A 56425-nucleotide genomic window follows, 5' to 3' on the forward strand; every position below is an offset into this window, starting at 1 on the left:
GACGTAAGCACCGCAGCGAAGGAGCGGTAGCGACTGAGCGAGGAGCGCAGCGAGCGTACGGCGTCCTCGCGACTGGGGCTTTGGCGGTGTTCGCCGTCGATCAGCGGCCACCCACGTACAGCCGAGCGACTGGGGCTTTGGCGGTGGTCGCCGTCGATCAAGTCTCAGCTATTTATAAACGAGCGACTGAGCCTTCGGAGACGTTCGCCGCGCAACCCTCCGTTTCGTCTCGAACCGACCAGTTTAATCGGCGTCCTCGACTCTCGTTCCGTATGAGCGACTTCCCCGAGTTCGAGGTGATCCCCGCCGTCGACGTTCAGGACGGCGAGGTCGTCCAGCTGGTCGGCGGCGAGCGCGGGACGGGCAAGCGCTACGGCGACCCGGTCGCGGCCGCCGAGCGCTGGATCGAGGCGGGCGCCGAGACGCTCCACCTCGTCGACCTCGACGGCGCGTTCGAGGGCGAGCGCGTCAACGCGGCGGCGATCGAGGCGGTCGTCGAGAGCGTCCCGGACGAGACCGGCCTCCAACTGGGCGGCGGCATCCGGACCGCGGAGGGCGCGCGCGACCTCCTCGAGTTGGGCCTCGACCGCGTCATCCTCGGCACCGCGGCGGTCGAGACGCCCGAGATCGTGGGCGAGGTCGACGACACCCACCCCGGAACCGTCGTCGTCAGCCTCGACGCGAAGGACGGCGAGGTCGTGGTGTCGGGGTGGACCGAGGGGACCGGGCTCGACCCCGCCGAGGCCGCGGCGCGCTACGAGGAGCTGGGCGCCGGCGCGATCCTCTTTACGAACGTCGACGTGGAAGGGCAGTTAGAGGGGATCGACCGCGAGGCGGTCGCGAGCGTCGTCGAGGCCGTGGACATACCCGTCATCGCCTCCGGCGGCGTGGCGAGCGTCGAGGACGTTGTCGATTTAAAAGAGGCCGGCGCGGCCGCGGTCGTTGTCGGCACCGCGCTGTACGAGGGCGAGTTCACGCTCCGAGAGGCGCAGAAGGCCGCGGACGAGGGTTAAAAACGGAGCGCGGGGTCGTCGTCGATCGCTTATAAATAACTGACTTCGGATCATCGGCGAACACCTCCAAAGCCCCAGCCGGGAGGGCGGCGCACGCTCGCTGCGGTCCTCACTCGGTCACTCACTGCGTTCGCTCCCTCATTGCGGTCCTTACGTCGCCTGCGCCGCCCTCCCGGCTGCCCCTTTGAGTCCCGCCTCGCACGGCACCGCAGCCTCACGCCTCCCCAGCCTCGCGGCTCCCTCCGCTTCGCTCCGGTCGCCGCGTCCCTCGCGCGGTGCTCCTCGCGGCCGCCGAGGGCGGCCGCTCGCAGGCACGCGCCACCGCACCGCCTATTTATAAGTACACTCTGAACTCCTCAATCACATCAGCTTCTCTCTCGCGGACTCGAACGCCCTCACACCCGCAACCGACTTACGAATCCCCCGCGACGGGCCCGTATGAGCGAGCACGACCGGACCGCGGCCGTCACCCGCGAGACGAGCGAGACGACGATCGAACTCACCCTCGCGGTCGACGGCGACGGGGAGAGCGAGGTCGACACGGGGATCGGCTTCTACGACCACATGCTGGCGTCGTTCGCCAAACACGGCCTCTTCGACCTGACGGTCCGCTGCGACGGCGACCTCGCGATCGACGACCACCACACCGTCGAGGACGTTGCGATCTGCCTCGGCGAGGCGTTCGACGAGGCGCTCGGCGAGAAGCGCGGCATACGGCGATACGCCGACCGCCGCGTTCCCCTCGACGAGGCGGTCGCGAGCGTCGTCGTCGACGTCGCGGGGCGGCCGTACTACGAGTTCTCCGGCGAGTTCTCTCAGGAGTCCGTCGGGGAGTTCACCAGCGTCATGGCCGACCACTTCGCGCTCTCTCTGGCCCACAACGCCGGGCTGACCCTCCACGCGACGGTCGAGACGGGCGACAACGCCCACCACGAGGTCGAGGCGCTGTTCAAGGCGCTGGCGCGTGCGCTCGACGACGCCACCCGCCTCGACGAGCGCCGCAGCGACACGCCGAGCACGAAGGGCGAACTCTGACGCGACGCCCGCGCTCGCGGCGCGCGCCCTCCCGGCGTCCCCTCACTCGGGCGCGGCGAACTCGTTGTACTCCCCGTGGTGGTAGACGAGCTCGCCCTCGTCTTCCAGCTCGTGAAGCAGGTCGAACACCTCGCTGTACCCGCGGTCGCGGTCGTACTCGACCGCGAGCCGCTGGACGACGATCCCCGGCGTCACCGCCGCGGCCTCGTGTTCCTCGACGATCCGGACCGCGAGCTGTCGGAGCTCCGCCGTTTTCGGATCCATTTCGTGACGCCGTTCGGCCCGCCCCGACAAAACGCTCCGGGCCCGCTCGCATCCCCCGTGCTCCGCCGACCACTTATCACTGCGCGAACCGTTGACACGCTCGCATGGAACTCGACTGCGAGGGCTGCGCCGGCTGCTGCGTCGACTGGCGCCCGCTCGACCCGGCCGCGGCGGGCTCGGACCGCACCGGCCCGCGCCCCCCGCTCGACGACGCCTACGACCTCGTGCCGCTCACCCGCGACGAGGTGGCCCGATTCGTCGACGGCGGCCTCGCTGACGCCCTGGTACCCCGACTCTTCGAACCCGCCGAGCGCGACGACAGCGTCCGGATCGACGGGACCGACCTCGCCGCCGTCGACGGTCGACCCGTCTTCGTCGTCGGCCTCCGGAACCCACCCAAGCCGGTCGCGCCGATCGGCACCGACGAGCCGCGCTGGCTCGACGCGTGCGTCTTCCTCGACCCGACGACGCTCCAGTGCCGGATCCACGACACCGACCGCTATCCGCGAACCTGTGCGAGCTACCCCGAGCACACCCTCGAGCTCGGCGCCGAGACGGAGTGCGAGCGCGTCGAGGCCGCCGGCGGCGGCGACCGGCTCCTCGACGACGCGCCGCCCGCTGACCTCCCAGCGCCGGCGTTCGGCCCGCAGGCGCTCGGCGCGACCGTCTTCGCCTATCCCGACCCCGACGACCTCGACGGCGTCGTCGCCCGTCTCCGCGACGGGGCGGGGACCGCCGCCGACCGCGCCCGCTTCGCCGGCGCCGCCGTCGGCTCCCGCCCCGGGTCGCTGTCGGTGACCCGCGAACGCATGGCCGAGGCCCGGGAACGCGCCCGCGAGGCCGACTCGTGGGTCGGCCGAGCGATCGAGGCGTGGACCGAGCGCGCCGGCGCCGACGGCGATCGCGTCGCCCTCGACCGCGACGCGCGCGACCGGCTCGTCCGTGAGACGGAGGACGACGCCGGCGCGCCGGGCACGCCGGGGTGGAGTTCTGAGGGATGAACGCCGACCGCGGGAGGGGGGACCGCGACCGTTCGCCTCCTCCCTTCACCCGCCCCGCTTCCGGTACCAGACGCGCTCGCCGACCGGCGACTCGCCCTCTCCGATCGGGAGCCGGCTCACGAACAGGTCCCTGACGGCGAACGTGATCACCAGTTCGACGGGCGCGGCGTCGGACTCGGCAGCGTCTCGCTCGCCGCCGGCGTCGCCCGACGCGACCGGCCGCACCGTCACGACGCAGTGGCCGTCGCGCTTCCCTATCGACTCGACGACGCCGACGGACCACCGGTCGACCCGATGCGCCGGCTCCCGGGCGTGAACGCGGTCGTGGTTCACGCCGGCCTCCGTGCGTCGGTCACGACGTCCCCGCTTCCGCGTCGTCCTCGTCGCCCGCGACCCGTCGCACCGCGAGCGCCCCCTCGCAGACGCACTCGCCCTCGCACTTCGGACACTCCTCGGCGGATCGCTCGATCGGGTCGCGGTGGACCGTCTCGTACCCGTGCGCGTCGAACAGTTTCTCCGGCGAGTCGTCGCCGCCGTGGTACCACGAGTCCGCGAGGAACAGGTCGACGCCGCGCGCCGCGCCGACCGCGTGTAGCCGTTCGAGCAGTCGGCTCCCGATCCCCCGACCGGTCGCCGTCTCGCCGACGTATCCCATCTCGAGGTGGCCGTACCGGTCGGCCGCGGGGAGCAGATCGCGGTCGTCGAAGAAGTACATCTCGTCGGCGAGTTCGGCCGGGTCCGCGAACTCGCGGAGCGCCATCACGCCGCAGACCGCGTCGCCGCGGTCGCCCTCGCTACGGTCGTCGCCCGACTCGGCCACGTTCGCGTCGCCGCCCGACTCGGCCACGTTCGCGTCGTCGCCCGACTCGACCGCGACCAGCACGTGGTACGTCGGGTCGTCGAGTCCGAGGTCGACGCCGTAGGTGCTTCCCTCGCTGAAGTGAGCGGTGATCAGCTCCTCTAGCGGCTCGGCGTCGCCCGGCCGCGGGTCTCGGATCGCGAACTCCGTCATCTACCGGACGGACGCCGCGGCGGAGCAAGAGCGGTTCGGTGTCGGAAGCGGGGGTCCCCGTCAGCTCCCGGCGCCCGGCCGCCAGACCTCCTGCCGTCGGTCGAGCCACGCCACGACGACGACGTGCGGCAGCGTCATCGCGGCGATAGCGACGAGCGACACGGCCAGCAGGTCGCCGGGCGCCGCCACGCCGGCCGGGACGCTCGCGCCGACCGCGCCGACCACGAGGAACCCCCCGAGCGTGAGCGGCGCGGCGTCGCGACCGAAGCGTGCGAGCGCTCCGACGGCATCGCCGGCCGACGCCGCGCTCGCGGCCCCGGGATCGACGAGGACGAGGCGCCCGACGTGCCGGAGCGCGTGCCACAGCGCGAAGTACACCCCGATCGCGAACACCGGCGCCGCGAGCAGGAACCACGCCCACAGCACCGCGAGCTCGCCGACGTCGCGCCGCCAGCCGCCGGGGTCACGCCGCGAGCCGTCGGGACCCCGGCCGCTTCGGACCCGCCGGTAGCCGAGGGCGACCGACGCCAGCGTCGCGGCCGCCATCCCGAGGCCGACCGCGAACCGGACCTCGGGGACGAACAGCGGGGCGACCGCGCTCGTGGCCGCGCCCGAGTCGACGAGGAACAGCCCGACGATCCACTCGGCCACCAGCCGGTACTCCTCGGGGTGCGCGAGGAGGGGAACCCCCATCGGGAGCCCGCCCCGGACGACGAGGGCCAGCCACCGCTCCGCCGACGAGGGCAGGTGTTCGACGCCGGCGATCGCGAGCGTCGCCACGTCGCCCTGTCCCCAGTGGAGCCACGTGAGCGCGATGAAGCCGACGAACGCCGCGACGGGCGCGACGAAGAACGCCGCGACGACCGCCCCGCCGAGGACCGCGTAGACGACCGAGACGACCGCGATCGACCGCCGGAGCGACACGCCCGGCGCGGCTCGGAGCGGGACGAGGTGGTCGACCGCGCCGTGCGCCATCCCGACGGCGAGGGTACCGAGCGCGAACGTCGCGACGCCGACTTCGACCGGAAACAGGGGGGTCACGGCACCGATCGGCAGCAGCGCGGCCAACGCCAGCGCCGGGCGACGCGCGAACCAGCGGTCGACCCGCTCGGCCGCGGACTCGGGTTCGGTCTGCGCGTCCGCGGGGGTCGCTCCGGCGTCGCGCTCGCGGGCCGCCGCGGAACGGGACTCGCTCGCGTCCGTCGACGCCGCCGGCGCCTCAGTCATCGACCACGTCGGGGTCCGGGTCGGCCGGCGCGTCCGGACCGGGGACGTCGCGCTCGGTTCTCCCGGACGGCGCCGGTTCCGCGGTCTCCCGCCGCCGGTCGTTCCAGTCGAGGACCCACTCGAACAAGACGAGGCCGTTGATCGTCATCACTCCCGCGGCGACGAAGAACAGCATCTCCTCTATCGGAAGTCCGAGGACCGTGATCCCGCTCGTCAGCTCCGGCGACAAGTACCAGGTCCCCATCCCGATCGCGATCCGGTCGGCGACCCAGAAGTACGCTGCCGGGACCAGCGTCGCCGTGACCCACAGCCGAGGCGTGCGCGCGAGGTACCCCCCGCCCACGCTCCACTGGAGCGCGAGAACCGGCCCGACCCACGCGATCAGCCCGCCGAGATACAGGAACGAGGGGTCGAGCCGGACGAGCGTCAGCCCGATCGGCACCATCGCGAGGCCGACGGCGACCCCGGCGGCCCGCGGCGCGCGGTCGAAGTCTCCCTCCCGGAACGTCGGGTCGAAGCCGATCCGGTGGAGCGCGAGCGCGACGACGACCGTCTGTACCGTGAAGAAGAGGTACTCCCCCAGCGGGATCGACAGCGCCCGCGCGACGACGGCGCCGTCGGCGTATCCCCACGCCCCCCGTCGGATCATGTAGCTGATCCACGGCGTGGTGTAGGCGTACGCGATGGCGACCAGGATCGCGATCCCGACCGCCGCGCGCCGACGCCGCGTCGGTTCGTACCGGGGCGCGAGGTACCACAGGAGCGCGAGGACCGGGAGACTGAAGACGAGATGGAACTGGAGATACGTCAGCGTCGGCAGCATCGACTCACCCCAACGAAGACGCTCATACCTCCGCTTACGCTCCGTTTCTCTTTAACCCTTCAGCCGAACGTCGTCAGGTACCGCCGGACCGAACGCGTTCGGGCGTCACTCGTCCGCCGCGAGGACGCCGTGCGCCGCCAGCACCTTCCCGAGCCGATACATGGACGCGACGACCGAGTCGCAGACGGGTCGCACCGCGGACTTCGGGACGAAGCCGACAGCGAGCCCCGCGACCTCCAGCATCGGAAGGTCGTTCGCGCCGTCACCGACCGCGACCGTCTCCGTCATCGGCACCCCGACCTCGGCCGCGAGGTCGGCCAGCGCGTCGTCTTTCGTTCCCTCGATGAGCGGTCCCTCGGCCTCGCCGGTGAGCGCCCCGTCCGGTCCGGTCGGTAATCGATTCGCGACGATCGTGTCGACCGCGACGCCCTCCCGGGCGAGCGCCGCCTCGACGCCGTGCTCGAACCCGCCGGTGAGCACGGCGACGTGGTGGCCCTCCTCCCGCAGGCGCTCGATGAGGCGCGCGGCGCCGGGCCGGATCCGGACCGCGTCGAACGCGTCGGCGACGTCCGCCGCCGAAAGCCCTTCGAGCAGCGCCGCGCGCTGATAGAGGCTCTCGGCGTAGCTGAGCTCGTTGTTCATCGCCCGCTCGGTGATCTCGGCGACCTCGTCGGCGACGCCGGCCCGCTCGGCGAGCAGGACCGTCATCTCGGAGTCGGAGAGTGTCCCGTCGAAGTCGAACGCGATGAGACTCATGACGTCCGTTCGTCGCGGCGGGGCCTTGAAGCGCGCGGTCGGCCGCGACGTCGTCGGGACGGCGCCCTCCGAAGCGCCCCCTTACGGCCGCTCGCCGCGGTACTCGACGTAGGTGACCTCCTCCGCACACCAGGAACACCCGCACTCGCTGTAGTAGCCGCTCCGCCCGGTGAGCCGATCGGGGTGAGTGATCTCGATGCCGCGCTGGAACCGCTCCGCGAGTAGCGGTCACACTCTTCCCAGAACGACGCCGCAGCGTCCATCACGTGCGACCACGAGAAGCTCGTATTTGAACGTTTCTCCGAAATCAACCCGCTCAGCCCCGTTGTAACCCCTTCCCACGCCGATCCCGTCACTCGCCCTCCGCGTCGGCGAGGAACTCCACGTCGCCGGCGATGACCGCGCTCGCGATGACGCCGACGCCGACGGCGGTCGCGACTCCGAGGGTCGTCAGCGTCACCGAGATCGCGGACCCGCCGACCGCGACGCCGACGAACGCCCCGACGGACCCGCCGACGCCGCCGGCGATCACCGCGAGCGTCTGGGCCTCTCGCATAGGTGTCGATTCAGTAACACGGGTTATAAGCGTTCCTCCCGGGTTCTCTCGGGTGATAACGCCGTCGCGGCGGGCGAGGAGAACGCGAAACGCGGCTCCGCCCGCCCGTCTCAGCGCGGGTACTGCCGGCCGATGTCGAGGCCGTCTCCCGCCGACTCCGCCTCCGCGGACGCGTCCCCTTCCTCCTCGCCGCCCGGACTCACGCTCCCGGTCCGGTAGCCCGCCATGTCGAGGGTGACGTACTCGAAGCCGAGGTCTGTGAGGTGTTCGTGGACGGCGTCGGCGAAGGCGGGGTCGAGCGCGCGCTCCAGTTCCTCCGGCGCGATCTCGACGCGCGCGAGGCCGTCGTGGTCGCGGACGCGGAACCCCGAAAAGCCCCACTCGCGGAGCACGCGCTCGGCCTTCTCGACGCGGGTCAGGCGCTCCTCGGTCACCTCCAGCCCGGTCGGGATCCGCGAGGAGAGACACGCCATCGAGGGTTTGTCGGCCACGGAGAGGCCGTAGGACTCCGCGATCGCGCGGACCTCGTCCTTCGTGATCCCCGCGTCGAGCAGCGGCGAGAACACGTCGAGCTCCTCGACCGCGCGGAGCCCGGGCCGGTGTCCCTCGCCCGGATCGTCCGCGTTCGTCCCGTCGCAGACGGTGTCGATGCCGAGCTCCCTGGCCGTCTCGTACATCCGGCCGAGCCGCATCGTCCGGCAGTGGTAACAGCGGTCGCCGTCGTTGGCGACGAAGTTCGGGTCGTCCAACTCGGAGAACGTCACCGTCTCGTGAGCGATTCCGATCTCCTCGGCCACTCGCCTCGCGTCGTCGAGTTCGGCGGCCGGGAGTGTCTCGCTTCGGGCGGTACACGCCACGGCGTCGTCGCCGAGCGCGTCCGCCGCCAAGGCGGCCACCACCGCGGAGTCGACCCCGCCCGAGAACGCGACGAGGACCCCGTCGCGCTCGCCGAGCGCGTCGCGGGCCGCCGCCGCTTTCGCCGCCGTCTCGGAGGCGAGCGACTCGTCGCCGACGCCTCGCGCCGTCTGGCTCATGGCCGGCGTTGGCGGCGGGCGCGAAAAAGGGCGTCGCACGCGGAATCGACCCGGCCGGTCGCGCCCCGCCGCGCCGGACCGCGGGAACGACCCGCACGCTTTACACCGTTGCCGCGATACCGGCGAGTAGATGCAGCTGGAGGCGATCCCTGGCGTCGGCGCCAAGACGGCCGCGGCCTTACGCGAACTGGACGACCCGGCCGCGACCGTCGAGTCCGGCGACGTGGCCGCCATCGCCCGCGCGCCGGGCGTCAACGAGGCCCGCGCGGCCCGCATCGCCCGCGGGGCGATCCGCCGCCGCCACGGCGACGACGGGCGCGTGCTGGCCACCGACCGCGCCCGCGAACTGTACCGGGAGGCGATAGACCTGCTGCGCGAGCGCACCGTCACCGACTACGCGGCGAAGCGACTGGAGACCTTCTACCCGAGCGCGTCCGCCTCGCGGATCGCGGAGGCGCAGGCGTTCGCGGCCGACGCGACGGACCGCGATCCCGACCCGGCGGTCCGCGAGGCGCTCGCGGACTGCGCGCCCCTGTCGGACCCCCCGACCGTCCGCGTCCGCGACCGGTGCCTCGCGACCGCCGACGCCGAGACGCTCGCGCGCGCCGAGTCGGCCGTCCCCGAGCTCTCCGTCGAGACCGTCGAGGACGCCCGCGACGTCTCCGAGCTCGGCCGGTCGTACGCCTCCGTGATCGTCTTAGACGAGTCGTTCGCCGGGCTCGACGTGGAGGGCGACGTGAGCGTGCGGCCGGACGCCCTCGAAACTCCCGCCGAAACCGTCCCCGAGCGCCTGCTCGCGTTCTTCGCCGAGAACCGCGAGCGGCTGGAGGCGGCCGCGGCGGTCCACGAGGCGGCCGCGGCGGCCGGCGACCCGGTCTCTGGCGGCGACTCGGCCGAAGAGGGCGACTCCGACGCCGGCCCTCCGGTCGACCTCGACCGCCTGCGTGACGCGCTCTCGCGGCTCGACGACGACGGCACCATCGCCGGCGACGCGGAGTTAGACCGGCTGACCGGCGCCGTCGACGACCTCGACGCCGCGGTGTCGACGGCGGCCTCGGTCGCCGACGACCGGCTGCGCGAGGCGATCCGCGAGCGCGACGTCACCATCGAGGGGACCGACTTCCTCTCCTTAGTCGAACAGGGCGCCCGCGTCGACTCGCTGCTCGACCGCGAGCTGGCCGACGAGTACGACGCGGCGGTCGACGCCGCCCGCGAGCACCTCGCCGACGCGCTCCGCTTGGAGCCCGAGGAGGCGGAGCTGGCCGACCGCGTCTTCGGCGGCGACCCCTCTTTCCCGGTCGAGCACGACGAGAGCGCGGTCTCGCGGCTCCGGACCGAGCTCTCCGCGGCCCGCGACCGCCGCGCGGCGAAGCTGAAGGCCGACCTCGCGAGCGACCTCGGCGACCTCCGCGAGCCGGTCGAGGCGCTCGTGCGCGACGCCTTGGAGCTCGACGTCGAGCTGGCGATCGCGCGGTTCGCCCGCGACTTCGACTGTACGATTCCCGAGGTGGTCGGGCCGGAGAGAGGCGACGCCGAGGCCGGCGGCGACGCGGTCGCGGGCTTCCGCATCGAGGGCGGCCGCTCCCCGCTGCTCGACGTCGACTTCGCGGACGTCGAGCCGGTCGACTACGCCGTCTCGGGCGCGACGCTCCTGTCGGGGGTCAACTCCGGCGGGAAGACCTCCACGCTCGACCTGGTCGCCCTGGTCGTCGTCCTCGCGCAGATGGGCATGCCCGTGCCCGCCGAGTCGGCGACCGTCGAGCGCTTCGAGGAGGTCCACTACTACGCGAAGTCGCAGGGGACCCTCGACGCGGGCGCGTTCGAGGCGACGCTCCGCGACTTCGGCGACCTCGTCGACGGCGCGGACGGCCGGCTCGTCCTCGTCGACGAGCTGGAGTCGATCACCGAGCCGGGCGCCTCCGCGAAGATCATCGCCGGCATCCTGGAGGCGCTCGACGACCAGGACGCGACCGCCGTCTTCGTCTCCCATTTGGCCCGCGAGATCCGCGACGCCGCGGACTTCGAGGTCGCGGTCGACGGCATCGAGGCCGCGGGGCTCGTCGACGGCGAGCTGCGGGTGAACCGCTCGCCGAAGAAGGGTCACCTCGCGCGGTCGACGCCGGAGCTCATCGTCGAGAAGCTCGCGGACGACCGCGGCGGCGAGTTCTACGGCGACCTGTTGGAGAAGTTCTGAGGGGCGGCTCGTCGGCGCCGACCCTACTCGCCGTCGTCGTCGGTTCGGTCGGCTCAGTCGCCCTCGGATCGGTCGGCTCAGTCGCCGTCGAGCTCCGCGGTGACCGTGATCTCGACGTCGAGCGGCGCGGGGAGCCGAGACACCTCGACGCAGGTTCTCGCCGGGTACGGCTCCGAGAGGAACGCCCGGTACGCCTCGTTGACCGCGTCGTAGTCGCCCATGTCGGTGAGGTAGACGGTCGCCGACACGATCGCGTCCGGGGTCGTCCCGGCCGCCTCCAGGATCGCGGCGACGTTTTCGAGCGTCTGCGTCGTCTGTTCGGCGACCGACTCGGGGGCCTCGCCGGTGTCGGGGTCCACGCCCGTCTTCCCCGAGACGTGGACCGTGTCGCCGGAGACGATCCCCTGTGAGTACGGACCGAGGGCCTCCGGCACGTCGTCCGTCGTGATTTCTCGCATTGCTCGGAGGACGACGCGCCGCGGTATCAAGATGCGGGTCGCAGGGGTCACCCCGACCGCTCCGGACGCTCTTCGCCCCGCCGACATATTCATACAGGCTCGGTCGGAATCGAGCCGTATGCCAGCCGTGTCCCCGTTCGGCGTCCTCCTCTTCGCGGCGCAGGTCGGCGTCGGCGCTCAGGTGTCTCGCTCGCTTTCGACCACCGGCCGCGCTCGTCGCGCCGCGGTCGGGCTCGCGGTCGCGGTGCTCGGACTGTTGGTCCTGTTCCGCTTCGGCGCCGTCGCGGCGCTCACGGCCGACCTGATCGCGCTCCTCGTCGTTGCGAGCGCGACGGGATCGTCCGGTCGCCGCCCGACCGCAGGGTGTCCTTTATAAGTTAGACCGTGGTGTCGCTGTCGGCTGTTTATAAACGACCGACGCTGCTGGGGTGCCGGTATCCAAAGCCTCAGCCGCTCGTTTATAAATAGCTGCTAGCAAGCCCACGGACGACGCCTCCAAAGCCCCAGTCGCGAGGGCTCGGTGCGGTCGCTGCGGTCCTCGTCGGTCGCTCGCTTCGCTCGCACCCTCCTGCGGTCCTTGCGTCCCGCGCCTTCGCCCTCGCGACTGCCCCTTTGAGTCCCGCCCAGCACCGCCCCGCACGGCACCTCACGCCTCCCCAGCCTCGTCGCTGGCGGCAGACGCCGCCAGCGACTCCCTCGCGGGCTAGCTCGCGGCCGCCGATGGCGGCCGCTCGCAGGCGCGCCACCGCATTGTCATTTATAAGTGATCACCGCCGTCGCTCACGGCCGTTTAAATACAGAGTCGTCAACGCCGATCCGCGATACTTCCTCTCGCTATCGCTCGACGACCGGAAATATCAGTTGTGTCTCCGTTCGATCCGAGGCGCGGAACCCCGCCGAAGCGCTCCTGCCTCAGTCGTCGTCCGCCACCGCGGGCTTCCGGCGGTCGTCGCGGGGGCCGTCGAGGTCGACCTTCGGGAGCATGTCCCGGAGGTAGCGCCCGGTGTGAGACGCCTCCTCGCGGGCGATCTCCTCGGGGGTGCCGCTGGCGACCAGCTCGCCGCCGCCGTCGCCGCCCTCGGGACCGAGGTCGATCACGCGGTCGGCGTTCTTCACGAGGTCGAGTTCGTGCTCGATGACGACCACGGTGTTGCCGGCGTCGACGAGCCGGTGGAGCACGTCGATCAGCTTGCGCTCGTCCTCCTTGTGGAGCCCCGTCGTCGGCTCGTCGAGGAGGTACAGCGTGTCGCCGGTCGCGCGCTTGCCCAGCTCCTCGGCGAGCTTCACGCGCTGGGCCTCGCCGCCCGAGAGGGTCGTCGAGGGCTGGCCCAGCTCCATGTAGCCGAGCCCGACGTCTTTCAGCAGCTTCAGCCGCCGTTCGAGCCCGCGGTGGCTCTCGAAGAACTCGTGGGCCTCCGTGACGCTCATGTCGAGCACGTCGGCGATGGTCTTCCCCTTGTACTCCACGTCGAGCGTCTCGTCGTTGTAACGCGAGCCGCCGCACTCCTCGCAGGGGACGTACACGTCGGAGAGGAAGTTCATCTCGATCTTGACGGTGCCCTGTCCGCCGCACTCCTCGCAGCGCCCGCCCTTCACGTTGAACGAGAAGCGGCCCTTCTCGTAGCCGCGGCGCTTCGAGAGCTTCGTCTCCGCGAACAGCTCGCGGACGTGGTCGAACACGTCGGTGTACGTCGCGGGGTTCGAGCGCGGCGTCCGCCCGATCGGCGACTGGTCGATCAGCCGCACGGTCTCCACCTCGTCGAGCCCCTCGATCGCGTCGTGCTCGCCGGGGTCGACCGAGGTGTTGTCGTTCATCTCGCGGGCGAGCCCCTTGTAGAGGATGTCGTTGACGAGCGTCGACTTCCCGGAGCCGGAGACGCCGGTGACGGTCGTCAGCGTGCCGAGCGGGATCGGCACGTCGAGGTCCTTCAGGTTGTGCTGGCGGGCCCCTCGAACCGTCAGCTCCCCGTCCGGCTCGCGGCGCTCGTCGGGCACCGGAATCTCCTTCCGGCCCGCGAGGTAGTCGGCGGTCACCGACTCGTCGGCCGCGACCACCTCGTCGAAGTCGCCCTGCGCGACCACCTCGCCGCCGCGCTTGCCGGGGCCGGGGCCCATGTCGATGATCTCGTCGGCGCGCCGCATCGTCTCCTCGTCGTGTTCGACGACGATGAGGGTGTTGCCCAGGTCCCGGAGCCCTTCGAGCGTGTCGAGCAGGCGGTCGTTGTCGCGCTGGTGGAGGCCGATGGAGGGCTCGTCGAGGACGTAGAGGACGCCCACCAGCCCGGAGCCGACCTGCGTGGCGAGCCGGATGCGCTGGCTCTCGCCGCCCGACAGCGTCGACGCCTCGCGGTCGAGCGTGAGGTACTCCAAGCCGACCTCCTCCATGAAGCCGAGCCGCGCGCGGATCTCTTTGAGGATCTCCTCGGCGATCGTCGTCTCGCGCTCGTTCAGTTCCGCTTCCATCCCCTCGAAGTGCTCGCGAGCCTCCGCGATCGACAGCTCGTTGACCTCGGTGATCGCGGTGTCCGCGACGAGGACGTGCCGCGACTGCTCCTTCAGGCGCGTCCCCTCGCACTCGGGACACGTCGTCACGGCCATGTACTCCTCGATGTGGTCGCGGGCGCGCTCGGAGTCGGTCTCCACGTGGCGGCGCTCTAAGTTGGGGATGACCCCCTCGAACCGCTCCGTCTTCTCGCGGGTGCCGTTCTTCGTCGTCCACTCGAAGTGGACCATGTCGTCGGTGCCGTAGAGGAACTGCCGCCGGATCGACTCGTCGAGCTCCTCGAACGGCGCGTCGAGGTCGACGCCGAAGTGCTCCGCGACGTTGTCGAGCTGGCGCGAGTAGTAGGTGCGGTCGTAGCTCCACGGCTCGAACACGTGCTTGAGGGGTTTCGAGGGGTCCTCGACCACGAGCTCCTCGTCGACCTCCTTCGTCGAGCCGATTCCCTCGCACTCGGGACAGGCGCCGTACGGGCTGTTGAAGGAGAACGAGCGCGTCTCGATCGCGGAGAACTGGACGTCGGAGTTGGGGTTGCCGAGCTCCTCGGAGAACTCCACGACGAGCCGGTCGTCGCCGTCGGCGTCGGCCGCGAGCGACCCCGTCGAGCGCGCGTTCGACGCGAACGGCACGTCCTCCGGCGGGTCGGGGACGATCAGCTTGAGGGCGCCGTCGGCCTCCTCGAGGGCGGTCTCGACGGAGTCGGTGATCCGCGAGCGCGCGTCCGGGGCGACCCGCACGCGGTCGACGATCACGTCGATCGTGTGGTCGTAGTTCTCGTCCAGGTCCGGGTCGTCCAAGGTCAGGTCGACCGGTTCGCCGTCGACCTCGACGCGGCTGTACCCCTCGCTCACGAGCTCCTCGAAGAGGTCCTCGAACGCGCCCTTCTGGTCGCGGACGACCGGCGCGGCGACCTTCGCGCGGGTGCCCTCGTGGAGCTCGAGGATCTGGTTCACCATGTCCTGGGCGGACTGCTCGCCCACCTCCTCGCCGGTGACGGGGTCGTACTGGGTGCCGATCCGGGCGTACAAAAGGCGGAGGTAGTCGTGGAGCTCGGTGACGGTCCCCACCGTCGACCGGGGGTTGTTCGCGGCGTTCTTCTGGTCGATCGAGATCGCGGGCGAGAGCCCCTCGACGGACTCCACCTGCGGCTTGTCCATCTGTCCGAGGAAGTTGCGGGCGTACGCGGACAGCGACTCGATGTAGCGGCGCTGCCCCTCGGCGTAGACGGTGTCGAACGCGAGCGACGACTTCCCCGACCCCGAGAGCCCGGTGACGACGGTGAACTCCTCCCGCGGAATCCGGACGTCGAGGTCCTTGAGGTTGTGTTCCTCGGCGCCGCGGACCTCGATGTACTCCTTGCTCATTTCACTCCTCCGTTGCGGGCGCGCGCGGGAATACCCGTCGGTCTCGGGGGTGACATTCGGGAAACCGCGCTGTTGCCGCGGAGCGGGAACCGCGCGCCGGACGGCTCAGCGCCCGACGAACTCCGCGGGCGGCGAGAGGTCGCGCCGGCCCCCGAATGTGACGAGGAAGAGGACGCCGACGCCGACGCCGTACGCGGTCATCAGCGGGACCGTCGCGAGGAGCATCGTGATCACGTCGGCGGGGGTGAACACGGCCGCGACGAGCATGATCCCGATCGTCACCTCGCGCCAGCGCTCCCGGAACACGCGGTACGGGACGCCGGCGTTGTTCAACAGGACCATCGCGATCGGGACGTCCGCGAGGAAGCCGATCCCGATCGTCGTGTAGATGACGAGCCAGAGGAAGTCGCTCACCCGATAGGTGATGATCATGTCCGCGAGGCGCGCGTCGGTGACGAGCCACCCGATGAGCCCCGGCGCGATGTACGCGTAGCCGAGCGCGAAGCCGCCGATCATGCCGGCGCCGAGCGCGCCCGCCCACAGGTACACCTGGTAGATCCGCCCGGCGACGAAGCCGCGCTCGCGGAGCGCGGGCCACGCGTAGTAGAGGACCACGGGGAACGCCGCGAGGATCCCGAGCATCACCGAGAACTTCACCATGAAGATCAGCGCCTCGACCGGGTGGAGCGTGATGATGTTGATCCCGCCCTCTATCTCCGCCGGCACGCGCCGTTCGAGGTCGCCGCGAACCGTTCCGAGTCCGCCGAGGTACAGCCACGTGAACGCGGCCGCCATCACGACCCCGAAGACGGCGACGATCCGGAACGACCGCGTGCGCAGCGAGTCGAAGATGAACTTGAGGTCCTTGTAGTAGCCGCCGATGTCGTCTTCGGCCGCCTCCTCGTTACCGTCCGTGAGCTCCGCGAGGAACGTCGAACTCGCGCGCGAGGTCCGGTTCTGGACGGTGCCGACCAGCCCGTCCTCGCCGGCGTCGCCCGCCCCGCCCGCGCTCGCGGCGGAGTCGTCCGCGTCGCCCTCCGCCCCGTCCCCGTCGCCGCCCTCGTTCACCTCGTCGAAGCGGTCGAGGATCGCCTGCGCCTTCTCCGCGTCGTCGTCGTCTATCGCGGCCTGCGCGAGCGCGAGCGACTCCTCCTCGTCCATCTCCGCGAACGCATCCGCGGGGGCCGCCCGCACGCCCGCGGCGTCGAGTTCGCTCACGTCGACGGCTGTCGGGTCGCCGTACCGGTGACCCGCGCTCGCGGTGTCGAGGTCGGTGTACACCGCCCACAGCGTCGCGACGGCGGTGAACGCGAGCGCCCACGCGACGACGTAGATCCCCAGCGTCGTCGCGGGGTCGAGGCCGAACCCCTCGCCCGGCGCGAGGAACCGCCGGTCGCTCCCAGCGAGCCGCAGGAGGTCGTTGAGCGCGGTTCGGCCGCCGTACTCGTAGAATCCGTACACGAGCGCGCCGCCGAGGACCGTCGCGCCGACGACGACGTTCCAGTGGTTCCGGACGGCCCCGAGCACGTCGATCCGGTCGGCGCTCCGGTTGGCCGTGACGACGAGCTTCGCGAGGTAGAGGCTGAAGCCGTACAGCGCGACCAGCGGGAACGCCCACAGCAGCTGGGTGAACGGGTCCGGCGGAGAGAAGACGGCGCCGAACACGAAGATGAGGACGACCGCGTGGCGCCACTTGTCACGGAACGTCTCGTACGGGACGATCTCGGCGTACGAGAGGCCGGTGATCACCATCGGCATCTGCCCGGCGAGCCCGAAGGAAAGCGAGAGGAACACGATGAACTCCGTCCACATCACGATCCCGTAGGTGGGCTGGATGTCGGCCTCCAGGCCGAACTCCGCGAGGAAGCCGAACATCAGCGGGAAGAAGGCCAACACGCCGTAGGCGACCCCGGCGGAGAAGAGGCCGGCGGCGAGCAGCCCGAGCAGCGCGAGCTTCCACCGAGCGATCGGGGATCGCGGCCACATACCGCGACGCCGCAGCTCGTCGCGAGTGACGTAGATCAGCGGCGGAATCGCGGCGACCGCACCCACGATCAGTCCGATCTTCGCCTGGAGGAGGATCACCTCGAACGGCGTCGTCGCGATGATGTCCGCCTCCGCGGCGACCGCCGCGCTCATGCTCGATTCGGTGACTTCCCGGAGCCGGTCCCAGATGTACACGCGGAGCGCCCAGAACGTCGCGAGGAAACCGATCAGGAAGACGACGAACACCTTCTGGAGATCCTTCTGGATCGATCGAAGGAACGCCTTCGCCGTCTCGCGGCCCTCCGCGATCGACTGCTGGGTGTCCTCGTCGAGGGCGCTCGCCATACGGAGGGCGAAGGCCGTCGCCGTTATCAACCTTTTCGACCGCGGACGACTCCGCCGTCGACGCGCTCGGACGGTCGGGGAGGGGGCCGATCGACCCCGCGCGGCGCCGCTATCCGAAAAGGTTGATAACCGCCCGGTCGCGTAGGGAAACTGAATGGACGACTCGGACCGGTCGCGCGACGACGACTCGGCCGCCGCTGACGGGTCGACCGACGAGGCCGAACCCGAAAGCGACGGCGCCGTCGACGAGGGGTCCGAGGCCGACGAATCCGCCGACTCGGAGGCGTCCGAGGCGGTCGAGTCCGAGGTGACCGCCGAGGTCGAACCCGAGGTGGGGTCGGCCGGAAGCGACGCGGACGGGCCCGGCGACGAGCGGCCGGACGCGCTCTCGGGCCCGGACGAGGTGGTCGAGGCCGAGGACGCCGGTCGGTCGGACGCCCTCGACGACGGGAGCGAACGCAACGAGGAGTCTCCCGACGGCGCCGCGACGGAAGGCGACTCCGTGACGGCGGACGACGGCGCGACCGCGGATACCGAGGCCGCCGGCGACGGCGGCACTCCGGCCACGACCCCGGACGCCGCGACCGCCGACGCCCCGACGGCGGTCGACGACGATCCGTTCGAGGGTATCGAGGGGCCGGAGACGGACGAGGAGATGCCGCTGGCGGCCCACATCGAGGAGATGATGCGCCGGCTCGCGGTCGTCTTCCTCATCGGCGGCCTGGCCACGCTCGTCGTCATCACCGAGTCGACGGAGCTCATCAACTACTTCTGGAGCTACCACATCCCGGCGCCGATGGAGAACCGTCCGCGGCTGTACGGCCCGCTCGAACTCCCGCTCACCCAACTGAAGGTGGCCGGACTCGCTGGCGTCGTGGTGGGGCTCCCGGCGTTCGTCTACCAGACGTACCGGTTCATGCGACCGGGGCTCTACGAGACGGAGCGGCGCTACTACCTCGCGGCGGTCCCGACCAGCCTGATCCTCGGCGGGGTCGGGATCGCGTTCGCGCACTTCCTCGTGTTGCCCGCGATCTTCTCGTATTTCACCACCTACACCTCCGACGCGGCGACGATCGCCTTCGGCCTCGCGGAGACGTTCAACCTGATCGTCATCATGCTCGCGTTCATGGCGATCGTCTTCCAGATCCCGCTGTTCATCATGCTCGCGATCATGATGAACCTCGTCACGCGGCAGTGGCTGGAGGCGAAACGGCTGATCTTCTGGGGGACGTTCCTCGGGATCGCCTTCCTGTTCAGTCCCGACCCGACCGGGATGGCGCCGATCATCGTGACGCTGACGATGATCGCGCTCTTCGAGGGAACGCTCGCGATACTGCGCTGGACCGGGAACTAGACCCGGTCCCCGTCGGTCGTTTGTAACTAGTCACCCGCGAATCTCCGACGATCTCCGCCAACGCCCCAGCCGCTCGCTCATAAACCGCTGACAACAGATCGACGGTGATCGCCCCCAAAGCCCCAGCCGCGAGGCGCTACGCGCCACGGGCAACCGGCGGCGGAGCCGCCGGTGACTGCCCCTTTGCGTCCCGCCCTGCCCCGCCCCGCACCGCGACCGCAGCCTCACGCCTCCCCAGCCTCGTCGCTGGCACCCTCCGCTTCGCTCCGGGAGCCAGCGACTCCCTCGCGCGGTGCGGTTCGCGCCGCGGTGCGGCGCTCACCGGCACGCGCCACCACTTCGGCGGTTTATAAGGGAGTGTGGCAAGTGATACTCCTCACGAACAGCACACACGTATTTATATTCAAACGGCAAGTCCCACCGATATGGTCCTCGGTCTCGTCGTTCCGGCCGCAATCTCGTTCGTGTTCGCTGCGGTCGCGGCGTACGTGGATGCCCTCCGCGCGCTGGAGGTCTACTTCGACCCGAACCAGGACAGCGTTTTCCTCATGGACGACCGCGACCCGCCGCGGCGCCCGTGACGCCGCGGTAGCCGTGGCCGAGATTCGTCCGGCCGCGGTCTTCTAGAACCGACCCGATCGGACCGCGTACGCCACCAGTAGGCCGGCCAACGCGAGGATCGGGAGGACCGCGCGCCCCACGTCGAACCGGTACCCGAGGTTCCAGACGAGCACCGTCGCCTGGACCCAGGCGAACGTGACGCCGAGGAAGAGCACGGAGAGGGTCGTCCCGCCCGGCGTGCTGGTGGCCGAATCCGGTGCGATCCGGACGAAGGCGACGCTCGCGGCGCCGAACGCGAACAGTCCGACCGTCGCCAGCGGCTTCGCCACGACCGTGTCCGGCGTCTCGCCGTTCCAGTGAATCGCCATCTCCGCCGGCAGCGACCCCCAGAGCAGGGCCGCCGCGACGAGCGGGAGGGCCATCGTTCCCACTGCGACTGCGTCTATCGACCGCGTGGAGGGCACGTTCATCGGTTCGCGGTCCGAGGGTTCGCTTCCCGACCAATTAAATCGTAGGTCCCTTGCGGTGTGTCACGCCCCGCCGAGCAGCTCGACGAGCAGCGCGTTCTGCGCGTGCATCCGGTTCTCCGCCTGGTCCCAGACGAGGGCGCGGTCGGATTCGAGCATGTCGTCCGTGATCTCCTCGCCGCGGTGCGCGGGCAGGCAGTGCATCACCTCGGCGTCGGTGCCGGCGAGCAGCTCCTGATTCACCTGGAACCCGTCGAAGGCGGCGAGTTTCTCCTCGCGCTGGTCCTCCTGCCCCATCGAGATCCATACGTCGGTGTAGACGACGTCGGCGCCCTCGACCGCGGCCTCCGGGTCCGTGGTGGGGGCCACGTCCAGCCCGAATTCGGCGGCGCGGTCGAAGACGGATTGGTTCATTCCGTAGTCGGCCGGCGTGGCGACCTCGACGTCGATACCGGCCATCGCGGCGCCGACGACGAACGACTGGCCGACGTTGTTGCCGTCGCCCACCCACGCCACCGTCGCGTCCTCCCCGACCGTCTCGCGGATCGTGAGCAGGTCGGCGAGCGTCTGACAGGGATGCGCCTCGTCGGTGAGCCCGTTGATAACGGGGCAGTCGGCGTACTCGGCGAGGACCTCGACGTCCGCGTGGTCGAACAGGCGCGCCATCACGCCGTCGACGTACCGCCCGAGCACGCGCGCCGTGTCGCGCAGCGGCTCGCCGTGACCCAGCTGGATGTCGTCGGGCCCGAGGAACATCGCGTGGCCGCCCAGCCGCGTCATCCCCGTCTCGAAGGAGACGCGGGTGCGCGTCGAGGGCTTCTCGAAGATCATCCCGAGCGTCGCGTCTGCCAGTCGGGGGTCCGTCTCGCCCGCCTTCATCGCGGCGGCGCGGTCGAGCAGGGCGTCTAGTTCGGCTGGCGTCACGTCGTCGATGTCGAGGAAGTCGTCGGTGGCGAGTGGCATCGTGTGTAGTGTGAGTGTGTGTCGTGGTGTCGTTCGAAAACGAGCGTTGACGAGGGGTGACGAGGCGCGTTAGGGTCGCTCGCGGCAGACGTCGGTCAGCACGCGCACGGCGCGGTCGAGGTCCGGCAGCGGCAGCCGCTCGTCGGGCGCGTGGTCGAGATCGGAGTTTCCGGGGCCGTAGGTGACCATCGGGCAGTCCCACGCGGCCGCGAAGAGGTTCATGTCGCTCGTGCCGGTCTTCCGGAGCAGGCGCACGTCGCCGCCGGCGGACCGGATCGCGACGCGGAACGCCCGCGCGAGGTCGGTCCGCGGGCTCTCCATCACCGGCGGCATCGGCTCGCCCCACTGGACCGAGCCGGTCGACAGCTCCGCCTCCGCGAGCTCGTGGACCTCGTCGACCGGGCGCGAGGGCGGGATCCGCAGCTGGACGTCCATCGTCGCCTCCACGGCGAGGCCGTCGTCGCTCAGCCCGCCGTCGACCGAGATGGGCTTCGTCGTCACCTGGTCGAAGACGGCGGTCTCCGGGTCCTCCGGCGTGAACGCCGCCTCGACGCCGTGCCACCAGTCGATCGCGTGCTGGATCGCGTTCGGCTCCGGCCGCGAGGAGTGGCCCGACTCGCTGGTGTTGACGTAGGTCCCCTCCAGCAGGCCGCGGTAGCCGAGGGTGATCCCCCGCCAGCCCGACGGCTCGCCGTTGATAACGGCCTCGGGCGCGTCGCGGTCCTCGATGAGGGCGCGCGCGCCGCCGGAGTCGACCTCCTCGCGGACGACGCCGGCGAACGAGACGCCCGTCTTCACCGCCGCGACCGCCATCGCGACCAGCGGGCCCGTCGCGTCGACCGCCCCGCGACCCCACAGCACCGGGTCGCCGGGCTCGCCGACGCGGACGTCCGAGGGATCGGGCAGTTCGCCCTCGGGCGGCGCCGGCCGCACCTCGACGGGGATATCGCCGGGAACGGTGTCGACGTGGGAGGTGAGGAGGACGGCGTCGTCCGCCGGCGCGCGGACGTTCCCGACCGCGTCGATCCACGCCTCGCGGCCGTTGGCCTCGAAGAAGTCGACGAGCCGCTCCGCGGCCCGCTCCTCCTCGCCGGACGGCGAGGGGATCGAGACCATGTCGTACAGCAGCTTCCGGGCCGGCGTGTCGCAGGCCCCGGGGTAGCCGCCGCCGGCGACGACGTCGGTGGCGTCGCCGGACGAGGACCCTTCGTCCCCGGCGAGGTCCCGCTCCTGTCCGGTCGCCATCACCCGATCACCTCCGCGATCGCGTCCACGACGGCGTCGGCGTGCTCCCGCTCGATCGTCAGGGGGGGAAGCAGCCGCAGCACGGTTCGGCCCGCCGGCAGCGCGAGGATCCGGTGATCGATGGCGAGGTCGCGAAGCAGGCGGTTCGACCCGCGGCGCACCTCGACGCCGATCATTAGGCCGTCGCCGCGCACGTCGCGCACGTCGTCGCCGAGGCGGTCGCGGAGTTCGCCGCGGAGGTACTCCCCCATCTCCTCGGCGTGCGCGGGCAGGCCCTCGCGCTCGATCACGTCGAGGGTGGCGCCCGCGGCCGCCGAGACGACCGGCCCGCCGGAGAACGTCGAGCCGTGGTCGCCGGCGTCCGCGGCGATCCAGTCGCGGCACAGCGTCGCGCCGATCGGGAGCCCGCTGCCGAGCCCCTTCGCGGTCGTGAGGACGTCCGGGACCACGTCGTGCTTCTCCGCCGCCCACATCGACCCGGTGCGACCGAGCCCGGTCTGGATCTCGTCGAGGATCATCGCCGCGCCCGACGTGGCGGTCGCGACCCGGACGGCCCGGAGGTACTCGGTCGAGGCGGGGTTGATCCCGCCCTCACCCTGGAGCGGCTCCAGGATGACCGCGGCGGTCTCCTCGTCGACGGCCTCGCGCATCGCCGCCGCGTCGCCGTACTCGACGAACTCGACGCCGCCCGCCAGCGGCCCGAACCCCTCCTTGTACTTCTCCTTCCACGTCGTCGCGAGCGTCCCCATCGTCCGGCCGTGGAACCCCTGCGTGGTCGCGACGATCTTCTCGCGGCCCGTCGCGTGGCGGGCGAACTTCAGCGCGGCCTCGTTCGCCTCGGTGCCGGAGTTACAGAGCCAGACGTTGTCGACGTCGACGGGCGCGACCTCGGCCAGCCGCTCGTACAGCGCCGTCCGCGCCGCGTGCGGGTACGACGCCTGGACGTACACCAGCTCCTCCAGCTGGCTCGTCGCGGCGTCGACGACCTCGGGGTGACAGTGACCGACCGGCGTACAGGCGTAGCTGGCGCCGAAATCGAGGTACTCGGTGCCGTTCGTGTCGGTCACGTGGACCCCGTCGCCCGAGGCGATCTCGATCGGCTTCTCCGAGAAGACGAAGCCGCTCACGCGGTCTCACCTCCGTCGGTCTCGACGGCGTCGCCGTCGTCGGCCTCCTCGGCCTCGCCGCCGTCTGCGCCCTCCCCGAGCGCGGACCGCTCGACCGTCGTCCCCTCGCCGCCGAGCGCGGCGACGACTGGGTCACGGACGTTGGCGTCCGCGATCACGACGCGGCCGGCGCCGCCTTCGAGCGCCTCCTTGGCGGCCATCACCTTCTTGCCCATGAACCCCTCGGCGGCGTCCTCGACGGCCGCCAGCTCGTCGGGCGTCGCGGCCGCGTCGATGCGCGTCTCGGGGTCGTCCGGGTCGGCGTACACGCCCGACACGTCGGTCAGGAGGAGGAGGTCGGCGCCGAGCGCGCCCGCTATCGCGGCCGCGGCGCGGTCGGCGTCCGCGTTGACGGGGGTGACCTCGCCGTCGCCCTCGTCGCCGGCCATCGGCGGCGAGACGACGGGGGTGTAGCCGTCGTCGAGGAGGCCGGTCAGGAGGTCGGCGTTCACCGACTCGATCCTGCCGGAGTGGTCCCCGCGCCGGATCTTCCGCTTCCCGTCCTCGACGACGCGGACCGCCGACTTGCGCGGGCCCGCGAGGAGCCCGCCGTCGACGCCCGAGAGGCCGACCGCGTCGACCCCGGCCGAGCGGAACTCCGCCGTCAGCTCCGTGTTGAGCTTGCCCGCCATCGCCATCGCGAACGCCTCCATCGTCTCCGCGTCGGTGAAGCGGCCGGTGACGCCGGAGGCTGACTCGACGTACTCGGGCTCGATGCCGAGCCGTTCGAGCGTCTCGTCGACGACCGTCGAGCCGCCGTGGACGACGACGACGGAGCGGCCGTTGGCGGCGAGGTGGGCGACGTCGCCGACCGCGCCGGCCGGGTCGACCGCCCTCGCGCCGCCGACCTTGACGACGACGGGCGGCTCGGTCGTCGATTCGGAATCGCTCCCCGTCATGGCGACCCCACCGGGTGGAGCCCGTCGAACTCGAGGCCGGCGGTCTCGGGCAGCCCGAGCGCGACGTTCGCCGCGTGGACCGCCTGCCCGGCGGAGCCTTTGGTCATGTTGTCGATGGCGGAGAACACGACGACCCGGCGGTTGCCGGGGTCGAGCTCGAAGCCGACCTCGCCGTGGTTCGTCCCGGCGACCGACTTCGGCTCGGGGTAGCGGTAGACGCCGCCCCCGCCCGAGACGATCCGCACGAACGGCTCGTCGGCGTAGGCGTCGCGGTACGCGCCCCACAGCTCCCCCTTCGAGACCGGCTCGTCGGGGAAGACGTGGCAGGTCGCGCTCGCGCCGCGGACCATGTCGACCGCGTGGACCGTGAAGGAGACGGAGAGGCCGAGGTACGCCTCGATCTCCGCCTCGTGGCGGTGGCCGGTGGGCGCGTACGGGCGCACGACGCCCGAGCGCTCCGGGTGCGAGGAGGCCGCGCCGCCGCCGGCGCCGCCCTCCGAGGAGCCGACCTTCACGTCGACGACGACCTCGCCCGCGTCCGGGCCGAGCGCGCCCGCGTCCACGAGCGGCTTGAGGCCGAGGATCGTCGCGGTCGCGTTGCAGCCGCCGCCGGCGATCAGGTCGGCGCCGGGGAGGTTCTCGCGGTTCAGCTCCGGGAGCGCGTACTCGGCGCGTTCGAGGTACTCCGGCGACTCGTGGCCGTCGTACCACTCGTCGTAGGCGTCGGCCTCGGGGAGCCGGAAGTCCGCCGAGAGGTCGACGACGGTGTCCGCGGCCTCGAAGAACTCGTCGATCCGCCCCATCGAGACGCCGTGCGGCGTCGCCGCGAAGAGGACGTCGACCGAATCGAGGTCGTCGGGGTCCGAGAAGCGCAGGTCGAGCCCGCGCAGGTTCGGGTGCGAGCGCCCGACGGTCATGTTGTCGGCCGACCGCGAGGTGGCCTGAACGACCTCGAAGCTCGGGTGGCCGGCGAGGATCCGCAGCAGTTCGCCGCCGGTGAAGCCGGTGCCGCCGACGACGCTCGCGGTGTAGGTGTCGGCGGTCGCGTCGCTCGACTCGGCGTCGGCGGTCACGCGTCCACCCCCGCGACCGCGCCGTCGGCCAGCTCGGCCGCCTTCGCCTCCAGCCAGTCGACGACCCGCGCGGGGACGTCGACGTCGGTGGCCGAATCGAGCGCCTTGAACTCGACGGTGTGGTTCACCTCGTGGACGGTGTAGTCGTCCGCGGTGCCCTCGGCGGGGTCGTCGTCCGCCTCGACTCCCACCTCCATCAGGTCGACGCCGAGCATGCCGCCGCCGACCGCGTCGGAGGCGCGCTCGACCAGCTCGGTCGCGCGCTCGTCGAGGTCGAACGACTTCGTCTCGCCGCCCTTCGCGGCGTTCGTGAGCCAGTGGTCCGACGAGCGCGTCATCGCCGCGACGGGCTCGCCGTCGACCGCCAGGACGCGGACGTCGCGGCCGGGCTTGTCGACGAACTCCTGGACGTAGAACACCTTGTGTTCGTAGTGGCCGAGCGTCTCCTTGTGCTCTACAATCGCCTCGGCGGCGTTGCGCGAGTCGATCTTCGCCATCAGCCGCCCCCACGAGCCGGTGACCGGCTTGAGGACGCACGGGTAGCCGAACGACTCGATCGCCTCCAGGGCGGCCTCCTTCGTGAACGCGACCTCCGTCGCCGGCGTCGGCACGTCGGCCTCCGCGAGCGCGAGCGAGTTCTTCGCCTTGTCGGCGCAGATGTCGCCCGTCTCGGGTGAGTTCACCACGGGAACGCCGTAGCTGTCGAGGAACCGGGTCGCGTACAGCGACCGGCTCGTCGACAGGCAGCGGTCGACGACCAGATCGAGGTCGTCGACGGCGGCGGTCGTCGACTCCAGTCCGAACCGCTCCTTCCGGACGTCGATCTTCTCGATCTCGTGGCCGCGGTCGCGGAGCTCGTTGAGCAGGAGCTTCTCGTCCTTCCGGATCCGGGAGTAGAGGATCCCTACGCGCACGTCGACTCCCCTCCGTTCGCGTCGGCGCTCACGCGCATGTCGACCACTCGCGTGTCGCGGCCGTGGCGGTCGTCGCCATTACTCGCCCCAGTCCTCCTCGAGCTCGGGCGCCTCCTCTAAGACGACCGGGTCGAGCGAGATGACCTCCAGCTCGGTCCCGGTGACCGGACTGTCGATGATCTCGCCGACCTCGACGTCGGCCGGGATCTCGATCTCCTCGCCCGCGATCGGGTCCTCCGCGGTCAGCGTGTCGGTGTCGCTCGTCATCGTGCCAGCAACTCGACCGTGAACGAGCATAAAGGCTTCGAACTTATTGGAAATTTTACATAAAGCGGATCGGCCGCTAACGGAAGAGAATAGGCAAAATCGAGCCGTTTCGAGATCGGATATCAGATCCCGGTAATAATTGTGTCCCCCTTACGGGGACGGTCGTCGGCGTCGATCGGGGCAACGCCGATCGGGCCGGAGTCGGTCCGCCCGGCGTCGACCGAGCGGACGACCGCCGCGCGGTCGCGGCTCAGACATAGCGATCGACCTCCGCCTCCAGCGTCTCGCTCGCGGCGGCGAGCGCGTCGCGCTCGGCCGCCAGCGCGTCCTCGTCCGTCTCGATCCCGGCCTCGGCGGCGGCGAGCGCGTCGGCGACCGCCTCGGGAGCCGGTCCCCCGGCGGAGTCGCGGCTCGCGACGCTGGCTGCCGGGTCGAGCGCCGACTCCACGTCCTCGCGGCTCACGTACGCGGAGAGGGGCTCACCCGTGACCTTTCGAGCGGCCTCGTCAACTTTTGCGGCCGCCGCGTCCGGTGAATCGCCGTCCTCGACCGCCTCCGCGGCCGCCGCGACGATCTCGTGGGCCGTCCGGAACGGCAATCCGCCCATCGCGAGCAGGTCCGCGACGCCCGTGGCCGTGGAGAACCCCTCGCCCGCGGCGGCCGTGAGCGCGGCCTCGTCCCAGTCGGCGGTCGCGACCGCGCCCGCGGCGACCTCGGTCGCCTCGCGTACGTCGCCGGCGACCTCGAAGACGCTCGCGTGAGCGCGCTGGAGGTCGCGGTTGTAGGCGCGCGGGAGCCCCTTCAGCAGGCTCAGCGTGCCGGTCGCCTCGCCGATCGCGTCGCCCGCGACGCCGCGAGTCAGCTCCAGCGTGTCGGGGTTCTTCTTCTGGGGCATGATCGAGGAGGTCGACGAGTACGCGTCGGAGAGCTCGACGAGCCCCTCCTTCGAGAATATGATCAGGTCCTCCGCGAGCCCCGACAGCGTCGTCGCGAGCGTCGCGAGCGCGCCCGCCGACTCCGCGAGGAAGTCGCGCGCGGCGGCGGCGTCCATCGAGTTGCGGACCGTCCCGTCGAACCCGAGCAGCTCGGCGGTGCGGTCGCGGTCGACGTCGAACGGCGTCCCCGCGAACGCGGCCGCGCCGAGCGGCGACCGGTTCACCCGGTCGTACGCGTCGAGCAGGCGCTCCGCGTCGCGCGCGAGCCCGCCCTCGTACGACAGCAGGTAGTGCGCGACCGTCGTCGGCTGGGCCGGCTGGAGGTGGGTGTACCCCGGCATCACCGTCTCCGCGTGCTCGCCCGCGACGTCGACGAGCGCCTCGCGGGCGGTGAGGGTCGCCTCGACCGCCGCCAGCAGGTCCTCGCGCAGGCGGTAGCGGATACACGTCGCCACCTCGTCGTTGCGCGAGCGGGCGGTGTGCATCCGGCCGCCGTCGGGGCCGACCCGGTCGATGACGGCGGTCTCGATCGCCTCGTGGATGTCCTCGCCGTCCGGAAGCGCCCCGTGGCCGGCGGCCTCGACGTCATCGAGCGCGCCGAGGATCTCGCCAGCGACCGCGCCGTCGACGATCCCCTGCTCCGCGAGCATCACGACGTGTGCGCGGTCGACCGCGAGGTCGGCCTCGAAGATGGCCTCGTCGGCCGCGAGGCTCGACAGGAACTCGCGGGCGGGGCCGCCGCTGAAGCGGTCGCGGCGGACGGCGGTGTCGCCTCCCGCGGCTCCGCCGATTCCGTCGCTAGCCTCGTCGGCGTCGTCCGCCGCCGCGTCGGGGTCGTCGTCCGTCATCTATTCGCTCTTATCGTCGACTCCGCTTCCATCCGTCGCGAGTTCCGGCTTCGAGACGCTCGCCTTCACGTCGTTGGCGAGGCGCTCCTGGAGCCCGTGGTACTTCGCGACCCCCGTCGCGTCGGACTGGGCGATGCCCGCGACGTCCTCGGTGTTGAACGAGGCCATCTCCTCGGAGTAGACGGCGTACTCGGAGTCGCGCGCGACGACGCGGCAGTCGCCGCCAGACACCTTCACCGTCGCCGTGCCGGTCACCACGTCCTGCGTCTCGTCGACGAAGGCGTTCAGGGCGTCGACGACGGGCGCGAACACGAGCCCCTGATACGCCTTCTCGGACCACTCCTGCTCGATCCCCTGCTTGAACGAGCGCTCGTTCTTCGTGAGGACGAGGTCTTCGAGCGCCCGGTGGGCCGTGAGTAGTACCGTGGCGGCCGGATGTTCGTAGTTCTCGCGCACCTTCAGCCCGAGCATGCGGTCCTCCATCACGTCGGTGCGGCCGACGCCGTAGCCGCCGGCGTACTCGTTGAGGTGCTGGATGAGGGGGACCGGATCCATCGCCTCGCCGTCGACGGCGACCGGGACGCCCGCCTCGAACGCCACCTCGATGGTGGTCTCGCCCTCGGGCTCGGCGGTCCACTCGTAGATGTCCGCCGGCGGCTCGTAGTCGGGATCCTCCAGCTTTCCGCCCTCGACCGCGCGCGACCAGATGTTCTCGTCGATGGACCAGACGCCGCCGTCGCCGGCCTCGACGGGCAGGTCCTTCTCGGCGGCGTAGTCGATCTCCCACTCGCGGGTGAGGCCGAGCTCGCGCACGGGGGCGATCACTTCGAGGTCGGAGCCGCGCCAGACGGCCTCGAACCGGAGCTGGTCGTTCCCCTTGCCCGTACAGCCGTGCGCGATGGCGTCGCAGCCCTGCTCCTCGGCGACGCCCAGAATGGCCTCGGCGATGACCGGGCGCGCGAGGGCGGTGCCGAGCGGGTAGCCCTGATAGCTGGCGTTGGCCTTCACGGCGTCGAAACAGAGGTCAGCGAACTCCGCCTTCGCGTCGACGACGTGGATGTCGAGCCCCAGCGCCTCCGCGGTCTCTTCCGCCTCGTCGAACTCCTCCGTGGGCTGGCCGACGTCGACGTTGACGCCGATGACCTCGTCGTAGCCGTACTCCTCTTTCAGCAGCGGTACGCAGACCGTGGTGTCGAGTCCCCCGCTGAACGCGAGTGCAACGCTCGTCATTACCAGAGTACACCCGGTCTACACTCTTAAATTCAGCGGTTTAAATTTTGTAAGAAAGTAGCAGGGCGGTCGCTCGCGGAACGCGGAGTCGAGACTCTTCGGAACGGAACGGCGCGAACGCGACGAGAGGTGAAAGTTATCGGCCCGAGGGGCCTCGTCGTCGCGCCGCGCCGGAAGCCGGTCGCGGCGGTCGGACGTCTCGTCGCGGTCGCAGGGCTCGTCGACCTCGGAAGAGGGCGGCGTCGAGACGAGCCGCTGCGGTCATCGCGTGTACGTACCGATCTCCGATATAAAACTGTTCCGCTATACGTGGTCGATAACGGATCGACGGCGAACTCCTCCAAAGCCCCAGCCGCTTGCTTATAAATGGCTCATGGCGGATCGATGGAGAACGCCACCAAAGCCCCAGCTGCGAGGCCGGCGCACACTCGCTGCGCTCCTCACTCGTTCGCTCCGCTCACTCGTTCCGGTGCTTACGTCGTCTGCGCCGGCCTCGCGGCTGCCCCTTTGAGTCCCACCCCGCACAGCACCGCACGGCCTCACACCTCCCCAGCCTCGCGGTTCGCGCTCTTCGAGCGCTCACCGCGTCCCTCGCGCGGTGCTCCTCGCGGCCGCCGAGGGCGGCCGCTCGCAGGCACGCGCCACCGCACCGCTTTTATGAGTAATCGTCGCTACGACTTCATTTATTCAAAGACCGCCGCGACGACAGCAGCCTCAAATAACGGCTCTCGCCGACTTCAGATCGCTTCCCGGTACGCCTCTAAGGTCCGCTCGACGTCCGCCTCCGTATGCGCGTAGGAGGTGAACTGGCACTCGAACTGGTTCGCGGTGAGGAACACGCCGCGGTCTTTCATCTCCTGCCAGAACACGCGCTCCCAGCGGTCGGTCGCGGCCGCGGCGACGTCGGCGCCCGTCTTCGGACACGCGTCGTACCGGGCGCAGTCGGGGTCCTGCCGACAGCCGCCCGGACAGCAGGCGTCGACGTCGTCGGGCGCCTCGCGGGTGAATATCGTCTTGAACATCGAGTCGGTGCCGACGACGGTGTACTCCGGCGCGCGCTCGGCGCAGATCTCGGCGATCCCCTCGCGGAGCTGCCGCCCGAGGCGGTTGACGTGCTCGTACACGTCGTTCTCCGCGGCGTACTCCAGGGTCGCCTTTCCCGCGGCCATCGTCACCGGGTGGCCCGAGAAGGTGCCGGACTGGAACACCTCGCCCGCGGGGGTGAACCCCTCGATTATCTCGGCTTTCCCGCCGATCGCGCCGACCGGGAACCCGCCGCCGATGATCTTCCCGAACGTCGTCACGTCGGGGGTGACGCCGAACTTCGACTGCGCGCAGCCGAGGCCGCCCACCCGGAACCCGGTGATCACCTCGTCGAAGATCAGGAGCGAGCCGTGGTCGTCACAGAGGTCCCGCAGCGTCTCGTGGTACCCCTCTATCGGCATGACGATCCCCTTGTTGGCGAGGATCGGCTCGACGAGGACGGCTGCGATCTCGTCGCCGTGTTCCGCGAACACCTCCTTCGCGGCCGCCTCGTCGTTGAACGGGATCGGGAGGGTGTGCTGGGCGAACGCCTCCGGGATCCCCTTCGTCGAGGGGTGCGCGTCCCCGGGCGACCCCTCGACGAGCGTCGACTCCTGCGCGCCGTGGTAGCCGCCCTGCATCACGACGATCTTGTCGCGGTCGGTGTGGCCGCGCGCCAGTCGGACCGCCGAGACGGTCGCCTCCGTGCCGGAGTTGACGAAGCGGATCGACTCCACGCTCGGGACGTGCCGGGCGACGAACTCCGCGTGCTCGACCTCCACCTCCGTGGGCGCGCCGTACATCGGCCCCGCCGCGACGTGCGACTGAACCGCGGCCTCCACCGGGTCCGGGAGGTCGTGGCCGTACAGGAGGGGCCCGTACCCCATCACCCAGTCGACGTACCGGTTCCCGTCGGCGTCGATCACGTGGCCGCCGTCGCCGCGCTCGACGAAGAACGGGTGCGGCATCGTCGCCCGGACGGATGAGTTGACGCCGCCGGGCATCACCGACAGCGCGCGGTCGTACAGCCCGCGCGAGCGCTCGTGGTTCATACCGATCGGTTGGAGCGTCGGGCTGAAAGTAGTTGCCGAACCGGGCGAACCGGTTCGGACGCTGAAAAGGGACCGCGTCGGTTCGCGCGCTACGCGCCTCCACCGTCTCCGGTCCGGCCGCTACACCGCCTCCGGCCCGGTCGCGCCCGTGCGGACCTGGAGCGCGTCCTCGACCGGCATGATGAACACCTTGCCGTCGCCGGGCTCTCCCGTCTCGGCGGCGTCGGCGATCGCCTCCGCGACCTCGTCGGCCGGGATGTCGGCGACGACGACCTCGACTTTCACCTTCTGGTGGAGGTCGACGGTGAACTCCTCGCCGCGCCACTGCCCCTTCTTTGCGGGCTGGCTGCCGCGGCCGGAGACGTTCGTCACGGTGAGCGAGGGCGCCTTGACCTCGGCGAGCGCCTGCTTGATCGCCCCGAGCTTGTCGGGGCGGACGACCGCGGTGACCATCTTGATCTCCGCGCCCGCCTCCTCGCCGCCGTCGGCGCGCGGGGACTCACTGTCGGAGTCGGTCGCGTCGACCACGGACGGACCGCCGTCGGTCGCGACGCGGTCGCCGCCGAACTCGGGGTAGGTCTCGACGCCGTGCTCGGAGATGTCGAGCCCCTCCTGTTCGTGTTCCGCGGTGACGCGCGCCTCGCCGCTCACCTTGAGGACGTACCAGACGGCGGCGGTCGCGGTGAGCGTCCACCCGCCGATGATGACGACGCCGGTCAGCTGGGCGACGAAGTGGGCACCGATGCCCGCGCTGAGCTCGCCCGGCGCGGCGACGAACGGGAAGAGCAGCGTGCCGAGCACGCCGGCGCTACCGTGGACCGGGAACACCGCACAGACGTCGTCGATCTTCAGCGTGTCCGAGACGAACTCGAAGACGAGGGGGAGCTGTCCGCCGGCGAGGAGACCGACGACCAGCGCGCCCCACCACGCCGTGGTGTCCGGGATCGCGGTGATGCCGACGAGCCCCGCGAGCAGCCCGTTTGCGACGTACAGCGTGTCGACCTTCCCGGTGCGGAGCCACACGACGGTCGCGGCGCCGATCCCGCCGGCCGCCATCGCGATCGTGGTCCCCATCGCGACGAGGTTGAGCGTCAGCGTGTTGAACACGCCGCCGCTGACCACGGACGCCGTGCCGACATTAAACCCGTACCAGCCGAACGCGAGGACGAGCGTCCCGAGGACGGCGAACGTCAGCGAGTGGCCGGGGATGACGTTCGTCGACCCGTCGTCCGCGTAGCGGTCCATCCGCGGGCCGAGGACGGCCGCGGCGGTGAGGCCCGCGATACCGCCCATGCCGTGGACGATCATGCCGCCGGCGAAGTCGTGGAACGCGGTCCCGGTCAGCTGGGCGACGAGCCCGTCACCGGAGGCCGACCACGTGAACGCGATGACCATCGGGTAGATGACCGCGGCGAGCAGGAACGTGTAGGTGACGTACGCGCGGAGCTTCGCGCGACCGGCGACCGCCCCGGAGACGATCGTCGCGGCGGTCATCGCGAACACCGCGCCGTAGAGCCAGTTGACGTACGGACCGATGACCCCCTCCTCGACGGCGAGTTCGCCGCCGGAGAACAACGAGCCCGCCGCGGAGGCGATCCCGGGCGACCCGTTCACGAGGCTCGTGAACGCCGTGCCGATCAGGAAGAACACCGTCACGCCGATACTCCACGTGAGGAGGTTCTTCGTCAGCTGGTTGGCGACGTTCTTCGAGCGAACCTGCCCGGCTTCAAGCATCGCGAAGCCGGCGTGCATGAAGAAGATGAGGAACGTCACGACCAGGATCCACGTCCCGTTCATCGCGGACGTGAACGTGCTCGGGTCGATCGTGGCGAGTACGCCGCCCGTCACGCTTCGACCACCCCTACTGAACGCTCGTCTAATTTAAACTGCGCTTCTCTCGTGTTCATGTGCTGAATCACGTTTCCACTCGGGGGAACGGCTATACATAAACGTTAGAGTTGAGTTTCACAAGAAAACAGCTTGATAATACGGTGAGCGTTCGATATAATGACGTGACCATGGTGTATAAGGACGTTTCCTCGGAGATTTCGCGGCAATTGCTGCGCTCGAAACCAACGAATGTTGTGTATGATTTCTGTCTATTTCGGCGTGATCCGCGGTCAAAACCCTTCTCACGACCGTGCGCGGCGGCTTTTGGCGAGTATTGCCAGCCTCCCGTCTCGCGATACGACTCTATACGGCCCGACGCCCGTGATTTCGGGAGTTTCTGGCCGTCTCGGTAGAAATTGACGTTCGTCAACCAGTTTCGCGATCAGCTGTTCGTCTCGGTTAGTCGCCGGCAGCGCCGCGCCGCCAATGTCGACTGAAACCGCCGAAAAACCACTTACTCCGGCTTCAGCCCCTCGTTCTGGACGCGCATCACGGCCTCGCCGTCGGCGAGGTTCGGCGCGTCGACGAGCCGGACGATCCGCTTGTCGCCCTTCGACTTCCGGAGGTAGATCCGGAACGTGGAGGCGTGCCCGAGGATGTTGCCGCCGATCGCCTGTGTCGGGTCGCCGAAGTAGGAGTCCGGGTTCGACGCCACCTGGTTGGTGACGAGGATGGCGGTGTTGTACAGGTCGCCGAGCCGCATCAGGTCGTGGAGGTGTTTGTTGAGCTTCTGCTGTCGCTCGGCGAGCTCGCCGCGGCCCACGTACTCCGCGCGGAAGTGCGCGGTGAGCGAGTCGACGCAGACGATCCGGATCGGCCACTCCGTCTCCTCGTGTTCGCCGGCCAGCTCCTTCGCCTTCTCGGCGAGGAGGATCTGGTGGTTGGAGTTGAACGCCTTCGCGACGTGGATCTGGTCCAAGAACGCGTCGACCAGGTCTTCTAAGGCCGCCTCGTCGTTCGGGGTGCCCTCGATCTCGCGGCGCTCCATCTCGTCGGCGAGGATCTCGTCGTCGAGCCCGCGGACCATGTCGTCGATCCGCTCCGGGCGGAACGTGTCCTCGGAGTCGACGAAGATGCAGCCGCCCTCCAGCCCGCCGTTCTCCTTCGAGAGCTGGACGTTGACGGCCATCTGGTGGGTGACCTGCGACTTGCCGGAGCCGAACTCGCCGTACACCTCGGTGATCGACTGGGTCTCGATGCCGCCGCCGAGCAGGTCGTCGACCTCGTCGATCTGCCAGGAGAGCTTGCCGATCTCCTGGCGGCGTTCGAGGACGGTCGCGCCCGTCTCGAAGCCGCCGACGTCGGCGGCCTCGCGGGCGGCGTTGATGATGTCGCTGGCGGACGACTCGCCGATGTCGGCGGTGTTGGACATCTCGCCGGGGCTCGCGACGGCGATCGACTGGTAGCTCTCGAATCCGTTGTCAACGAGCTTGTCCGCGGTCGCCGGGCCGACGCCGGGGAGGTCCTCGAGTTCGTCTTCAGGCATGTACACGACCCTTGTTCGCCATCGGGTATAAAGGCTGGTTTACACCCTAGTGAAAGTGAAACGCACGCGGCGCCGGCGCTCGGTCGCGGCTCGCTATCCCTCGAACGGGCTCGCCGGAACGGGCGCTCGGACCGACCGGTGAAACTGGTCGGCGAGCGGTCGCGGCGGCGGCCGACGGAGCCTCAGAAGCCGACGCGGCGGACGTACTCCAAGTCGCGGATCTCCACGAGCAGGTCGCCGGACAGGTCGGCGTCGGTGATCACGTACAGCTTCGGGTCGTCGGTGAACTCGGGGTCCTCGCTCAACACCTGCCGGATCGAGACGCCGCGGTCGGCCAGGATTCCGGTCACCTCGGCGACGATCCCGGCCTCGTCGGCGGCCGCGACCTCGATGGTGAGGACCGTGAGGTCCAACACCGGGGCCAGATCCATCAGGCTCGGGATCGACGAGATGTTGGTGAAGATGCGCTTCAGCTCGGGATCGGCCAGGATGGCGTCCGTCGTCGAGTCCACGACACGCCGGTCGACGTCGAGCTCGCGCGCGATGCCGGTGTACGGGATCTCGATCCCGCCCGAGACGACCCGCCCCTCCTCGTTGACGGAGAAGCCGCGCTCCAAGAACAGTCGGATCACGGCCTGCTGGCTGGGTGATCCCTCGAACTTCTCGAGGATCTCGTCGAACATTCGTTACTAAGAGCGGTGTCGGCGCGGCGTGATAAATCAGGGTGCGTCGCGGCCGCCGAAACGCGGACGACTCGGTCCCGCGGTCAGTTCGCGAGGGCCGCGTACGCCCCGCCGAGCACGACCCCGTACGCGAGGTGCCCGACCGCGCTCATGGCGCTGACGTTGGGTAGCGGCGGGTTCGCCGGCGAGCCGACCGCGGAGAGCCAGATCGGCATCACGATCACCGCGAGCGCGACCCAGACCGCGATCCCGTAGGCCGCGCCGGCGCCGAGCGACTTCGACACGTCCCCGCCGACCGAAGGCCGCAGCCCGACGAGCGCGGCGAACCCGACGCCGAGGACCGCGCCGTGCGCCATGTGGATCACCCAGCCGACGAACGGGGCCGCCGGCGGCGCGAGGCCGTACATCGACGGGATCACGACTTCCAAGAGCGGAGCGGCGATCGCGTACGTCATCACGAGTCCGAAGACGGCGCTCCCGGCGAGCCCGCCGGCCACGCCCGCCTTCCAGTCTCCGGTCTCGGTCGATACCTCGCTCGTCGCGGTAGCCGTCTCGGTCGCCATGTCGTTCGGTCGACGGCGCCAGAAGCGGTAAAATACGCCGGAATTGTGCGGTCGGGACGCACTCTCCCGGCAGTTATATTTGATTCCTGAAACGATATCGAGGATTACGGAAAATTCGAGGCGAAAGCCTCGCGCTTTAGCGCGGGGAGGATGTCAAGACCGGAGAGATCCCCGCGGCGCCGGACCACTTCCGCCCCGCCACCCGACTCCTTTTGACCGGTGGCGCCGAACCCCATCCCGTGCCAGAGTCGCCGCACCTGCGGTTCTTCCCGTACGAGGAACCCTACCCGAACCAGCGCGAGGCGATGGACAGGGTCGCCAACGCGTTAGACCGGGGGCAGGATGTGCTGTTCGAGGGCGCGCCCGGGACGGGGAAGACCCTCTCCGCGCTCGTGCCCGCGCTCGAACACGCCCGCGAGCACGACCGCACGGTCGTCATCACGACCAACGTCCACCAGCAGATGCGGCAGTTCGTCGAGGACGCGCGCGCGATAACTCGCGAGGAGCCCATCCGCGCCGTCGTGTTCAAGGGGAAGTCGTCGATGTGTCACATCGACGTCGACTACCAGGAGTGTCAGACCCTCCGGGACACCACCCGCGAGATGGTGGAGACGGAGACCGAGGTCCGCGAACTGGAGTCGCGCCAGCGCGAACTGCTGGCCGAGAGCCGCGAGGGCGACGCGAGCGCCGCGGAGGCCCGCGAGGCGATCATGGAGGAGCTCGACGAGTTGGAGGGCGAGATCGACGAGTACGAGGCCGCCAACGTCTGCGAGCACTACCGTAACAACCTCACCCGCGACACGGACGACTTCTTCGCCTGGCTCTTCGACGACGTTCGGACTCCCGACGACGTGTACGAGTACGCCGAGGAGCGCGAGCTGTGCGGCTACGAGCTGCTGAAGGAGGGGATGGAGGGCGTCGACTTGGTCGTCTGTAACTACCACCACCTGCTCGACCCCAACATCCGCGAGCAGTTCTTCCGGTGGATCGACCGCGACCCGAGCGAGATAATCACTGTGTTCGACGAGGCGCACAACATCGAGGACGCCGCCCGCGACCACGCCACTCGGACGCTGACCGAGAACACTCTCGATGCCGCGCTCGACGAGCTCGCCGACAGCGACGACTCCCGGGCGGAACCCGCCGAGAACGTCCTCCGGGCCTTCCGCGACGCGCTCGTCGAGACGTACGAGGGCGCGGTCGGCTTCGGCGGCTCCGGCTCCGTGACGGAGAACTGGGAGGACGTTTCGATCGCCAACGACGACCGCCGAGACGACCTCACGCTGGCGTTCCTCCGAAACTACGAGGGGAACGGGATCGACGCCGAGACCGAGCTCGCGGTTCAGCTCGGACAGGCGATAGACGAGGAGTACGAGCGCCGCTACCGCGACGGGGAGGCGACGACCCGCTCGGAGTCGCAGACGCTCGCGGCCGCCCGGTTCGTCGCCACGTGGATGGACGAGGGGACGGAGTTCGGCCAGTACCCGGTGGTCTCCGTCCGGCGCGACGCGGGCACCGACGAGGTGTACGGGCGGGCGGAGCTGTACACCTGCATCCCGCGGAACGTCACCGCCGAGCTGTTCGACGAGGTGGCCGCCTCCGTCCTGATGAGCGCGACGCTGCGCCCGTTCGACGTGACCGAGGACGTGCTGGGGCTGGAGGACGCCGCCTCGATGGCCTACGAGATGGGATACCCCGAGGCGAACCGCCGGACGTTCGCGGCCGACGTGCCCCCGCTCTTCGCCTCCGAGCGCAGCGACCCGGAGACGCAGGCGGCGGTGTCGTCGCTGCTCCGGGACGCGATCCGGTTCACGCCCGGCAACACGCTGGCCTTCTTCCCGTCGTACGCCGAGGCCGAGCGCTACCACGAGCGGCTCACGGGCGGCGGGAGCGCCGCGGGCGGCGACGACCCCGACATCGGCCCGATCCACCTCGACGGTCCCGGCGAGGACGAGGAGCGACTCCGCAGCGAGTTCGTCGCGGACGACGGCGCCGCGCTGTTCACGTCGCTGTGGGGGACGCTCGGCGAGGGGGTGAGCTTCGACGGCGACGACGCCCGGACGGTCGTCGTGGTCGGCGTCCCGTACCCGCACCTCTCCGATCGGACCGAGGCTGTTCAGGACGCCTACGACCGGGCGTTCGCGGACCGCGACCGCGCCCGCGATCCGGGTTGGACCTACGCGGTCGAGATCCCGACGATCCGCAAGACCCGGCAGGCGATCGGTCGGGTGATCCGCGGCCCGGAGGACTTCGGCGTCCGGATCCTGGCCGACCGCCGCTACACGACCGCCGACATGGGGAAGTACTCGGTCCGATCCGCGTTCCCCCCGGAGGAACGCGAGGAACTGCTCGACGTCGACCCCGAGAAGCTGAAGTTCGCGATGCTGAACTTCTATCGGGACCACGACGCCTACGACGGCCCGCCGCCGTCGCCGTGAGGCGGTCGCGTGGGGTCGCCGTCTCGCGTGGGGTCGCCGTCGGCCTACCCCGGCATCGACGCGAGCAGGATCGAGACGAAGAACAGAACCATGCCGAGCAGCGTCGTGACCACCGCGTGGATCAGCGTCATCGCGGCCACGGCCCGCCGCGGCTGCCCGTAGCTCCACCAGAACATCGTTCCGTCGACGAGGAGCGCGGCGAGGACGATGAGCCCGCCGGGAGCGTCGAGCGCGTTGCCGGCAACGCTGATCACCGCCGGGAGCGGGCCGATGTAGAGGGCGCGCCGCGGGTCGACCGTGCCGAGGACGTTCCGGGCCGCGACGTGTGCGGTCACGGAGAGGAACAGCGCCAACAGGACGGTCGTCCCGAGCACGGAGACCGGCGTCACCGTCTGTAAGAGCATGGTCGACCTACGGGGCGGGGGGTAAAAGTGGTCGCGGAACGGGCTCGCGGTGCCGCCGCGCCGAATCCGCGTCGTCGTTTCGGGTCGAATCCGCGTCGTCGTTTCGGGTCCGGTGTGTCAGTCCAACAGCCCGAGTCCGTTCAGCTCCTCGACGATCACGTCGACGGCGGCCGCCGCGTCGTCGGGGCTCGTCCCGCCGGTGACGACCACCTTCCCGCTGCCGAACAGCAGCGCGACGACCTCCGGCTCGTCGAGCCGATAGACGAGCCCCGGGAACTGCTCCGGCTCGTACTCGATGTGTTCCAAGCCGAGGCCGATCGCGATCGCGTTCAGGTTCAGGCTCTCGCCCAGGTCGGCCGACGTGACGATGTTCTGGACCGTTATCTCCGGGTCCTCGATCGGAATCTGGAGCGCGCGGAGCTCCCCGAACACGATGTCGAGGCTCTCGTGGACCGCCTCGGTCGAGTTCGCGCCGGTACAGACGATCTTCCCCGACCGGAAGATCAGGGCGGCCGACTTCGGGTCCGTGGTGCGGTAGACGAGGCCGGGGAACTGCTCTGGGTCGTAGTCGGCGCCCTCGAGGTCCATCGCGACGCTCTGGAGATCGAGCTCCTGTCCGATCCCCGTGGAGGCGACGACGTTCTCTACGGTGATCGTCTCCTTCGGGTCGGCCGTCATCACCTCGATTCTCGCCCGAACGCACTTAAATGGTGGCTGGTCGGAACCGCCACGCTATTCCCGTCGCCGCGCCGAGCCGTCCGCGTGTACTGGCTCGAACTCGCCGGCGAGACCGACGCCTTCGCCGCCCGCGAGGCCGCGATCGCCGCGACCGGCGTCGACCTCCTCGCGCCGGGGGTCGCGCGCACCGGCGGGATCGACCCCGCCCGCGTCCGCCGGCTCGCGTACACCCGCGCCGCGCACGAGGCGGTCGTCCGGACCGACGCCGATGTCGACGCCGCGGTCGTCGCCCTCCGAGCGTCGTCGCTCGATCGGTCCGGGAGCGTCGCGGTCCGCGCCCGGAACGTCCGGGGGACGGCCGATGTCTCGACCGAGGCGGCCGAGCGCGAACTCGGCGGCGTCCTCGTCGACCGCGGGTTCGACGTCGACCTCGACGACCCCGACCACGTCCTCCGCGCGCTGTTCGCGGCCGGCCCGCGCGCCGAGCACGACGCGGTCGCCGGCGCGGACGGCGGCGACGCGGACCTGTGCGCGCTCGGCTGGGTCGCGGTCGAGGCCGCCCGCGACTTCGCGCCGAACCCCACCGACCGCCCCTTCTTCCAGCCGGGGAGCATGGCGCCGGCCGACGCCCGCGCCTACGCCAACCTCGCGGGCGCGGCCCCGGGACGGACCCTGCTCGACCCGATGTGCGGTACCGGCGGCCTCCCGCTGGAGGCCGGCCTCGTCGGCGGCGACGCCGTCGCCTGCGACGCGCAGCCGAAGATGGTTCGCGGCGCCCGGGAGAACTTCCGCGAGTACCTCGGAGCTCCCGGCACCGACGGCTCGTCCGACTGGCACGTCGCGCGCGGCGACGCGACCGCGCTCCCCCTCCCGGACGACGCCGTCGACGGGGTCGCGTTCGACGCCCCGTACGGCCGGCAGTCGAAGGTCGCGCGCCACGAGCTCGCGGACCTCGTCGCGGGCGCGCTCGCCGAGGCCGCCCGGGTCGCGCCGCGCGCGGTGCTGGTCGCGGACCGCGACTGGCGCGGCCCCGCCCGCGACGCCGGCTGGACGGTCGACGCCGCGTTCGAGCGCCGGGTCCACCGGTCGCTGACGCGCCACGTGCTGGTGTTGCGCCGCGAGGAGGCGGCGGGTCGGACGGGCGACCCCTCCGTCCCAGCGGACCGAGAGTGAACGACCGATCGGCGGAATCGCTCCGATCGGGCGCTCGCGCGACAAGTTTCAGTTTCGCCCCGCCGCCGGGCAACGGTTAAGTGCGCGGCCTCTCGTGGTACTCGCATGACCGGGGACGCCGGCGATATGCTCTCGTGGGACGAGTCGGTGTTCCGCGACGAGTCGGTGTTCGAGATCGACCACGTCCCCGAGACGTTCCGCCACCGCGAGAGCCAGTTGGAGAACCTCAAGTACGCGCTCCGTCCCGCGGTCCGCGGCTCCCGCCCCCTCAACACGATGGTCCGCGGCCCGCCCGGGACCGGGAAGACCACCGCGGTCCAGAAGCTGTTCGGCGAGCTCGGCGCTCGGACGGAGGTGCGGACGGTACGCGTCAACTGCCAGGTCGACTCGACGCGCTACGCGGTGTTCTCCCGGCTGTTCGAGGGGATATTCGAGTACGAACCGCCCTCCTCGGGCATCTCCTTCAAGAAGCTGTTCGGCCAGATCACCGACCGGCTCGTGGAGGAGGACGAGGTGCTGGTCGTCGCCTTAGACGACGTCAACTACCTCTTCTACGAGAACGAGGCGTCCGACACGCTGTACTCGCTGCTCCGCGCCCACGAGGCGCACTCCGGCGCGAAGATCGGCGTCATCGTCGTCTCCTCCGACCTCGGCCTCGACGTGATCGACGACCTCGACACCCGGGTTCAGTCCGTCTTCCGTCCCGAGGAGGTGTACTTCCCCGTCTACGACGCCACCGAGATCTACGACATCCTCGCGGAGCGCGCCAAGCGCGGCTTCCACGAGGGGGTCATCGGCGACGCCGAGCTGGAGCGCGTCGCCGACCTCACCGCCGAGAGCGGGGACCTCCGGGTCGGGATCGACCTCCTGCGCCGGGCCGGGCTCAACGCCGAGATGCGCGCCTCGAAGACGATCTCCGAGGCGGACGTCGAGGAGGCGTACGACAAGTCGAAGCACGTCCACCTCTCGCGGTCGCTCCGCGGGCTCTCGGAGTCCGAGCGCGACCTCGTCCGCGTCCTCGCCGAACACGACGGCGAGCGCGCCGGCGCGGTGTACGACGCGTTCAACGACGAGACCGACCTCGGCTACACCCGCTACTCCGAGATCATCAACAAGCTCGACCAGCTCGGCGTGATCGACGCGGAGTACGCCGACGTCGACGGCCGCGGCCGCTCGCGGGAGCTGTCTCTGGCGTACGACGCGGAGGCGGTGTTGGACCGGCTGGAGTGACGGCGACGCCGGCCGCACCCGCACCGGCGTCGGTTCCCGCCCGACGCCTTTTCAACGCCGCCGCACGCAGTCGCTCTCATGAAGACGAGCGGCGGGAGCGACGCGGCGAAGCGACGCGCTGGCGAGTCGGCGGCCGAGGCGGCGACCGACGGCGACGTGGTCGGGCTGGGGACCGGCTCGACGGCGGCGCACGCGATCCGGCGGCTCGGCGACCGGGTCGACGCCGGCCTCGACGTCCGCGGCGTCCCGACCTCCTTCGCGAGCCGCGAACTCGCGGCCGAGGAGGGGATCCCCCGCCTCGACCTCTCCGAGGCGGTCGGTCCCGACGGGCCGGGGATCGACATCGCGATCGACGGCGCCGACCAGGTGGCGACCGGCGGCGAGGCGGGCGACGCCCCCGTCTCCGGCGGGGTACTGATAAAGGGCGGCGGCGCGGCTCACGCCCGCGAGAAGCTCGTCGACGCCGCGGCCGACCGCTTCCTCGTGGTCGTCGACCCCTCGAAGGAGTCGCCGCGGCTGGACCGATCGCTTCCGATCGAGGTGCTCCCCGCGGGACGGACCGCGGTCGCCGTGGCGGTCCGGGAGGCCGGCGGCGAGCCGACGCTGCGACGCGCGGACCGGAAGGACGGGCCCGTGGTGACCGACAACGGGAACCTCGTCCTCGACTGCGCGTTCGGTGAGATCACCGACCCCGCCGCCCTGTCGACGACGCTGTCCGCGACTCCGGGCGTCGTCGAACACGGACTCTTCGTCGGGCTCGCGGACGAGGTCCACGTCGGGACGGCGTCGGGCGTCCGCGTCGACGAGGTCTGACCGAGCCGTCGCGGCGAACCGGTCGACGTCGCGGCCGCTCGGCGGTCGGCGTCCGAATAAAAGCGGTACGGAAACGAGTTCCGTCTTAGAGGTCGCGCGGCTGGACCGTCTTCCGGTCGTTGGCCTCGGCGCGGCGCGCGGCGTCTTCGAGCAGCTCGTCCACTTCGTCGTCCAGCGCGTCGTAGAAGTCCGAAGCGACGTTCTTGTCGTCCAGGGCTTCCTTGACGGCCGCTTTGACAATAAGGTCTGCCATGCGCTCGACGATATCCGTCGACAGTTAATAAGAGTTCCTGAATTCGACCGCGAGGGGCGCCGTGACGCCGGTTCGCGGAGGGCCGCGAACACAACCACTTATATATCTTGTGAGATTCCCGTCTCGGCGTCGACTCGAACTCGGTCCGGGGCCGCCTCGCAGCCCACTCGTTCGGGTCGCGTGGCGCTCGGTGCGCGTACAGGCCCCGTCGCTCGGTTTCGCGCGCGGCGCGTCCCCGGGCGCCGAACCGACAGGTTCGACCGGCTCCCCGGTCGACGGTCGTCCATGCGAGAGACGTTGGCGGCGCTCGAGGCGGGCGATATCGGGATCGAGGAGGCGGAGTCGCGGCTGGCGGGCTACGCGACCACGGACGCGGGGCGGTTCGACGCCGCCCGCGAGCGCCGCCGCGGGATCCCCGAGGCGATCCTCGCGGAGGGAAAGACGCCCGCCGAGGTCGCCGCGCTGGCCGCGACGGCGCTCGACACCACGGGCCGAGCGCTGGTGACGCGCGCGGACGAGTCCACGGCGGAGGCGGTCGCGTCGGCGGTCGACGTGGACGCGACGGTCGACCGCGACGACCGGGTCGGGACCGTCGTCGCGCACGCCGCCGGGTTCGAACCGCCGTCGCTCGACGCCGCGGTCGCGGTCGTGGCCGCCGGCACCGCGGACGCGCCGGTCGCCGGTGAGGCGGCGGTCGTCGCCCGCGAGGTCGGGGCGACGGTCGACCGGGTCGACGACGTCGGCGTCGCCAACCTCGACCGGATCCTCGATCAGGTCGACCGGATCCGCGAGGCCGACGCCGTCGTCGTGGCGGCGGGCCGCGAGGGCGCCCTCCCCACCGTCGTCGCCGGCCTCGTCGGCGCCCCTGTGATCGCCCTCCCGGTCTCGACCGGCTACGGCGTCGGCGGCGAGGGGGTCGCGGCGCTGGCGGGCGCGCTCCAGTCGTGTTCCGTGCTCACGACCGTCAACGTCGACGCCGGCTTCGTCGCCGGCGCGCAGGCCGGCCTGATCGCCCGCGCGGTCGACGCGGCGCGGGCCGAGTGAGCGCCCTCGTCCGCCGCGGTCGGGGGTCGCTCGGGACCCCGGTCGACGGCCCCGATCGGTCCCCGTCGGACCCGTCGATCGCCGGGGACCTCGGCTCGCATTAAACGCGCGAATACCGGAAGTCGACGGGCCCGAGAAAGGGTATTTGTTCGTCCAGTCCCTACCGATTTTGCCGACGCACGTCGGCACCACATGCCACGCTGTGACCACTGCGGGTCGCACGTCTCGGACCGCTTCGCGCGCGTTTTCGCGGACGAGCGCGGCGACCTGAACGCGTGCCCGAAATGCTCCGCGAACGCGGGCATCGCCGAGGTGTCTCGCGAGCGGACTCGAACCGGGGACTGACCGGCCGAACGCCGATCGAAGACCGAGCGCACCGAGAGCGGCGGCGCCGTCTTCCGGCTTCGGGCGCATCCCCACGCATTTTGCGCTCGCGCTCGCACGGTCGCCCGTGGCCGACCACCACGTGTACGTGATCGAGTGCGCCGACGGCACCCTCTACACCGGGTACACGACCGACGTGGAGCGCCGCGTCGCCGAACACGACGCCGGCGAGGGCGCGAAGTACACCCGCGGTCGGACCCCCGTCACCCTGCGCCACGTCGAGTCGTTCGCCTCGCAGTCGGCGGCGATGTCGAGGGAGCACGCGATCAAGTCGCTGTCGCGCGCGGAGAAGGAGCGGCTGATCGGCGGGGACGGTGAGGGCGACGGCGAAAGCTGAGGGTTCCGACCCCGTTCACTCGACGAGCCGTTCGATCTCGGTGACGAGGATACCGGTCGCGCCGACCGACCGGAGCTCGGAGATGGTCTCGAACACGTCGCGCTCGTCGACGACGGCGTGGACCGCCACCATCCCGTTGCCGTCCTCGTCGGCCTCGACGTCCATCACCGTCGGGCCGCCGAGCCCGGGGATCACGTCTTTCACGTCGTCGAGCCGCGCCTTCGGCGCGTTCATCATCAGGTAGCGGCGGCCGTCCGCCGCGAGGACGGACTCGAAGGCGGTCACCACCTGGTCGACCTTCGCGTCGTCGACGACCTCGGGCCGAGCGAACAGCCGCACCGAGGAGTCGAGCACGTCGTCGATCACGGCCAGCCGGTTCACCTTCAGCGTCGTCCCCGTCGAGGTGATGTCGACGATGGCGTCGGCCATGTCGACGTGCGGGGTCAGCTCCGTCGCGCCCGTCACCGTGACCACGTCGGCGTCGACGCCCACGCGGTCGAGGTACTCGCCGGTGACGTTCGGGAACTCGGTGGCGATCGTCCGCCCCGCGAGGTCCTCGACGGCCGCCACGTCGCCGTCCTCGGGCGCCGCGAGGACGAGCTTACAGGAGCCGTACCCCAGATCGAGCAGGTCGACGAGGTCGCCGTCGGCCGCGGACGCGGCGTCGTCCGCCACCCCGCCAGACTCGGCCGCCTGATCGAGGCCCGTGACGCCGAGGTCGGCCGCGCCGTCGCGGACGTACTCGGGGATGTCGGCCGCCCGCGCGAACAGCACCGTCACGTCCTCGTCGACGGTGTCGGCGTACAGCTGGCGGTCGGCGGTCTCCTCGACGTGGAGCCCCGCGCGCTCCAACAGCGAGAGCGTCGGCTCGTGTAGGCGGCCCTTGTTGGGGACGGCGATGCGCATACGCGACGACTCGCGGGGACAGGGGGAAACGTTTTCGTCCGGCCGTCGCCGGGAGCGGGAAGCCGAACGCCTCGTGGTGGCGCGTGCCTGCGAGGCCGCTTCGCGGCCGAGCCGCGAGGGACCGGAGGTCCCTCTGGAAGCCGGCGCGAAGCGCCGGCGACAGCACCGCGCGAGGGAGTTGCGAGCGAAGCGAGCGACGAGGCTGGGGAGGCGTGAGGTGCGGTCGCTGTGCGGAGCGGGTGGACTCAGAGGGGCAGCCGCGAGGGCGGTGGTGGCCGCAAGTAAGCACCGTACCGAGCACCGCGAGCCAGGAGCGCAGCAAGGCCCCCGAGCCGTCGCGGCCGGGGCTTTAGAGGCGTTCACCGCCGAATCCAGTTCTAGTCACGTATCGCCGAGCGGCCGGGGATCCGGATGCTTCGATCACCTCTCCCGACCGAGGAATTCAGCCCGCGACCGCATCGAATCTCGTTCTCACCACCCAGTGCGCGACGGGGAGACAGCCGGCGAACGCGATCGGCCACGTGGTCAACTGCGAGGTCGGATCGGGCGGCGACACGAGACTCCCGACGACCAATCCACCGAGACCGGCGATAACGACGGTGGCGGTGGCTCGCTCCAGTCGGGGCGGCGGCCACTCCCGGGACCGACCGCGACGCCACCACAGCAGGTAGTAGAACAACACAATTCCCGAGAGCGGTGCGAGAACGCCCCAAACGGCCGGATAGTCGCTCCCGCGAGCGTGGGCGTCGAAGTTGACCCAGACGCCGGACGCGAGCCAGACGGACAGGACGAGGGCGGCGCCGAACGCGACGGCGGGTGTGAGGAGGGACACGATCGAGTGTTCAGCCCGATCGGTAATCGGTCTTCCCCCAGAATGAATCGTCCGCGCGAGACCGATTTCTTCGCAGTCACCGACGTAGCCGCGCCGCTCAAGTGCCTCGCCGCCCAACGACGCGTATCGTGAGCGACGACGACTCCCCCCTCTCGGAGGACCGCCCGACCGTCGACCGCCCGCTCCGCGTCGACGCTCCGTTCGAGCCCGCGGGCGACCAGCCGGAGGCGATAGAGCAACTGGTCGAGGGGTTCGAGTCGGGCGCGGACAAGCAGACGCTGCTCGGCGTCACCGGCTCCGGGAAGACGAACACCGTCTCGTGGGTCGCCGAGGAGTTAGACCAGCCCACCCTCGTACTCGCCCACAACAAGACGCTCGCGGCCCAGCTGTACGAGGAGTTCCGCGAGCTGTTCCCGGACAACGCCGTCGAGTACTTCGTCTCGTACTACGACTACTACCAGCCGGAGGCGTACGTCGAGCAGACGGACACGTTCATCGACAAGGAGATGTCGATAAACGAGGAGATCGACCGCCTGCGCCACTCCGCGACGCGCTCGCTGCTCACCCGCGACGACGTGATCGTGGTCGCAAGCGTCTCCGCCATCTACGGGCTCGGCGACCCGGGGAACTACCGCGACATGGCGCTCCGCCTCGAAGTCGGCGAGCAGGTCGGCCGCGAGGAGCTGCTCGCCCGGCTCGTCGACCTGAACTACGAGCGCAACGACGTGGACTTCACGCAGGGCACCTTCCGCGTGCGGGGCGACACCGTCGAGATATACCCGATGTACGGGCGGTACGCGGTGCGGGTCGAGCTGTGGGGCGAGGAGATCGACCGGATGCTCAAGGTGGACCCGATGTACGGCGAGGTCGTGAGCGAGGAGCCCGCCGTCATGCTCCACCCGGCGGAGCACTACTCGATCCCGGACGACAAACTGGAGCAGGCGATCGCGGAGATCGAGGAGCTGATGGCGAAGCGGGTCAGCTACTTCGAGCGACAGGGCGACCTCGTCGCCGCCCAGCGCATCGAGGAGCGCACCACCTTCGACCTGGAGATGCTCCGGGAGGCCGGCTACTGCTCGGGGATCGAGAACTACTCGGTCCACATGGACGACCGCGAGTCCGGCGACGCGCCCTACACCCTGCTCGACTACTTCCCCGACGACTTCCTCACCGTCGTCGACGAGTCCCACCAGACGATCCCCCAGATCAAAGGCCAGTACGAGGGCGACAAGTCGCGGAAGGACTCGCTCGTCGAGAACGGGTTCCGGCTCCCGACCGCGTACGACAACCGCCCCCTCACCTTCGAGGAGTTCGAGGCGAAGACCGACCGCACCCTCTACGTCTCGGCGACGCCCGGCGACTACGAGCGCGAGACCTCCGACCGGATCGTCGAGCAGATCGTCCGCCCGACCCACCTCGTCGACCCGAAGGTGGAGGTGACGGGCGCCACGGGACAGGTCGACGACCTCCTCGAGCGCGTCGACGAGCGGATCGAGCGCGACGAGCGGGTCCTCGTCACCACGCTCACCAAGCGGATGGCCGAGGACCTCACGGAGTACTTCGAGGAGGCCGGGATCGACGTGGCGTACATGCACGACGAGACGGACACCCTCGAACGCCACGAGATCATCCGCGACCTCCGCTTGGGCAACATCGACGTGCTCGTCGGCATCAATCTGCTCCGGGAGGGGCTCGACATCCCGGAGGTCTCCCTCGTCGCCATCCTCGACGCCGACCAGGAGGGATTCCTCCGCTCCACCACAACGCTCGTCCAGACGATGGGGCGGGCCGCCCGCAACGTCAACGGCGAGGTCGTCCTCTACGCCGACGCGGTGACGGATTCGATGGAGGCCGCGATCGAGGAGACCCAGCGCCGCCGCGAGATCCAGCTCGAGTACAACGAGGAGCACGGGTACGAGGCGACCACCATCGACAAGCCGGTGGGCGAGACGAACCTCCCCGGCTCGAAGACGGACACCTCGAACGTGAGCGTCGGCGACGTGGAGAGCGAAGACGAGGCGGAAGCGCAGATCGAGGTGCTCGAAGACCGCATGGACGAGGCCGCGAGCAACCTCGAGTTCGAGCTGGCGGCGGACATCCGCGACCGGATCGCGGAGCTGCGGCGCGCGTTCGAGATCGACGCGGGCGACGAGGGCGTCCCGGCGCCGGCGATGGACGAGTAGCGGTCGCCGCGAACGCCCGCCGCCGCCCCGCTCCGATTCTCAGTCCGCGTCACCGTGACGACGGGGTTTTACCTCGCTGCGTCGGAGGCGGGCACGTGTACCGTCGCGCGGTCGTCGCCGGCGCGCTCGCCGTCGCCACCGGCGGGTGCGTCGACCGCCTCCACGACGTCGCCGCCTCGACGCCCGGCGACCTCGGCGTGCGGAGCCGGTACGTCGACGGCAACCCGATGGTCGACGACCGCAGCGTGCTCGCGCGCCCCGAGGAGCTGGTGACGCACGCGGCCTCCTTCCGTTCCGCCGCCGCGGCCCGCGGCGCGCTCAAACCCGACGCGACCGAGTCCCGCGAGTTCGTCGAGCGCACCGACTTCGTCGACGACGGCGGCGACGCGGTCCTCGTGATCGCTCAGCGGCTCACCGCGCCCGAGGTCCGGCTCCGCCTCGGCGGGATCAGCCGCACGGGCGACCGCTCGCTCCGGATCGCCGTCGACCGGAGCGGCGTCCGCGGCGAGGTCGAGACCGACGAGCCGGTCGTGAAGACGCTCCTGTTGCGACTCACAGACGAACGCGGGCCGCCGGAGCGCGTGATCGTCGTCATCGGCGACGGGCGCGCCGGAATCACGGTGTGAGTGCGCTCGGCCCGAGGCGCCCCTTCCTCGACTCGGTCCCGCGATCGTTTTGTGATCGGAACGCGTCCGACCCTCCATGTCACTCCGCAGTCGGCTCCTCGGATCGGCCCTCCTCGTCGTCGGCGTCGCCGCGATCGCGGCCACGGTTTCCCTCGCCCCCACGGTCCCGTCCGAGTCGGCGACCGGCTCCGTGTCGCTCATCGTTCCCACGCCGTACTCCCTCATCGCGACGCCGCCCCTCCTCGCGCTCGGTTCGGTGTTCCTGGTGGGCGGGGCCGCCGCGTTCGCCGACGCGACCCTCTCGGCGCGCGCGACGCTCGTCGCGCCCGTCCTCGGCGGGATCGCCGCGTTCGCACTCGTCACCGGCGTCGTCACCGCGCCCGCGGCGACCCTCCCGGCGCTCGCCGAGGCGGACGCGCTGGTGGCCCTGACCTCCGGGCCTCCCGGTACCATCGCGACCGGTGCCGTCGGCGGCGGCGCCGTGGCGCCGATCGTCCGTGCGACGATCGCCGAGGACACCGCCGCGCTGCTCGCGGGGTCGGTCCTGCTGTTCGCCGCGCTCGCGGCGGGGGCGTCGGACCCCGTCTCGCTGGTCGGCGGCGGGGTCGGCGGCGCTCTCGCGGTCGGCGTGCTCTGGGCGGTTGATCCCGATCGCTGGCGGCCCTGACTGACTCCCGACCGGTCGCCCCCGATCAGTTCCCCGACCGATCGCTCTCCGTCTCCAGTCGATGTCGCGGTCGGCCCCGCGAGTCGCCGCCTCCTTCCGGGTGCGATCGGTGTTGTCCGCGTCTCACGTCTCGTCGCCCGCTCGCGCCCGGCTCCGGGCTCGCGCTTCTCGCCGAACCGTTCGGCTGAGTCCTCGCACTTGGACTACCGTGGGGGGCTCGACGCCGCCAGTTTAGAACTGTAGCGATCCCCCGTAACCGGAGATCACTGCTTAGTCCCCGTCTCCGTACCGCCCGTTCGTGGATCGGAGGAACAACCCCGCTCCCCACTATGAAAGTGAAATTGTTGTACTACAATTTTGTTGGTAATACTTATACCAGTGGAGTCTGTGTGGTCCGATACGGTTCACACGGCTACACACACGGTGCGCTGTGAGACCGTCTCCCGAGCGACACGACAGCGGTCGGACTCACCAGACTGACGATAGACAGTGGCAGCGGCAATCCAACGCAATCGGTCATGTTTGAGACGCGATGAGTGAAAGCGAAAACGCAAACACGAACGCGAGTACAGGCGCAGATACAGAGCCGGACATTTTCTCGGAGAGAACGCAGCTGAAGCCCTACGAGTACAGCGAGTTCCTCGACTACGTCGAGGCGATTCGGAACAGCTACTGGGTGCACACGGAGTTTAATTTCGACGGCGACGTCCAAGACTTCAAGGTCAACACGACGCCCGCCGAGCAGACGGTTATCAAGCGGACGATGTTGGCTATCGCGCAGATCGAGGTGCAGGTGAAGACGTTCTGGTCGGACATCTACGAGGAGATGCCCAAAGCCGAGGTCGGGAACGTGGGCATGACCTTCGCGGAAAGCGAGGTGCGGCACATGGACGCGTACAGTCACCTACTGGACGTCTTAGGGATCACGGACGACTTCGAGCAGGTGACCGAGGAGCCGGCGATCAAAGAGCGGATCGAGTACCTCGACGAGTATCTGGAGAAGAGCGAGAGCGACGACGAGCGGGAGTACGTGATGAGCATCCTGCTGTTCAGCACGTTCGTCGAGCACGTGTCGCTGTTCAGCCAGTTTCTCATCATGACGAGCTTCGACAAGCACGAAAAGAAGTTCACGGGGATAGCGAACGCCGTCGAAGCGACCAGCAAGGAGGAGCAGATTCACGGGCTGTTCGGGGTCGAGCTGGTGGAGACGATCAGAGCGGAGAACCCGGGCCTCTTCGACGACGACTTCGAGGAGGACGTCCAGGAGGCCTGTCGGCAGGCCTACGAGGCGGAGACGGAGATTCTGGACTGGATATTCGCCGACGGCGAGCTGGAGTTCCTCCCCAGGGCGCAGGTCGACGCGTTCCTGCGAGACCGGTTCAATCAGAGCTTGGAGAACGTCGGCGTGGAACCGATATTCGAGACGGACGACGACCTGCTCGAAGAGACGCGCTGGTTCGACGAGGACATCATGATGACGAAGGATAACGACTTCTTCAGCAAGCGGTCGACCACGTACAACAAACACACGCAGAGCGTTACCGCGGAGGACATGTTCTAACGATGGCACAAACAGCACTCGACGGCGTTGCGGAACAGCATAATGAACCGTTTTACTGGCTGAACGAGGACAGCAGGGAGTTCCTCAGAGAGGGATACCTGATCGAGGGTGTCGAAGCGGAAGAGCGAGTCAGACAGATAGCGGAGCGCGCCGAAGAGATCCTCGGCGAAGAGGGCTTCGCGGACAGGTTCTACGAGTACATGAGCCGCGGCTTCTACAGTCTCGCCAGCCCGGTGTGGGCCAACTTCGGACTGGACAGAGGCCTCCCTATCAGCTGTTTCGGCAGCTACATGGAGGACAACATCGAGAGTATCCTCTACACCCAAGCCGAGGTGGGTGAGATGACCAAGCAGGGCGGCGGCACGAGCGGGTACTTCGGCGAGCTGCGGCCGCGGGGCAGTCAGATAACGAACAACGGCAAGAGCAACGGGAGTTACAGCTTCACGGAGCTGTTCGACACGATCATTAACGTCATTAGTCAGGGCGAAACCCGGCGCGGGCAGTTCGCCGGCTACATCGACGTCGAACACGACGACCTAGAGGAGTGGCTCAACATCAAAACCGAGGGGGACCCGGTACAGGACATCTACTACGGCGTCATCGTCGGCGACGACTGGTTTCAGGCGATGATCGACGGCGACGAGGAGAAGCGGGAGACCTGGGCGGACATCATCGAGACCCGGATCAACGTCGGCGTTCCGTACATCATCTTCCGGGGGAACATGAACGAGGGGAAGCCGCAGGTGTACAAGGACAAGGACTACCAAATAAACGCGTCCAACCTCTGTACCGAGATCGCGCTGCCGGCCACCGCGGACGAGAGCTTCGTCTGCTGTCTCTCGAGCATGAACGCGCTCCACTACGACGAGTGGAAGGACACCGACGCGGTGGAGACGCTGACCCGGTTCCTCGACGCGGTGATGGAGGAGTTCATCCAGCGCACGGAGGGAGTCCGGTTCATGGAGCGGGCCGTGCGGTTCGCGAAGCGGCACAGAGCGATCGGGATCGGCGTCCTCGGGTGGCACAGCTACCTCCAGAGCGAGATGATCCCCTTCGACAGCATGGAGGCGATGGAGAAGAACGAGGAGATATTCCGGACGATCAGAGAACGGAGCTACGAGGCGAGCGAAGCGCTTGCCGACGAGTTCGGAGAGCCGGAGGTTCTCGAAGGGTACGGTAGGCGGAACACGACGACGATGAGCGTGGCCCCGACGAAATCGAGCAGCGTCATTCTGGGTCAGGTCAGCCCGAGCATCGAGCCGCTGAAATCGAACTACTTCGTGCGAGACGGTGCGAAGCTGAAGTCGACGCAGAAGAACAGATTCCTTCAAGCGATACTGGCCGAGCGGGGCAAGGACACCCGCGAGGTCTGGGACAGCATCGCGAATAAAGACGGGAGCGTCCAGCATCTCGACTGTCTGACGGACAGAGAGAAAGAGGTGTTCAAGACCTTCGCCGAGATACCGCAGATGGCGATAATCAACCAGGCGGCACAGAGGCAGAAACACATCGACCAATCACAGAGCGTGAACGTCTCGATCGACCCGAGCGAAGTGAGCGTCAAGGAGATCAATCAGCTCTACATAGAGGCTTGGAAGAAAGGGGTCAAGAGCCTCTACTATCAGCACAGTGTGAACGCCGCGCAGAAGTTCAGCCGAGACATTCTCGAGTGTCGGGCCTGTGAGAGCTGATCGCTACTCGTAATCGGTTCGCATACCGTCCCGGTCTCCGTCTTCGACTCCAGGTCGACATCCCGATCCGCCTCGTGGTCGACATCTTTGGATCCGGAAACGTCGGCGACTCGGGCGATGTCGGCGGCGCGGCCGCCGTCGGGCCGCTCTGAGTCGTCGATCCCGACCGCTGGCGGTTGTAGCCTCGTCGCGTTCGGGTGGTCGCCGCGCGACGAGCGCTCAGTCGCTCGGCCGCTCCGTCTCCGTCTCGAGGTCGATGTCGGCCTCGTCGACCTCGAACTCCTCTACCTCGGCGTCCGGGACCTCCTCCCCGTCCCGGCTCGTCGAGAGGTTCCCGTCGGAGTAGCTGTCGAGCTCCTCCAACGCGGACTCGATGTCCTCCAAGCCGAGCAGCTTCTCCGTCTCCTCGTCGAACTCCAGACTCTCTAACCCCTCCATCTGCTGGACGTCGGAGCCGGAGAGCGCCTTGCCGTAGCGGCCGACGAGGCTGGTGAGCTCCTGCGGGAGGACGAAGGTGGTGGACTCGCCTTTCCCGATCTCTTCGAGGGTTTCCATGCCGCGCTCGATGATGGCGCGCTCGCCCATCGACTCGGCGGAGCGCGCGCGGAGCACGGTCGAGATCGCGTCCCCCTGCGCTTCGAGGATCTGGCTCTGCTTCTCCCCCTGCGCGCGGATGATGTTCGACTGCTTGTCACCCTCCGCCTGCTCGACCGCGGAGCGGCGTTCCCCCTGCGCTTCGAGGATCATCGCGCGGCGGCGGCGCTCGGCGCCGGTCTGCTGCTCCATCGCGCGCTGGACCTCCTGGGAGGGGCTCACCTCGCGGACCTCGACGGCCTCGACGCGGATCCCCCACTCGTCGGTGGGCTCGTCTAACTCCTCGTTGATCCGGTCGTTGATGAGCTCCCGCTGCGAGAGCGTGTCGTCGAGCTCCATGTCACCGATGACGGCGCGGAGGGTGGTTTGCGCGAGGTTCGAGACGGCGTTCTTGTAGTTGTCGACCTCGAGGAACGCCTTCTTGGCGTCCATCACCTTGATGTAGACGACCGCGTCGGCGGTCACGGGCGAGTTGTCCCGCGTGATCGCCGACTGGCTCGGCACGTCGATCGTCTGCGTCCGCATGTCGAACGCGTACGTCCGCGAGACGAACGGCGGGATGACGTGGACGCCCGGCTCGAGCAGTTCCCGGTACTCGCCGAAGACGGTGAGGGCCTCCTTGTCGTAGGCGTCGACGATCTCGACGGCGCTGACGACCGTGACGACCGCCAGAAGCACCGCGAGCGCCGCGACGCCGAAGACGAGGCTCTGCCCCAGGAGGGCGACGCCGACGAGGAGGGCGACGCCGAGCGCGAGGTACTGCCAGACCCCGTCCGGGATCTCCGCCAGCAGATCCTCCATCTCGGCGGACTCGCCGCGCGGACCTTGTGTTCCCATACCCGAAGTTGCGGCCCGACGCTGTTAACGGTTGGCACGAGACCGTCTCCGAGATACCGGAAACGCCGGCACGGGCCGGCCGGCTTTAAATACGCAGCGCCGGAAGGTCGGTCCATGCCATCCGACGAGGACGACGACCGCCAGTTCGACACCCGAAGCGTCCACGCCGGCTCCGACCCGGACCCGACGACCGGGGCCCGCGCGACGCCCATCTACCAGACGACCGCCTACCAGTTCGACGACGCCGACCACGCCGCGGATCTCTTCGCCTTAGAGGAGGCCGGAAACGTCTACTCCCGGCTGATGAACCCGACCAACGCCGCCCTCGAAGAGCGGATCGCCTCGCTGGAGGGCGGCGTCGGCGCGGTCGCGACCGCCTCGGGCATGGCCGCGCTCGACCTGACGACGTTCCTGCTCGCCTCGGCGGGCGACAACGTCGTCACCTCGTCGGCGCTGTACGGCGGCACCTACACCTACCTCACCCACTCCGTCGAGCGCCGTGGCGTCTCCACGCGCTTCGTCGACCCGCTCGACTACGAGGGGTACGCCGAGGCGATCGACGAGGACACCGCCTACGTCCACCTCGAAACGATCGGGAACCCCGCCCTCGTCACGCCCGACATCCAGCGGATCGCCGATATCGCCCACGACCGCGGGGTCCCGCTGTTCGTCGACAACACGTTCGCGACGCCGTACCTCTGCCGGCCGCTCGAACACGGCGCCGACCTCGTCTGGGAGTCGACGACGAAGTGGCTGACGGGCAACGGCACCACGGTCGGCGGGATCGTCGTCGACGGCGGCTCGTTCCCGTGGGCCGAACACGCCGAGAAGTATCCCGAGATCGCGCAGGACAACCCCGCGTACCACGGGATCAACTTCGCCGAACGGTTCGGCGACGCCGCCTTCACCTTCGCGGCGGTCACCCGCGGGCTGCGCGACCTGGGCGACCAGCAGTCGCCGTTCGACGCGTGGAACACGCTCCAGCAGACGGAGTCGCTCCCGCTGCGCATGGACCGCCACTGCGAGAACGCCGCCGTCGTCGCGGAGTACCTCGACGACCACGACGATATCGCGTGGGTGAACTACCCCGGCTTGGAGAGCCACGAGACCCACGAGGAGGCGAGCGAGTACCTCGACGGTGGGTACGGCGGGATGCTCACCTTCGGGCTGGAGGCCGGCTACGAGGCCGCGCGGGCGACCGTCGAGGAGGCGGACCTCGCCTCCCTAGTCGCGAACGTCGGCGACTCGAAGACGCTCGTCATCCACCCGGCGTCGACCACGCACCAGCAGCTGACGGACGAGGAGAAGGAGGCCGCGGGCGTCACCGACGACATGGTGCGCCTGTCGGTCGGCATCGAGGACCCCGCCGACATCGTCGCCGATCTGGAGGCCGCCATCGAGGCGGCGACGGCGTAAGCGCGGTCCGCCCGCCTCCGACGGTTGGTTCCGTTGAAATTCTCGGGGACTGACACACCCTGTGCGAGATACAGGGGATCTAGTCAGCAGGTGAAAGGCCTTCTTTTCTCTATCCACGTCTTGAATCAGCCGGTGAAATGCGCCTGCGAACTGAACGAGGTGAGGAGGGGC

At 69.9% G+C, this 56425-nt stretch carries 52 protein-coding genes; 20 read left to right on the forward strand and 32 right to left on the reverse strand.

What is annotated here, in order from left to right; all coding sequences use genetic code 11:
* The first annotated feature begins 272 nt into the window (after positions 1-272).
* Positions 273-1013: a 1-(5-phosphoribosyl)-5-[(5-phosphoribosylamino)methylideneamino]imidazole-4-carboxamide isomerase gene (gene hisA / locus EXE42_RS12730; protein WP_092919412.1), complete on the forward strand. Its 741-nt coding sequence runs from the start codon at positions 273-275 to the stop codon at positions 1011-1013.
* Between the two features lie 438 nt (positions 1014-1451).
* Positions 1452-2048, forward strand: a complete 597-nt coding sequence (gene hisB, locus EXE42_RS12735; protein ID WP_137706655.1) for an imidazoleglycerol-phosphate dehydratase HisB — start codon at positions 1452-1454, stop codon at positions 2046-2048.
* Between the two features lie 42 nt (positions 2049-2090).
* Here hisB and EXE42_RS12740 read toward each other — a convergent pair whose 3' ends face one another.
* Positions 2091-2312 carry a hypothetical protein gene (locus EXE42_RS12740; RefSeq protein ID WP_137694215.1) on the reverse strand — a complete coding sequence of 74 codons (222 nt, stop codon included), beginning with the start codon at positions 2310-2312 and terminating at the stop codon, positions 2091-2093.
* 104 nt (positions 2313-2416) lie between these two features.
* Here EXE42_RS12740 and EXE42_RS12745 point away from each other — a divergent pair, with 104 nt between their 5' ends.
* Complete coding sequence (locus tag EXE42_RS12745) at positions 2417-3313, forward strand: YkgJ family cysteine cluster protein (protein WP_137706656.1); 897 nt, start codon at positions 2417-2419, stop codon at positions 3311-3313.
* 45 nt (positions 3314-3358) lie between these two features.
* Here EXE42_RS12745 and EXE42_RS12750 read toward each other — a convergent pair whose 3' ends face one another.
* The 7 genes from EXE42_RS12750 to larE all read right to left on the reverse strand — a co-directional run bounded on the left by EXE42_RS12750 (position 3359) and on the right by larE (position 8721).
* A complete protein-coding gene (locus tag EXE42_RS12750; protein WP_092919420.1) occupies positions 3359-3646 on the reverse strand; it encodes a hypothetical protein in 288 nt (95 codons plus the stop codon).
* Positions 3647-3665: 19 nt separating this feature from the next.
* Positions 3666-4325, reverse strand: coding sequence for an N-acetyltransferase (locus tag EXE42_RS12755; RefSeq protein WP_137706657.1), 660 nt, complete (start codon positions 4323-4325; stop codon positions 3666-3668).
* A gap of 60 nt (positions 4326-4385) precedes the next feature.
* Positions 4386-5552, reverse strand: a complete 1167-nt coding sequence (locus EXE42_RS12760) for a Brp/Blh family beta-carotene 15,15'-dioxygenase (protein ID WP_092919424.1) — start codon at positions 5550-5552, stop codon at positions 4386-4388.
* On the reverse strand, positions 5545-6375 hold the full coding sequence (locus EXE42_RS12765; protein WP_092919426.1) for a lycopene cyclase domain-containing protein: 831 nt from the start codon (positions 6373-6375) through the stop codon (positions 5545-5547). Before EXE42_RS12765 ends, EXE42_RS12760 begins: the two co-directional genes overlap by 8 nt.
* 105 nt (positions 6376-6480) lie before the next feature.
* The gene (gene serB / locus EXE42_RS12770) at positions 6481-7131 is read right to left on the reverse strand and encodes a phosphoserine phosphatase SerB (protein WP_137706658.1); all 651 of its coding nucleotides are present in this window, start codon (positions 7129-7131) and stop codon (positions 6481-6483) included.
* Between the two features lie 352 nt (positions 7132-7483).
* Positions 7484-7687 (reverse strand): hypothetical protein, encoded by a 204-nt coding sequence (locus EXE42_RS12775; RefSeq protein WP_092919432.1) that lies wholly within the window; start codon positions 7685-7687, stop codon positions 7484-7486.
* Between the two features lie 110 nt (positions 7688-7797).
* Positions 7798-8721 (reverse strand): ATP-dependent sacrificial sulfur transferase LarE, encoded by a 924-nt coding sequence (gene larE / locus EXE42_RS12780; RefSeq protein ID WP_137706659.1) that lies wholly within the window; start codon positions 8719-8721, stop codon positions 7798-7800.
* A gap of 130 nt (positions 8722-8851) precedes the next feature.
* On the opposite strand from larE, the gene EXE42_RS12785 reads away from it, so the two are divergent.
* Positions 8852-10915 carry a helix-hairpin-helix domain-containing protein gene (locus tag EXE42_RS12785; protein ID WP_137706660.1) on the forward strand — a complete coding sequence of 688 codons (2064 nt, stop codon included), beginning with the start codon at positions 8852-8854 and terminating at the stop codon, positions 10913-10915.
* A 77-nt stretch (positions 10916-10992) separates the two neighbouring features.
* Here EXE42_RS12785 and EXE42_RS12790 read toward each other — a convergent pair whose 3' ends face one another.
* The gene (locus tag EXE42_RS12790) at positions 10993-11373 is read right to left on the reverse strand and encodes a RidA family protein (RefSeq protein WP_092919438.1); all 381 of its coding nucleotides are present in this window, start codon (positions 11371-11373) and stop codon (positions 10993-10995) included.
* A gap of 118 nt (positions 11374-11491) precedes the next feature.
* On the opposite strand from EXE42_RS12790, the gene EXE42_RS12795 reads away from it, so the two are divergent.
* Entirely contained in the window at positions 11492-11749 is a 258-nt protein-coding gene (locus EXE42_RS12795) for a hypothetical protein (protein ID WP_092919440.1), read from the forward strand.
* Between the two features lie 536 nt (positions 11750-12285).
* Here the strand turns inward: EXE42_RS12795 and uvrA are convergent.
* Both uvrA and EXE42_RS12805 read right to left on the reverse strand, forming a co-directional pair.
* On the reverse strand, positions 12286-15237 hold the full coding sequence (uvrA, locus tag EXE42_RS12800) for an excinuclease ABC subunit UvrA (RefSeq protein WP_137706661.1): 2952 nt from the start codon (positions 15235-15237) through the stop codon (positions 12286-12288).
* A gap of 105 nt (positions 15238-15342) precedes the next feature.
* Positions 15343-17568 (reverse strand): twin-arginine translocase subunit TatC, encoded by a 2226-nt coding sequence (locus EXE42_RS12805; protein ID WP_137694667.1) that lies wholly within the window; start codon positions 17566-17568, stop codon positions 15343-15345.
* A 154-nt stretch (positions 17569-17722) separates the two neighbouring features.
* Between EXE42_RS12805 and EXE42_RS12810 the strand changes: the two genes are divergently transcribed.
* Together EXE42_RS12810 and EXE42_RS19380 are read left to right on the forward strand one after the other, a co-directional pair.
* Positions 17723-18922 (forward strand): twin-arginine translocase subunit TatC, encoded by a 1200-nt coding sequence (locus EXE42_RS12810; RefSeq protein ID WP_092919446.1) that lies wholly within the window; start codon positions 17723-17725, stop codon positions 18920-18922.
* 425 nt (positions 18923-19347) lie between these two features.
* A complete protein-coding gene (locus EXE42_RS19380) occupies positions 19348-19503 on the forward strand; it encodes a hypothetical protein (protein WP_199240753.1) in 156 nt (51 codons plus the stop codon).
* A 42-nt stretch (positions 19504-19545) separates the two neighbouring features.
* On the opposite strand, the gene EXE42_RS12815 is transcribed toward EXE42_RS19380, so the two are convergent.
* The 15 genes from EXE42_RS12815 to EXE42_RS12885 form a co-directional block, all read right to left on the reverse strand.
* The gene (locus tag EXE42_RS12815; RefSeq protein ID WP_158293708.1) at positions 19546-19905 is read right to left on the reverse strand and encodes a DUF1648 domain-containing protein; all 360 of its coding nucleotides are present in this window, start codon (positions 19903-19905) and stop codon (positions 19546-19548) included.
* 108 nt (positions 19906-20013) lie between these two features.
* On the reverse strand, positions 20014-20913 hold the full coding sequence (gene argF / locus EXE42_RS12820) for an ornithine carbamoyltransferase (protein WP_137706662.1): 900 nt from the start codon (positions 20911-20913) through the stop codon (positions 20014-20016).
* A 69-nt stretch (positions 20914-20982) separates the two neighbouring features.
* A complete protein-coding gene (locus EXE42_RS12825) occupies positions 20983-22158 on the reverse strand; it encodes a [LysW]-lysine hydrolase (protein WP_137706663.1) in 1176 nt (391 codons plus the stop codon).
* Positions 22158-23285, reverse strand: coding sequence for an aspartate aminotransferase family protein (locus EXE42_RS12830; RefSeq protein WP_137706664.1), 1128 nt, complete (start codon positions 23283-23285; stop codon positions 22158-22160). Before EXE42_RS12830 ends, EXE42_RS12825 begins: the two co-directional genes overlap by 1 nt.
* Positions 23282-24223 (reverse strand): acetylglutamate/acetylaminoadipate kinase, encoded by a 942-nt coding sequence (locus tag EXE42_RS12835; protein WP_137706665.1) that lies wholly within the window; start codon positions 24221-24223, stop codon positions 23282-23284. The genes EXE42_RS12830 and EXE42_RS12835 overlap by 4 nt, the downstream gene beginning before the upstream one ends.
* Positions 24220-25296 (reverse strand): N-acetyl-gamma-glutamyl-phosphate reductase, encoded by a 1077-nt coding sequence (gene argC, locus EXE42_RS12840; RefSeq protein WP_137706666.1) that lies wholly within the window; start codon positions 25294-25296, stop codon positions 24220-24222. Before argC ends, EXE42_RS12835 begins: the two co-directional genes overlap by 4 nt.
* The gene (gene lysX / locus EXE42_RS12845; RefSeq protein ID WP_137706667.1) at positions 25293-26210 is read right to left on the reverse strand and encodes a lysine biosynthesis protein LysX; all 918 of its coding nucleotides are present in this window, start codon (positions 26208-26210) and stop codon (positions 25293-25295) included. Before lysX ends, argC begins: the two co-directional genes overlap by 4 nt.
* A gap of 78 nt (positions 26211-26288) precedes the next feature.
* Entirely contained in the window at positions 26289-26477 is a 189-nt protein-coding gene (gene lysW, locus EXE42_RS12850) for a lysine biosynthesis protein LysW (protein WP_049932116.1), read from the reverse strand.
* A 250-nt stretch (positions 26478-26727) separates the two neighbouring features.
* Positions 26728-28260 carry an argininosuccinate lyase gene (gene argH / locus EXE42_RS12855; RefSeq protein WP_137706668.1) on the reverse strand — a complete coding sequence of 511 codons (1533 nt, stop codon included), beginning with the start codon at positions 28258-28260 and terminating at the stop codon, positions 26728-26730.
* Positions 28261-29490, reverse strand: a complete 1230-nt coding sequence (locus EXE42_RS12860; RefSeq protein ID WP_137706669.1) for an argininosuccinate synthase — start codon at positions 29488-29490, stop codon at positions 28261-28263.
* Between the two features lie 737 nt (positions 29491-30227).
* A complete protein-coding gene (locus tag EXE42_RS12865; protein WP_137706670.1) occupies positions 30228-31565 on the reverse strand; it encodes a glutamate-1-semialdehyde 2,1-aminomutase in 1338 nt (445 codons plus the stop codon).
* Between the two features lie 120 nt (positions 31566-31685).
* Complete coding sequence (locus tag EXE42_RS12870; protein ID WP_092920466.1) at positions 31686-33362, reverse strand: ammonium transporter; 1677 nt, start codon at positions 33360-33362, stop codon at positions 31686-31688.
* 547 nt (positions 33363-33909) lie between these two features.
* The gene (gene radA, locus EXE42_RS12875) at positions 33910-34941 is read right to left on the reverse strand and encodes a DNA repair and recombination protein RadA (protein ID WP_017343617.1); all 1032 of its coding nucleotides are present in this window, start codon (positions 34939-34941) and stop codon (positions 33910-33912) included.
* A gap of 182 nt (positions 34942-35123) precedes the next feature.
* Positions 35124-35624: an ACT domain-containing protein gene (locus EXE42_RS12880; RefSeq protein ID WP_092919469.1), complete on the reverse strand. Its 501-nt coding sequence runs from the start codon at positions 35622-35624 to the stop codon at positions 35124-35126.
* Positions 35625-35707: 83 nt separating this feature from the next.
* On the reverse strand, positions 35708-36187 hold the full coding sequence (locus EXE42_RS12885; protein WP_092919471.1) for a DUF6789 family protein: 480 nt from the start codon (positions 36185-36187) through the stop codon (positions 35708-35710).
* Between the two features lie 239 nt (positions 36188-36426).
* Here EXE42_RS12885 and EXE42_RS12890 point away from each other — a divergent pair, with 239 nt between their 5' ends.
* Complete coding sequence (locus tag EXE42_RS12890) at positions 36427-38625, forward strand: ATP-dependent DNA helicase (protein WP_092919473.1); 2199 nt, start codon at positions 36427-36429, stop codon at positions 38623-38625.
* Positions 38626-38669: 44 nt separating this feature from the next.
* On the opposite strand, the gene EXE42_RS12895 is transcribed toward EXE42_RS12890, so the two are convergent.
* Both EXE42_RS12895 and EXE42_RS12900 read right to left on the reverse strand, forming a co-directional pair.
* Positions 38670-39029, reverse strand: coding sequence for a hypothetical protein (locus EXE42_RS12895; RefSeq protein WP_092919475.1), 360 nt, complete (start codon positions 39027-39029; stop codon positions 38670-38672).
* Positions 39030-39146: 117 nt separating this feature from the next.
* Positions 39147-39707, reverse strand: coding sequence for a TATA-box-binding protein (locus tag EXE42_RS12900; RefSeq protein ID WP_092919477.1), 561 nt, complete (start codon positions 39705-39707; stop codon positions 39147-39149).
* Positions 39708-39791: 84 nt separating this feature from the next.
* Between EXE42_RS12900 and EXE42_RS12905 the strand changes: the two genes are divergently transcribed.
* The 3 genes from EXE42_RS12905 to rpiA all read left to right on the forward strand — a co-directional run bounded on the left by EXE42_RS12905 (position 39792) and on the right by rpiA (position 42923).
* Complete coding sequence (locus tag EXE42_RS12905) at positions 39792-40880, forward strand: methyltransferase domain-containing protein (protein ID WP_137706671.1); 1089 nt, start codon at positions 39792-39794, stop codon at positions 40878-40880.
* A gap of 105 nt (positions 40881-40985) precedes the next feature.
* Positions 40986-42110, forward strand: a complete 1125-nt coding sequence (locus tag EXE42_RS12910; protein WP_137706672.1) for an ORC1-type DNA replication protein — start codon at positions 40986-40988, stop codon at positions 42108-42110.
* Between the two features lie 78 nt (positions 42111-42188).
* Positions 42189-42923, forward strand: coding sequence for a ribose-5-phosphate isomerase RpiA (rpiA, locus tag EXE42_RS12915; protein WP_137706673.1), 735 nt, complete (start codon positions 42189-42191; stop codon positions 42921-42923).
* Between the two features lie 85 nt (positions 42924-43008).
* On the opposite strand, the gene EXE42_RS12920 is transcribed toward rpiA, so the two are convergent.
* Complete coding sequence (locus tag EXE42_RS12920) at positions 43009-43176, reverse strand: DUF1931 family protein (protein ID WP_004047560.1); 168 nt, start codon at positions 43174-43176, stop codon at positions 43009-43011.
* Positions 43177-43461: 285 nt separating this feature from the next.
* Here EXE42_RS12920 and larB point away from each other — a divergent pair, with 285 nt between their 5' ends.
* From larB to EXE42_RS12930, 3 genes are all read left to right on the forward strand, one after another.
* Complete coding sequence (larB, locus tag EXE42_RS12925; protein ID WP_092919485.1) at positions 43462-44220, forward strand: nickel pincer cofactor biosynthesis protein LarB; 759 nt, start codon at positions 43462-43464, stop codon at positions 44218-44220.
* Between the two features lie 192 nt (positions 44221-44412).
* Positions 44413-44565, forward strand: a complete 153-nt coding sequence (locus EXE42_RS19385; RefSeq protein ID WP_008440770.1) for a hypothetical protein — start codon at positions 44413-44415, stop codon at positions 44563-44565.
* 106 nt (positions 44566-44671) lie between these two features.
* Positions 44672-44941: a GIY-YIG nuclease family protein gene (locus EXE42_RS12930; protein ID WP_092919488.1), complete on the forward strand. Its 270-nt coding sequence runs from the start codon at positions 44672-44674 to the stop codon at positions 44939-44941.
* 15 nt (positions 44942-44956) lie between these two features.
* Here the strand turns inward: EXE42_RS12930 and hisG are convergent, their stop codons facing one another.
* Together hisG and EXE42_RS12940 are read right to left on the reverse strand one after the other, a co-directional pair.
* The gene (hisG, locus tag EXE42_RS12935; RefSeq protein WP_092919490.1) at positions 44957-45847 is read right to left on the reverse strand and encodes an ATP phosphoribosyltransferase; all 891 of its coding nucleotides are present in this window, start codon (positions 45845-45847) and stop codon (positions 44957-44959) included.
* 442 nt (positions 45848-46289) lie between these two features.
* Complete coding sequence (locus EXE42_RS12940; protein ID WP_137706674.1) at positions 46290-46679, reverse strand: hypothetical protein; 390 nt, start codon at positions 46677-46679, stop codon at positions 46290-46292.
* Positions 46680-46807: 128 nt separating this feature from the next.
* Here EXE42_RS12940 and uvrB point away from each other — a divergent pair, with 128 nt between their 5' ends.
* The 5 genes from uvrB to EXE42_RS12965 all read left to right on the forward strand — a co-directional run bounded on the left by uvrB (position 46808) and on the right by EXE42_RS12965 (position 53407).
* Positions 46808-48862: an excinuclease ABC subunit UvrB gene (gene uvrB / locus EXE42_RS12945; RefSeq protein WP_137706675.1), complete on the forward strand. Its 2055-nt coding sequence runs from the start codon at positions 46808-46810 to the stop codon at positions 48860-48862.
* 95 nt (positions 48863-48957) lie between these two features.
* On the forward strand, positions 48958-49488 hold the full coding sequence (locus tag EXE42_RS12950) for a hypothetical protein (protein ID WP_137706676.1): 531 nt from the start codon (positions 48958-48960) through the stop codon (positions 49486-49488).
* Positions 49489-49564: 76 nt separating this feature from the next.
* Positions 49565-50155: a hypothetical protein gene (locus EXE42_RS12955; RefSeq protein ID WP_137706677.1), complete on the forward strand. Its 591-nt coding sequence runs from the start codon at positions 49565-49567 to the stop codon at positions 50153-50155.
* Between the two features lie 532 nt (positions 50156-50687).
* Complete coding sequence (locus EXE42_RS12960; RefSeq protein WP_137694295.1) at positions 50688-51716, forward strand: ribonucleotide-diphosphate reductase subunit beta; 1029 nt, start codon at positions 50688-50690, stop codon at positions 51714-51716.
* Positions 51717-51718: 2 nt separating this feature from the next.
* Positions 51719-53407 carry a ribonucleoside-diphosphate reductase subunit alpha gene (locus EXE42_RS12965; protein WP_137694294.1) on the forward strand — a complete coding sequence of 563 codons (1689 nt, stop codon included), beginning with the start codon at positions 51719-51721 and terminating at the stop codon, positions 53405-53407.
* 219 nt (positions 53408-53626) lie between these two features.
* On the opposite strand, the gene EXE42_RS12970 is transcribed toward EXE42_RS12965, so the two are convergent.
* Positions 53627-54838, reverse strand: coding sequence for an SPFH domain-containing protein (locus EXE42_RS12970; RefSeq protein WP_092919504.1), 1212 nt, complete (start codon positions 54836-54838; stop codon positions 53627-53629).
* Positions 54839-54952: 114 nt separating this feature from the next.
* On the opposite strand from EXE42_RS12970, the gene EXE42_RS12975 reads away from it, so the two are divergent.
* The gene (locus EXE42_RS12975) at positions 54953-56254 is read left to right on the forward strand and encodes an O-acetylhomoserine aminocarboxypropyltransferase/cysteine synthase family protein (protein ID WP_137706678.1); all 1302 of its coding nucleotides are present in this window, start codon (positions 54953-54955) and stop codon (positions 56252-56254) included.
* Positions 56255-56425: the final 171 nt, after the last annotated feature.

The organism is Halorubrum sp. SP3 (genome assembly GCF_005435195.1).
GTDB lineage: Archaea > Halobacteriota > Halobacteria > Halobacteriales > Haloferacaceae > Halorubrum > Halorubrum sodomense.

What these genes read in the sequence shown, in the direction of transcription:
- EXE42_RS12970 (WP_092919504.1), bottom strand. Translation starts at nt 54,838, where the DNA reads ATGGGAACACAAGGTCCGCGCGGCGAGTCCGCCGAGATGGAGGATCTG.
- EXE42_RS12960 (WP_137694295.1), top strand. Translation starts at nt 50,688, where the DNA reads ATGAGTGAAAGCGAAAACGCAAACACGAACGCGAGTACAGGCGCAGAT.
- EXE42_RS12910 (WP_137706672.1), top strand. Translation starts at nt 40,986, where the DNA reads ATGACCGGGGACGCCGGCGATATGCTCTCGTGGGACGAGTCGGTGTTC.
- EXE42_RS12920 (WP_004047560.1), bottom strand. Translation starts at nt 43,176, where the DNA reads ATGGCAGACCTTATTGTCAAAGCGGCCGTCAAGGAAGCCCTGGACGAC.
- EXE42_RS12805 (WP_137694667.1), bottom strand. Translation starts at nt 17,568, where the DNA reads ATGGCGAGCGCCCTCGACGAGGACACCCAGCAGTCGATCGCGGAGGGC.
- EXE42_RS12740 (WP_137694215.1), bottom strand. Translation starts at nt 2,312, where the DNA reads ATGGATCCGAAAACGGCGGAGCTCCGACAGCTCGCGGTCCGGATCGTC.
- EXE42_RS12860 (WP_137706669.1), bottom strand. Translation starts at nt 29,490, where the DNA reads ATGACGAGCGTTGCACTCGCGTTCAGCGGGGGACTCGACACCACGGTC.
- radA (WP_017343617.1), bottom strand. Translation starts at nt 34,941, where the DNA reads ATGCCTGAAGACGAACTCGAGGACCTCCCCGGCGTCGGCCCGGCGACC.
- EXE42_RS12900 (WP_092919477.1), bottom strand. Translation starts at nt 39,707, where the DNA reads ATGACGGCCGACCCGAAGGAGACGATCACCGTAGAGAACGTCGTCGCC.
- EXE42_RS12885 (WP_092919471.1), bottom strand. Translation starts at nt 36,187, where the DNA reads ATGGCGACCGAGACGGCTACCGCGACGAGCGAGGTATCGACCGAGACC.
- EXE42_RS12880 (WP_092919469.1), bottom strand. Translation starts at nt 35,624, where the DNA reads ATGTTCGACGAGATCCTCGAGAAGTTCGAGGGATCACCCAGCCAGCAG.
- EXE42_RS12790 (WP_092919438.1), bottom strand. Translation starts at nt 11,373, where the DNA reads ATGCGAGAAATCACGACGGACGACGTGCCGGAGGCCCTCGGTCCGTAC.
- EXE42_RS12870 (WP_092920466.1), bottom strand. Translation starts at nt 33,362, where the DNA reads ATGAACGGGACGTGGATCCTGGTCGTGACGTTCCTCATCTTCTTCATG.
- EXE42_RS12865 (WP_137706670.1), bottom strand. Translation starts at nt 31,565, where the DNA reads ATGAACCACGAGCGCTCGCGCGGGCTGTACGACCGCGCGCTGTCGGTG.
- uvrA (WP_137706661.1), bottom strand. Translation starts at nt 15,237, where the DNA reads ATGAGCAAGGAGTACATCGAGGTCCGCGGCGCCGAGGAACACAACCTC.
- EXE42_RS12745 (WP_137706656.1), top strand. Translation starts at nt 2,417, where the DNA reads ATGGAACTCGACTGCGAGGGCTGCGCCGGCTGCTGCGTCGACTGGCGC.
- rpiA (WP_137706673.1), top strand. Translation starts at nt 42,189, where the DNA reads ATGAAGACGAGCGGCGGGAGCGACGCGGCGAAGCGACGCGCTGGCGAG.
- hisB (WP_137706655.1), top strand. Translation starts at nt 1,452, where the DNA reads ATGAGCGAGCACGACCGGACCGCGGCCGTCACCCGCGAGACGAGCGAG.
- EXE42_RS12755 (WP_137706657.1), bottom strand. Translation starts at nt 4,325, where the DNA reads ATGACGGAGTTCGCGATCCGAGACCCGCGGCCGGGCGACGCCGAGCCG.
- EXE42_RS12975 (WP_137706678.1), top strand. Translation starts at nt 54,953, where the DNA reads ATGCCATCCGACGAGGACGACGACCGCCAGTTCGACACCCGAAGCGTC.
- EXE42_RS12815 (WP_158293708.1), bottom strand. Translation starts at nt 19,905, where the DNA reads ATGGCCCTCCCGCTCGTCGCGGCGGCCCTGCTCTGGGGGTCGCTGCCG.
- EXE42_RS12895 (WP_092919475.1), bottom strand. Translation starts at nt 39,029, where the DNA reads ATGCTCTTACAGACGGTGACGCCGGTCTCCGTGCTCGGGACGACCGTC.
- argF (WP_137706662.1), bottom strand. Translation starts at nt 20,913, where the DNA reads ATGCCACTCGCCACCGACGACTTCCTCGACATCGACGACGTGACGCCA.
- EXE42_RS19385 (WP_008440770.1), top strand. Translation starts at nt 44,413, where the DNA reads ATGCCACGCTGTGACCACTGCGGGTCGCACGTCTCGGACCGCTTCGCG.
- larB (WP_092919485.1), top strand. Translation starts at nt 43,462, where the DNA reads ATGCGAGAGACGTTGGCGGCGCTCGAGGCGGGCGATATCGGGATCGAG.
- argH (WP_137706668.1), bottom strand. Translation starts at nt 28,260, where the DNA reads ATGACGGACGACGACCCCGACGCGGCGGCGGACGACGCCGACGAGGCT.
- EXE42_RS12810 (WP_092919446.1), top strand. Translation starts at nt 17,723, where the DNA reads ATGGACGACTCGGACCGGTCGCGCGACGACGACTCGGCCGCCGCTGAC.
- EXE42_RS12835 (WP_137706665.1), bottom strand. Translation starts at nt 24,223, where the DNA reads ATGACGGGGAGCGATTCCGAATCGACGACCGAGCCGCCCGTCGTCGTC.
- hisA (WP_092919412.1), top strand. Translation starts at nt 273, where the DNA reads ATGAGCGACTTCCCCGAGTTCGAGGTGATCCCCGCCGTCGACGTTCAG.
- EXE42_RS12825 (WP_137706663.1), bottom strand. Translation starts at nt 22,158, where the DNA reads ATGGCGACCGGACAGGAGCGGGACCTCGCCGGGGACGAAGGGTCCTCG.
- EXE42_RS12785 (WP_137706660.1), top strand. Translation starts at nt 8,852, where the DNA reads ATGCAGCTGGAGGCGATCCCTGGCGTCGGCGCCAAGACGGCCGCGGCC.
- EXE42_RS19380 (WP_199240753.1), top strand. Translation starts at nt 19,348, where the DNA reads ATGGTCCTCGGTCTCGTCGTTCCGGCCGCAATCTCGTTCGTGTTCGCT.
- serB (WP_137706658.1), bottom strand. Translation starts at nt 7,131, where the DNA reads ATGAGTCTCATCGCGTTCGACTTCGACGGGACACTCTCCGACTCCGAG.
- EXE42_RS12965 (WP_137694294.1), top strand. Translation starts at nt 51,719, where the DNA reads ATGGCACAAACAGCACTCGACGGCGTTGCGGAACAGCATAATGAACCG.
- EXE42_RS12775 (WP_092919432.1), bottom strand. Translation starts at nt 7,687, where the DNA reads ATGCGAGAGGCCCAGACGCTCGCGGTGATCGCCGGCGGCGTCGGCGGG.
- EXE42_RS12795 (WP_092919440.1), top strand. Translation starts at nt 11,492, where the DNA reads ATGCCAGCCGTGTCCCCGTTCGGCGTCCTCCTCTTCGCGGCGCAGGTC.
- hisG (WP_092919490.1), bottom strand. Translation starts at nt 45,847, where the DNA reads ATGCGCATCGCCGTCCCCAACAAGGGCCGCCTACACGAGCCGACGCTC.
- EXE42_RS12955 (WP_137706677.1), top strand. Translation starts at nt 49,565, where the DNA reads ATGTCACTCCGCAGTCGGCTCCTCGGATCGGCCCTCCTCGTCGTCGGC.
- EXE42_RS12765 (WP_092919426.1), bottom strand. Translation starts at nt 6,375, where the DNA reads ATGCTGCCGACGCTGACGTATCTCCAGTTCCATCTCGTCTTCAGTCTC.
- lysW (WP_049932116.1), bottom strand. Translation starts at nt 26,477, where the DNA reads ATGACGAGCGACACCGACACGCTGACCGCGGAGGACCCGATCGCGGGC.
- larE (WP_137706659.1), bottom strand. Translation starts at nt 8,721, where the DNA reads ATGAGCCAGACGGCGCGAGGCGTCGGCGACGAGTCGCTCGCCTCCGAG.
- EXE42_RS12760 (WP_092919424.1), bottom strand. Translation starts at nt 5,552, where the DNA reads ATGACTGAGGCGCCGGCGGCGTCGACGGACGCGAGCGAGTCCCGTTCC.